Below are 54192 nucleotides of genomic sequence, written 5' to 3' on the forward strand. Positions count from 1 at the left end.
ATGCTCGAACTCGAACAGGACCACATCGGCGTCTGGCCCGACGACGCCCCACGCTGAACCACCCGTGCACACCTGCGGCAGGGCGCACACAAGGCGGGCGGGCCCCTCCGGCGGCCCGGCGCCGGGCCCGCCCCGGCTGCGGGAAGAGGCGCAGGCGGCGCCTAAGCCAGCCGGGCCGTCACCCACTCGTGGAACGCGCCGATGTGGTGCTCGCTCGGCACCAGCACCCCGCCCCCGCGGTAAGCGCGCGAGCCCATCGCCGGCTGCGTGAGCTCGCACGCCTCGAAGTCCTGGACGTTGACCCGGTGGAACAGCTCCACCGAACGCGACACGTCCGCCCCCGACGCGACGACCTCCGGCGCGTACAGCCAGTCGCACTCGACGAGCGTCCGCACGTGGCTCAGCGGAAACATCCGGTGGACGATGACGTGGTCGGGCACGAGGTTGATGAAGACCTGGGGCTTCACGGTGACGGCGTAGTAGCGGCGGTCCTGCGCCTCGGTGAGCCCCGGCAGCCGGCCGAAGCCTTCGCTGCCGTCGACGGTGAAGCCCTGCGCGGTGGAGGCGAACTCGGCGCCGTGTCCGACGTAGTACTGCGCGGCGTAGCCACGTGCGAACTCCGGGAGGACGTCCGTCAGTTCGGGGTGGATCGTGGCGCAGTGGTAGCACTCCATGAAGTTCTCGACGATCAGCTTCCAGTTGGCCGCGACGTCGTAGCCGATGCGGTGGCCGACGACGAGTTCCTCGGTGCGGTAGCGGTCGATCGCCGCGGCGTCCCCGAGCCGTTCGACGGCCGCACCCATGACGGTGTCCTCGAAGGAGGGGGGCTCCTCGGCCAGGCAGACCCAGGCATAGCCGAGCCATTCGCGCAGCGCCACCCGTCGCAGCCCGTACGCGTCGCGGTCGATGTCCTTCATCCTCGCCAGATTGGGTGCGGCGACGAGCCGCCCGTCGAGGTCGTACGTCCAGGCGTGGTAGGCGCAGCGCAGGGTGCGCCGGACCTCGCCCGCGGACTCGGCGCACAGCCGCGCGCCGCGGTGCCGGCAGACGTTGAGAAAGGCCCGCAGCGCACCGTCCGCGTTCCGTGTGATCAGGACGTTCTCGGTGCCGACCTGAACCGTGCGGTAGGCGCCGGGGGCGGCGAGTTCGGTGGAGCGTATCGCGCAGAACCACAGCGCCTCGAAGATCCGCTCCTGTTCGCGGCGGAAGGTTCCGGGATCGGTGTACGCCCTCCCGGGGAGGGTCGCCATCAGGCTGGATGTCACAGCGGCCTCCCTGGAGCGAACAGGTCGACGGGGTGCGCGGTCGCGCCGGTCAGCGCCAGGTCGGCGAGGATCTCGCCGACCACGGTGACGAACTTGAAGCCGTGCCCGGAGAAGCCGCAGGCGACGGTCACGGACTGCGGGTGCGCGGGGTGCCGGGCGATCACGAAGTGCTCGTCGGGCGTGTTGGAGTACATGCAGGTGGCGGCCTTGAGGAAGGCGCCCGGGAGGGTGGGGATGCGGGAGGCGGCCTGCTCGGCCATGGCCCGTACCTCGTCGTCGTGGACCGTGCGGTCGATCGTCTCCGGGGTGCACACCGCGCCCTTGCGGAAGAACGCGATCTTCACCCCGCCGTCGGGACCGTCGATGGCCGGGAACCCGTAGATCTGCACCCCGTCGGCGTCCTCCCACACATAGATCGGGTGCCGGTCGGGGGTGTAGGGACCGGTGCCTCCCGTGGGCTGGAACCAGTACATGATCTGCCGCTCGACGGTGATCGGCACCCCGAGGTCGGCCAGCAGTCCGGGCGCCCAGGCACCGGGGCAGACGACGAGCTGCCCCGCCGTGTAGACGTTCTCGGCGGTGTGGACGCGCACCCCGTCGCGGTACGGCTCCCAGTGGGTGGCCGGCTCCTCGAAGTGCAGCTCGGCACCGTCGCGGGTGGCGAGCTGGAGGTGGGCGGCGACGGTGTTCTCGGGCCGCAGCAGTCCGGCCCTGGCCTCGTACAGCGCCACCTCGTCGTCGTGCGGCGCGAACGTCGGGAAGCGCCGGCGCAGCTCCTTCGCGTCGAGCATCTCGTGCGGCAGATCCCACTGCTGGGCCGAGCGCAGCGCCCCGGCGACGGGCCGGGACTCGGGGCGGCCGACCATCACCCCGCCGCAGAGGGTGGCGATGTCCCGGCCGCTGTCCCGCTCCAGCCGCTCGTACAGCTCGTACGCGCGCAGCAGCAGCGGTACGTAGGCGGGGTCCTCGAAGTACGACTGGCGGGTGATGCGCGAACCGCCGTGACTGGAGCCCCTGTTGTGCACCGGGCCGTACTTCTCCAGGCCGAGGACGCGGGCGCCGCGTGCTGCGAGATGGTGCGCGGCGGCGCTGCCCATGCCGCCGAGGCCGAGGACGATCACGTCGTACGTCGGTGCCACGAAACTCCTCCTACCTGCGGATACGGTCCATCTGGGGGTCGACCAGGGGCTCCTCGGCCACGGTCGCGGCGATCTTCTCACCGAAGTACTCGATGTGGACGCCGGTGCCGGGCGGGAGGGCGGACGGCAGCCAGGCGTAGGCGATGCAGCGGCCGATCGTGTAGCCGTAGCCGGCGCTGGTGACATAGCCGCCGGCCTCGCCGTCGACGTACACCGGTTCCTTGCCGAGGACGACGGCGGCCGGGTCGTCGAGGGTGAGACAGGTCAGGCGGCGGCGGACGCGCTCCGGGTCCAGGGCCGCGCGCCCGAGGAAGTCCCCCTTGCCGAGGCGGACGGCGAAGCCGATTCCGGCCTCGTACGGGCTGTCATCGGCGGTCATGTCCTGGCCCCAGGCTCGGTAGCCCTTCTCCAGGCGCAGGGAGTTGAAGGCGCTGCGGCCGGCGGCGACCACACCGAGGTCCCGGCCCGCGTCCCAGAGCGTGTCCCAGAGGCGAAGCCCCAGGTCGGCGCTGGTGTACAGCTCCCAGCCGAGCTCGCCGACGTAGCTGACGCGCAGGGCTGTCACCGGCACATGGCCGACGGTCGTCTCCTTGGCGCGGAAGTAGCCGAAGCCGGTGTGGGAGAAGTCGTCGGGGGTGAGGGGCTGGACGAGCTCGCGGGCGAGCGGGCCCCAGACGCCGATGCAGCAGGTGCCGGCGGTGATGTCGCGGACATGGACGCCTTCGGGTGCGTGGCGTGCCAGCCAGTCCAGGTCGGCCGGGGAATTGGCGCCGAGCTGGAAGCGGTCGGGGCCGAGACGGGCGACGGTGAGATCGGAGCGTATGCCGCCGCCCTCGTCGAGGAGCAGGGTGTACGTCACCGCGCCGGGTGTGCGTGCCTGCTGGTTCGTCGTCATCCGCTGGAGGAGGTCGAGCGAGCCCGGCCCGGTGACTTCGAGGCGCCGCAGCGGTGTCATGTCGTACAACGCGACCCGCTCGCGCGTGGCCAGCGCCTCGGCGGCGGCGATGGGCGACCAGTGGCGGGCGGACCACGGGTCGCGGTCGGGCAGCGTGAGTCCGGCGGCGAGCGGGGCGTTGGCCTCGTACCAGTGCGGCCTTTCCCAGCCGCCGCCCTCCAGGAAGTGCGCGCCGAGTTCGCGCTGGCGCGGGTGGAAGGGGCTGGTGCGCAGCGGACGCGGCTGCTCCAGGGGCTGGAGGGGGTGGACGATGTCGTACACCTCGATGAAGCTCTGTGCGCTGCGCCCGGCGATGTACAGCGCGGTGAGCTGGGCGGTCTCGAAACGACCGAGCTCGCACTCGTGCAGGTCGAGTGGCGGGCGGCCGTAGGTGAGCCAGTCGGCGACGGCTTCGGCGACGCCGGCGGAGTGCGTGACCCACACCGCTTCGGCGAGCCAGAAGCCGCGCAGCTCGCGGGACTCGCCGAGCAGCGGCATGCCGTCGGGGGTGAAGGAGAAGATCCCGTTGAAGGCGTGGTCGACGGCGCCTTGCCGCAGCGCGGGCAGCAGCGCGCCGGCATCGTCCCAGCTGGGAGCGAAGTCCTCGTCGGTGAAGGCGAGTTCGGACCCTTCGGTGGTGAACGGGTCCACCGGCATGGGCCGGTGTGCGTACGAGCCGATGCCGATGCGGTCCTGGTGCGTACGGAAGTACAGGTCGCGGTCCTGGTGCCGCAGTATGGGCAGCTCTCCGGCAGCGCCGGCCAGTTGGGGCACGGGCGCAGTGGTGGCGTACTGATGCGCGAGCGGCAGCAGCGGTACGGTCACCCCGGCCATCGCCCCGATCACCGGCCCCCAGAACCCTGCCGCCGAGATCACGACGTCGGCGGCGAACGTGCCCCGGTCGGTGACGACGCCGGTGACCCGGTTGCCGTCCCGGGTGATGCCGGTGACGGTGTGCCGGTCGAGGATGCGGGCGCCGCGGGCCGCCGCCCTGCGCGCCATGGCGTCGGCCGCGTCGACGGCCCGGGCCAGCCCGTCGTCGGGGGTGTGGAAGCCGCCGAGGATCCGGTCCGTGTCCAGCAGCGGCCACAGCTCGCCGCAGCGCTGCGGGCCGATGATCTCGCCCCGGACGCCCCAGGACGCGGCGAGGCCCGCCTTGCGGTGCAGGTCGGCCAACCGGGCGGGGGTGGTGGCGACTTCGAGGCCGCCGACCGGGTCGAAGGCCCCGAGTTCGGTGAACTTCTCGATGGTGCGGCCCGCGAACGTGCTCATCGTCCGGGACGGATTCGTGCGGAAGACCAGCCCGGGGGCGTGGGACGTGGAGCCGCCCGGAGTGGGAAGCGCGCCTTTCTCCAGGACCGTGACGTCGAACCCGCCACGTGCGGTGAGCTCGTCCGCGAGCCCACAGCCGACGATCCCGGCACCGATGACGACCACACGCGTGCTGGGCACGATCACACCCCTCCGTTGTTGCGTAGTGCACGACGGATTGCGCGATGGGAGACGATGGGAGCCATAGTGGGAACGCGGCGCGGTGACCGTCAAGAGCCGTGGGTTAACCCTTTGTAAATGGCCGGCAGAGACCGCTCGGGGCAGCCTGGTGGGGCGGCCGGAGCGGTCCGGGGTCGCGCAGGGCTCGGACCGGCCGGAGCGGTCCGGGGGCGGGTTCAGCCGCTGTGGCCGAGGCGGCGCGACAGCTCCCGCGCCGCCGCGGCGGTACGGTCGGCCAGTCCCGGCAGCCGATCCTCGCCGAGCCGGTAAGCGGGTCCCGAGGTGCTGAGCGCTCCGAGCACGGCTCCGTCGTGGCCGCGCACGGGTGCGGCGACGGCGTTCAGCCCGATCTCCAGCTCCTCCACCGCGGTGGCGAATCCGCGCTCGGTGGTGGCGGCCAGCTGCTTCCTCAGGGCCTGCGGCGAGGTGACCGTACGCTCGGTGAAGCGCTCCAGGCCGCCTGTGAGGACCTCGTCCCTTACCGTGGCGGGGCCGTGCGCGAGCAGCACCTTTCCGCTGGAGGTGGCGTGCAGCGGGGTGCGGCGGCCCAGCCAGTTGTAGGTGGTGACCGACGCGTGGCCGCGGGCCTGGGCGATGTTGACGGCCGCGGAGCCGTCGAGCACGGCGATGTTCACGGTCTCGCCGAGCTCATCGGCGAGTTCACGGCAGAGCGGAACGCCCTGCTGGGAGATGTCGAGCCGCACGGCGGCGGCCCCGGCAAGTCGCAGCACGCCCGCGCCGAGGTAGTACTTGCCGCGGTCCTTGGCCTGGGCGACGAGGCCACGGTTCTCCAGCACGCCGAGCAGGCGGAACGCGGTCGAGCGGTGGACGCCCAGCTCGTCGGCGATCTCGGTGACCCCGGCCTCGCCGTGCCGGGCCAGGCTCTCCAGCACGCTCACGGCACGGTCCACCGACTGCACGGCGCTGGCCCTGTCCGTCATCGCCACGACCCCTCTGACGCAGGTGTTGCGTATGGCGCACTCCCGTTGCACGGAACGCGCTGACGGCTCGTCTGCCCGGTCCGGACGACCTTATGCGGACCGATTCCCGTCGGTCACGCCAGGTTTCAAGCGGGGGTGGGTTCAGGCCGGGGGGTTCGGCGGGGGTGGGTTCAGGCCGGGGGGTTCGGCGGGGGTGGGTTCAGGCAGAGGGTTCGGCGGGGGTGGGTTCAGGCGGGGGTGACCGTAAGCCCGCCGACTCCGGCGGTCCGTACGGCGATCGAACCGAACGGCGTGCGCAGCCGGAGCCAGCTGCCCGCCGCGAGCAGCGCGGCGCCGGTGACGCCCTCCGGCGTCGGGCGCAGGAAGCCCAGCGACTGGGCGGCGTGCACAGCCCGCAGCGGCAGGCCGGTGCCGCCCACGGTGCGGGACCAGATCTCGCGACCGATCCGGTCGCGCTCGGCCCGGGTGCGCCGCTCGGGCGGCAGCGCCTCGTCGCGGGCGCGGAACTCGGCCACCGCGGCCGCGACGGCACCCTGCATCCCGGCGACGCCGGGCAGTCCCGGCAGCTCCCGCCAGCCGCCGCGCGGGGGCAGCACCCCGGCCCAGGGCGGGCCGGTGACCGCGGCCGGTACGGCGAGCTCGGCGCCCGCCACGGACTCCAGCAGCTCGCCGGCCGAGACGGTCACATCCAGCCGGACGGTCTCCTCGGGCCCGGCGACCCGTGCCGTGCGGATCGCAAGGACCTCGAACGACGGCGGCCTGCCGAACACGGCGATCGCACCGCCACCGGCCTGGATCCGGACGGCGGCGGCCCGGTCGTAGTGGATCAGCCGGCCGAGGAAGGCGGCGAGATCCGCCGCCTCTCTCGCGTCGGCGAGCCGAAGGGTCTGCACGGGCGCTGTCATGCGGCGAGCGCGCCCTCCACGCCCTCGTCCAGATACTCCTGGAGGAAGGACTTCTCCTCGGCGCTGATGCGGCGCGGGCGACCCGCTTCCAGGTTGTACGGGACGACGACCGTCGAGGCCCGCACGTACACCTGGTCAGGGTCCTTGATCTCGTACGCGATCGTCAGCGACGCCGCGCCGATCTTCGTCACCCACGACTCGACGGTGACCGGCTCGTGCCGGTGGACCAACGGCCGCACGTAGTCGATCTCGTGCCGGGCCACGACGGACCCGCCGGAGAACGACGGTGAACCGTCCCCCGGCGCCAGCCGGAACATGAAGTCGATGCGGGCCTCCTCCAGATAGCGGAGGAAGACCACGTTGTTGACGTGCCCGAAGGCATCCATGTCCGACCAGCGCAGGGGGCACTGGTAGATATGCCGACCCACTGACTGCCTCAGCCCCGGGTGAGCTTCTTGTAGGTGGCACGGTGCGGACGGGCCGCGTCCGGGCCGAGCCGCTCCACCTTGTTCTTCTCGTACGACTCGAAGTTGCCCTCGAACCAGAACCACTTGGAGTTGCCCTCGTACGCCAGGATGTGCGTGGCGACCCGGTCCAGGAACCAGCGGTCGTGGGAGACGACCACGGCGCAGCCGGGGAACTCCAGCAACGCGTTCTCCAGCGAGGAGAGGGTCTCGACGTCGAGGTCGTTGGTCGGCTCGTCGAGGAGCAGCAGGTTGCCGCCCTGCTTCAGGGTGAGCGCCAGGTTGAGGCGGTTGCGCTCACCGCCGGAGAGGACCCCGGCCGGCTTCTGCTGGTCCGGACCCTTGAAGCCGAAGGCGGAGACGTAGGCCCGCGAGGGCATCTCCACCTGACCCACGTTGATGTAGTCCAGCTCGTCGGAGACGACGGCCCACAGCGTCTTCTTCGGGTCGATGTTCTCGCGGCTCTGGTCGACGTAAGAGATCTTGACGGTGTCGCCGACCTTGATCTTGCCGGAGTCGGGCTCCTCAAGACCCTGGAGCATCTTGAACAGCGTGGTCTTGCCGGCGCCGTTCGGACCGATGATGCCGACGATGCCGTTGCGCGGCAGCGTGAAGGAGAGGTCGTCGATGAGGACCTTCTCGCCGAAGGCCTTGTTCAGGTTCTCGACCTCGACGACGACACTGCCCAGACGCGGGCCCGGCGGGATCTGGATCTCCTCGAAGTCCAGCTTCCGCATCTTGTCGGCCTCGGCCGCCATCTCCTCGTAGCGGGCCAGACGGGCCTTGGACTTGGCCTGGCGCCCCTTGGCGTTGGAGCGGACCCACTCCAGCTCTTCCTTGAGCCGCTTCTGGCGCTTGGCGTCCTTCTGACCCTCGACCTTGAGGCGCGACGCCTTGTTCTCCAGGTACGTGGAGTAGTTGCCCTCGTACGGGTGGGCGCGGCCGCGGTCGAGCTCCAGGATCCACTGGGCGACGTTGTCCAGGAAGTACCGGTCGTGGGTGACGGCGACGACGGTGCCGGGGTACTTGGCGAGGTGCTGCTCGAGCCACTGCACCGACTCTGCGTCGAGGTGGTTGGTGGGCTCGTCGAGGAGCAGCAGGTCGGGGGCCTCCAGCAGCAGCTTGCAAAGAGCGACGCGGCGGCGCTCGCCACCGGACAGGTTGGTGACCGGCCAGTCGCCGGGCGGGCAGCCCAGCGCGTCCATGGCCTGCTCGAGCTGCGTGTCCAGGTCCCACGCGTTGGCGTGGTCGAGGTCTTCCTGGAGCTTGCCCATCTCCTCCATCAGCGCGTCGGAGTAGTCGGTCGCCATGAGCTCGGCGACCTCGTTGAAGCGATGGAGCTTGCCCATGATCTCGGCCGCGCCGTCCTGGACGTTCTGGAGGACGGTCTTGGACTCGTCGAGCGGCGGCTCCTGGAGGAGCATGCCGACCGTGTAGCCGGGCGAGAGGAAGGCATCGCCGTTGGACGGCTGCTCCAGACCGGCCATGATCTTCAGCACGGTGGACTTACCGGCGCCGTTCGGGCCGACCACACCGATCTTCGCACCGGGCAGGAAGCTCAGCGTGACGTCGTCAAGGATCACCTTGTCGCCGTGCGCCTTGCGCGTCTTGCGCATGGTGTAGATGTACTCAGCCAAGAGAAACCGTCCGGCAATCAGTGAGTGGGCAGATACACCCCATCTTGCCTGACCGCCACCCCTGGAACGAAACCCGTCCGGCCGGGAGCGCCCGACCTGCCCCTCCCGGGATCACCTTCGCAGTTGATCCGTCACCGATTGTCGCCATTGCCCGGCCTGGCGCCATGTCGCATTCGGCCCACAGACGGCCCAGCCTCGCCTCCTGACACGCGGGGCCGCTCTCCGCGCTCGCGCACAAGGGCTCGCAATGACCACGAGGGATTCACTCGGTCTTGATCTTCTTCATCGTCAGGTGCGATTCGGTGCGCAGGACTCCGGGCAGCCCGGTGAGTCTGCCGGTCAGGAAGGCTTCGTAGGCGGCGTGGTCGGCGACGGCGACGCGGAGGAAGTAGTCGGGGCGGCCGAAAAAGCGCCGGAGCTCGACGACTTCCTCGTAGGAGGCCACGGTGTCCTCGAACTCCTGGACCGTCTTGCGGTCGGTGGCGGACACCTCGACGTCGACCAGGACCTCCAGGCCCCGGCCCACGGCCGCGGGGTCGATGACGGCCCGGTAGCCGGAGATGACGCCGGACTCCTCCAGTCGCTTGACCCGGCGCAGACACGGCGGCGGGGTGAGGCCGACGCGCTTGGCCAACTCGACGTTGGTCAGCCGCCCGTCCTGCCTAAGGTGAAACAGAATTTCACGATCAATCGCATCCAGGCTCACTTCATTGCTCACGAGGCCATCGTAGAGTCACAATCGGCAACCATAAAAGGTCTATTTTGACCTAAAATTTCCTCATGGGAATACCTCCTGCCGCTGTCCGCGGCCCTGCTCGGCCCGCGCCTTCTGCCCCCTCCTCGCGGTCCGCCTCCGAGGCCCGGGCCGCATTCAAGGACTCCGCCTCCGTGGGTCTGGGTCTCGTCCCGCTCGGCCTCGCCTTCGGCACACTCATCACCCAGTCCGGCCTCGACTGGTGGTGGGCAAGCCTGTTCACCGCGCTCATCTACGCCGGATCATTCGAGTTCTTGCTCATCGGCCTGGTCACTGCCGTCGCCCCGCTCGCGACGGTCGCTCTGACCGCCCTTCTGGTGAACATCCGGCACGTCTTCTACGCGCTGTCTTTCCCGCTGCACGCCGTGCGCGGCCGCCCGGCCAAGGCGTACAGCACCTTCGCGCTCACCGACGAGGCGTACGCGCTGACCAGCGGTGAGGAAGCCCGGTCCTGGTCCAGTCGCCGGATCATGTGGCTCCAGGCGCTGATGCACCTGTACTGGGCGGGCGGCGCCACTGCCGGCGCCCTGCTCGGCTCGCTCGTCCCTGACAGCGTCACCGGTCTGGACTTCGCCCTGACCGCGCTCTTCGCGGTTCTCGCAGTCGACGCCGTCCGGGACCGGCGCAACGACCTGCCCACCCCGGCCCTCGCCCTCCTGAGCGCCCTGGCCGCCCGGCTCCTCTTCCCCGGCCAGATGCTCCTCGCCGCCTTCGCCCTGTTCACCGCCGCGCTCCTGGCCCGCCACCTCACCGCCCCCAAGAGGCCCACCCATGCCTGACACCCCCTACCTCATCGCCGCGGTCGCTGTCTCCGCCGCCGTCACCTGGGCCCTGCGCGCCCTGCCCTTCGCCGCCCTCACACCACTGCGCGCGAGCCGGACCGTCCGGTACCTCAGCACGCGCATGCCCGCAGGCGTCATGGTGATCCTGCTCGCGTACTGCCTGCGCGACCTGCCCGTGACCGAGGCTCGGGCCCTCGCACCCCTGGCAGCCCTTGCCGTCACCATCGGCCTGCACCTGTGGCGCCGTAACGCCCTACTCAGCATCCTCTGCGGCACCACCACTCACGTCATACTCGCCGGCACGCTCCTTGCTCACTGACGCCCACCGGCCGGCGCATCGCACCGGCCGACTGCCCCCGGCCACCGACCCATCGCCAGGAGATCTCCGTTGTCGGCGGCAGTCACCCGGCAATCGCGTTCCTGGTATGGCTCTGGAACAGGTTGCCCCCTCGGTACGAACTACGGGCGGGACGGTCGCTGAGGTCTGCCGGGCTGACCGCTCGGCTCCCGGGTGCAATTGAAGGTCGGGGGGACCTTCAGGTACCCAGGGCCGGGCTCAGTCATGCCCGACAGCATGCATGCGGCAGGGCGGCCGCGCCCCCGCCGCACGGCGCGTGGCCGACTACGCGGGAGGGGCGAAGGTGTTGTCGCCGGATACCACAGGTCCTGGTGGGCCACCCAGCCCTGCCCCGGGCGGCAGGACGGGAGCCCAATGCGGTCCGCGGTGGTCCAGCCACCAACTGCCGATGGTGTGGAACTTCTCCTCGAAGGTGCGATCCCAGGAGAGGAACCCGGTGTTCGGCGCCGGCAGGCTCGTGCGGCGGCCGGTCGCTTCGTAGATCACAATGCTGCGGATTCCGAAGCTGGACTCGATCCGGACAGCCTGGACGTCGGCCCAGGGGATGGTCCGGCGGGACACGCGGTGCACGATGGCCGCTGACTGCGTGAGCGTGATCCCCACGCCACGCGAGGTGATCAGCAGCACGAACGGCGACACGACTGCACCGACGACAAAGCCGTCCGGCGTCTCCTCCGACCAGTACACGATCTGGAGGGTTATGACGATCAAGAGAGCAGGCAGCACGGGCAGCACGCGTTGCAGGCGTGTCAACCGATAACGGATGCGCTCCGGGGACGAGACGCCGGCCTGCAGTCGCCCCATCGAGCCACCCCCACCGTCCTGTGCAGCACCTGCAGTTCATGATCGTCCACGTAGTGTGGCGACCCCGTGTCCCGTTGTCCACCGACCGACGCCGACGGCCCCGGCGCTCGCAGGCGATCCGGGGCCGTCACTGGGCGGCGCGCAGTCATGGGGCGCTTGCCGTGTGTCGCTCAGTCCTGCGGGGAGGGCGATTCCGGGGAGGACGGCGCCTCGGGGGCGGCGGTCTTCTTCTTCCGGACGAGGAGCACGGCGGCGCCGCCGATCACGACGAGGGCGATCGCGATGCCCGCGATGACGGGGGTGGCGTTGGACGCGCCGGTCGCCGCGAGATTCTCGTCGCCGCCGGAGGTGCCGCCGGCGGAAGCCGGGCTGGGCTGGGAGGACGGCTGGTCGGGGCTGGACCCGGCACTGCCGGTGGTCTTGCAGTCGAGCACGCCCTTGAAGTTCTTCGAGAAACCGCCGGGACCGGTGATCGTGAAGTCGTACGCCTGGTCCTCGGGGACCGGGACCGTCACGGTGCGGGACTCACCTGCGGCGATGGAGTGCTTGAACCCCATCAGCTCGAAGGTGAACGCCTCGTCGCCCTTGTTGGTTGCCGTGACGTCGATGCCGCCCGCGGCGCAGTTCTTCTCCGCCGACAGCGCCGGGATCGGGCCGGTCTTGGCCCAGGTGGCGGTGGCGGTCGCGGAGACCGTCGACTGGCTGGACCCGGCGAGGATCTGGGTCTGGCTCTTGGTCACCCCGGCGAACGCGCGGCCGACCGGCACGGAGGTGGTCGCCTGCACGGTCAGCGAGGCCGAGCCGTCGGCGGTCCCGGAGGGTATGTCGAAGTACAGCTCGCTGCCGTCGACCGCGGAGGTCGCCGGCTTGCCGTCCTTGCCGGTCACCTGGATGCCGCTCGCGGCGGCATCGGCGGGCGGGGTCACCGTGACCCGGTCGGCGTCGGTGCGGACCGTGACCGGGCCGAGCCGTCCGCCGGCCTTCCCGGAGACGGCGTTCGGCTCCAGGCTGAGCGAGGCGCGGGGCTCCTCGACGTTCCGCGCTTCCTTCTCCAGCCAGTCGGCGAGCTTCTCGGCGGCCGGGTCGAGTGCCTCGACCTCGGCGCCGTCCGAATACCGCCAGATGGCGACCTGGGTTCCCGCCGCGGCCGTCCGCTCGGTCAGCGGACCGGTGTCGGCCTTGTCGGCGAGCCCCATGAGGTCGTCGACCTGGGGGTAGGAGTGCTGCAGGATCCAGCGGATCTTGCCGGCGTTCTTGTTGGCGCCGAGCGAGGTCTGGTCCCAGGGGGTCTCCAGGTACTTGGCCTGCTCCTGGGTGGGGTTGTGGATGTCGATGCAGTACGTCTTGAGCTTGCCGCCGCCGTCCACGGTCATCTCGAAGAGGCCGGCGGGCAGTTCGTGCTCGAGGCCGTCGTCGTGCAGCACGGCGCGGTCGAAGGTGGTCAGACCGTCAAGCGTGGCGGAGGCGCCGCCCGTGTGCTGGGGGGCCTCGTCGGCGACGGCCGGTACCGCGGCGGCTATCGAACCCGCCGCGAACAGCCCGGACACCAGAGCCGCCGCGACCGTACGGGCGGCTCCCCGCCCTCGTGCAGAGAACGCAGAAAACACAGAATTCCCCTCCGTGCGAGGCGCTTTCGCGTGGGATGCGTGGGGGGAGTGCCTCGCCAGCAGACTCAAGTGCCCCGTGAGTACTGGGGAATCCTAGGGACGCGGTGCGACCCGATGCCCCGTCATGCCATGAGATAACCATTCCGAATCGGAATCGTTATCACGGCCCCACACCCCCTCGGCAACTATCGACAAATCGCCACAACCGCAGGTCAGAAGGGGCATGGAGCGGCCGCTCCCGCGGTCGGCACGAGGACGCGGTCGTCAGGACCGCTCTGCCCGGCGGAGGCGCGGGACGGGACTGGTGAATTCGGTGAGCCCGCAGCATCCGGAGCGCTTGCTGTGCCTGTCGGGCCCGTCCGGCTACCCCCGCCGCCGCCCGCGCCGCTGTCCGTGTCGTCACCCGGACGATCCGTCGGATACGGCTCGCCCTTCGCCGCTCGTCGGAACGCGGACGTACCGCGTGCCATGTCGTGCCCGATCGACACCGCGTCGATGTCGATGGACGTCCGCCTCCCCCCGTCCCGTTCCTCCTCCCGCACCCTCAACCGGCCGTGGACCACGAGTGGTTCACCGACCGACACGGAGGCCGCCAGATTCAGCCCGAGCGTCCGCCATGCCCACACCGTGTAGAAGCTGGTGGGCCCGTCCGCCCAGAACTCCCGCTGCCGGTCCCAGCGGCGCGAGGTCACCGCGAACCGGAACCGCGCATACCCTCCGCTCACCGATTCCCGGTACTCCACGCCGGTCGCCACATTGCCGACCAACGTCACCATCGTCTCGTTCATGACCGATCCCCTCCCGTTCGACTGACTGATCCCATGCTGGTCCCGCACGCAGAATCCCGCCGACGCCTGTGGATGCCGCCGCACATGGGGAAAACCCCGCCACCCGTACGAATGACGAGTGGCGGCGTCGGCGGGATTCGGCGGGCTCAATGCGTCCGCCGCGTCAGTGAGATCGACAAGGCCGACACAGTCGGCGCGGCCGGCGAGGTCTGCGAGACCGGCAGGGTCCACAAGGTCAGCGGATCCGCCGTGTCGGCGAGCCGGGCCGTGTCAGCGGACCCGAGCGTGCGGCCACCGCGCCGAACTGCTCGCGCACCTCCCGGTACCGCATCAGTTCCGCCGCGATCGGATCGAGGACTCTCGCCCGGCCACAGCCCGCCGCGGCCTCCTTGAGCTGCCGTTCCGCGTCCTGCCCGTACCGCCGCGCCGGCCCCTTCGCGGCGGCCGCGCACGCCCACTCCACCAGCGGCCCACCGATGATCCCGCCGAGCATCAGCAGCACCGGAGGCACGAGCATCGGATCCAGGACCCCGATGATCTGCCCCGTCAGCCACAGCCCGCCGTAGACCTGCAGCAGTGTCATGGCGGCCTGCGCGAGCACGGCGGCAGGCCACCACGCGGGCCGCGGTGGCCGGGCCTTCGGCGTGCCCAGCTTCACCGCGAGCTCGTCCAACGCCTCGGGCAGCCCTTCCGCACCGCGCACCGCCGCCTCGCGCACGGCCTGCGCCCACGGCGTGGGGAGCCCGCGCGTCGCATCGTCCGCGACGATGCGCACAGCCTGCTCGACCCGCTGCCGCGCCGTGAGCTCCTCCTCCACCGGCTCCGGGGGCTGTGGCAGCCCCCCGCCCGGCGTACGGACGCGCTCGTACCAGCGCCACAGCCGCAGCCAGGGCGTGCCGCAGGCCCGCCCGGCGTTCCTGAGCCACTGGCGCTCGGCCTCCTCGCCGACCGCGGTGGCGCCGACCGCGCCCGCCAGCCGTGCGTTGAAGTCCTCACGGGCCCGTTCGCCGAGTCCGGGCCGCCCGTCGGCGACGTACGCCGGGCGCAGCCGTGCCGCGGCCGCGTCGACGTCGGCGGAGATGCGCCGGGCGGCGGCGGTGCGTTCCTGTACGAAACGGCTGAGCAGCTCGCGCAGATCGGCGACGCCCTCGCCGGTGAGAGCCGACAGGGCGAGCACCGTGGCGCCGGGCTCGCCGTGTTCGCCGAGGGCGATGCCGTCCTCGTCGAGGAGCCGGCGCAGATCGTCGAGCACCTGGTCGGCGGCCTCGCCGGGCAGCCGGTCGATCTGGTTGAGGACCACGAAGGTGACCTCGGCGTGCCCGGCGAGCGGTCGCAGATAACGCTCGTGCAGGGCGGCGTCGGCGTACTTCTCCGGGTCGACGACCCAGACGATCGCGTCGACCAGCGCCAGTACCCGGTCCACCTGTTCCCGGTGCACGGTCAGCGCCGAGTCGTGGTCGGGCAGGTCCACGAGGACGAGTCCCTGCATTGCCTCGTCCCCCGATCCGCCCGCAAGCGGCCTGCGGCGCAGCCGCCCTGGAATCGCGAGCCGGTCGAGCAGGCCTGCCGCGCCCTCGGACCAGCTGAGGGCGATCGGCGCGGAGGTGGTGGGCCGGCGCAGGCCGGTCTCCGAAATGGGCACTCCGGCCAGGGCGTTGAACAGTGTCGACTTTCCGCTGCCGGTGGCGCCCGCGATGGCGACGACGGTGTGCTGCGACGACAGCCGCTGCCGCGCCGCCGCCTCGTCGAGCACCCGTCCCGCCTCGGCGAGGGTCCGGCCGTCGAGCCGGGTGCAGGAGAGACCGATCAGTTCGCGGAGGGCTTCGAGGCGGTTGCGGAGCGGGGCGGCGTACGGCCCTCCGACGAGGCCATGCGGCTCCTCGGCGGACATGTCGCCGTCGCGATCGGTGCCGTCGGTGGCGCGGCGGGCGATGAGGCCGTCGTCCCAGCGGACGTCGTCCGGACGCGCGAACGCACCGACGGTGCCGCCCACGGTCCCGCCGTCCCCCTCCCTCCCCGCGACGGACCGGTCCCCCGAGGCGGCCTCGGCAGCTTCCGGGGTGGCGTGACCGGTGGACTGTTCCGCGGATGCCGCGGCGGACTCCGCGGCCCTCGCCTCGGCGGCCCTCGCCTCGGCGGCCTTGTCGTCGGCCCCCTGCGCATGAGCGGCCCCGGAACCGGCCCCCGAGCCACCTTCCGAGCGACCCTCGGTCTCCCCAGTGACAGCGGTCACCGCGGTCACCTCTCCTTCTGCAGTACGGACAGCGCGGCGATCAGCTCGGCCTGTGGCTCCGGGGACACGTCGAGGGCGTCGAGCGGGGCGAGCCGCCGGTCGCGCTCGTCGTGCAGTACGCGTTCGATGTACGCCGTCACGAGCTCGCCGCCCTTGTCGCGCAGCCGCAGGGCGCCCTGGGCGCCGATGCGTTCGGCGAGCAGTTCCCCCGCGGCGCGGGCGCGGCGGCCGCCGAGCAGGGAGGTGGCGAGCAGCGCGGCGATGGTCTCGGGGTCGGGTGCGACGGAGCGTTCCATGCCCCGTACCACCTCCTCGGCGAGTTCCTCCAGGACGCGCCGCCAGCGGCGTACCGCCATCCCGATGCGCTCGGCGGACTCCCGGTCGGCCACCGCCTGCCCGCCCTCGACCGCGCCGGAGGCCGGCTCGCGCCGCCACGCCTCCCGGAGCCGCTCGTCGGCGGCGGCCACGGCGCACTGGAGCAGCGCGGCAAGGCTTTCGGCGAGGGCGTCGAGGACTTCGGTGGCGGAGCTGTCGCGCGGGTAGCCGCGCCAGCGGGTGCGGGCGTCCCCGGCGAGCACGGCGCCGCGGCCGAGCTGTTTGCGCACCCGCGCGGCCTCCAGCGCGTACGCCTCCTCGACCGCGCCGGAGAGGCGTACGGCGGCGGCGTACTGCGCGGCGACCGCGCCCGCGAGCTCCGGCATTCGGGCGTTGAGCGAGTCGATGACACCGGCAGCGGTCCGTACGAGGGTCTGCTGACGCGCCGCGGGGTCCAGGGCCCGGTGCGCCAGCCAGCCCCGCAGCGCGTCGACCGCCGAGTCGGGGAGCAGCCCCCGGCCGCCGCCTGCCGACTCGGGCAGCTCCGGGATCGTGAACCGCGGTACGTCCCCGAGACCGGCCTTCGTGAGGAGTGCCGCGTACTGCCTGGACACCTCCGTGATCACCTGGTGCGGCACCCGGTCGAGGACGGTGACGAGCATGGCGTCGTACTCCTTCGCCGTACGGAGCAGGTGCCAGGGGACGGCGTCGGCGTACCGGGATGCGGTGGTGACCATGACCCAGATGTCGGCGGCACAGATCAACTCGGCGGCCAGCATGCGGTTCGAGACGACGAGCGAGTCGATGTCGGGCGCGTCGAGCAGGGCGAGCCCGCGGGGCAGTGAGGCGGCGGTCTCGATCCGTAGCGCGTTGTCGTCCACCGGCGCGCGCTCTCCGCCCGCGGCCTCGATCTCCTCCTGCTGCGGCAGCCATACGCGCGTGAGGTGGGGCAGCACGCGCATGCCCGCGAACCAGTGGTGATCGTCCGGGTGGCACACGAGCACGGGCGTCCGCGTCGTGGGCCGCAGCACCCCGGCCTCGCTCACCCGCCGCCCCACAAGGGAGTTGACCAGCGTCGACTTCCCGGCCCCCGTGGACCCGCCGATCACTGCGAGAAGCGGCGCTTCGGGGTCCTTCAGCCGGGGCACCAGATAGTCGTCGAGCTGGGCCAGCAGCTCGTCCCTGGTCTGCCGCGCCCGCGGAGCACCTGCAAGGGGGAATGGAAGACGCACGGCAGCGACACGGTCGCGCAGGGCGGAGAGTGCGTCGATCAGCTGAGGCCGTACTTCCATGGTCACCACATGCGAAGAATGCCCAACTTTGGAGCCTTTTTGAAGCGTATTGCCATCCCTGCGCGCCGATCAGGCAGAAGGGACAGACGGGACGAGCGGGGCGCAGGCATAACGAGTGCACAACACCCGAGGCGTGAGACGGAAAAAGCGCTGCGAGAATCGCACCTGCCTGCGATTATCGGTTCGCTTCACTGAACCTCCACAACGTGCCACGCAGGTGAAGCATCCGGGTCAAGGCGATCGGAGCCCTATCCTTGTCCCGGCAAGGTCACGGACGACCCACCAGGGGCTCCAGGCCACCGAGGCCACACCCGGCCCCCGTAGCTCAGTGGATAGAGCAGGCGCCTTCTAAGCGCTTGGCCGCAGGTTCGAGTCCTGCCGGGGGCGCACATGCTGCGCAGCCTGTCGGCCCTCCCCATGGGAGGGCCTTTTTGCTGGTCAGGGGCAATCTAGCGGGACGGGCGTAGAGGGCGCGTAAGCGCAGGACTGCCCCCGAGGCGGGCTGGGAGCGGTCCGGCCCTGTCCGGCTGTCACCGTGTTTCTGCGGGTGGCTGCGGAGAATACGCGGTGAAGTTTCCGGCCGGGTCGGTCCTCCCCCGCCAAGGGCAGCAGGACGCCGCTGGCCTCGATGCGCGGCGGATGGTCCCCTGAGCTGGGAGATGCACCGGGCGCTTCTCAGCCGGCAGCGCTGGCACGCTGCCGCTCAACGACTCCGCGACCTGAGCGGGTGGGATCTCGACGGTGCCTCAACGGGGCGCGCCGGGTGCGAGTGGGCGAGGCCTCCTCCATCCCTGCAGCGACACTGTCGCCCCGCTGTCCCCATGGCGGCAGTGAGAACTGCAGGCCAAAAGGACTGCGACGCGGCAGAACTCTCCCTACTTCATCAAGCCCCGGCTGCGCTCCGGGCGCCGCTCCTGCCTTCGGCCCGCTCCGCCCGCGCTGCGCCGACGCGCCCTGGTGAGGCTGGCCGATGGCGTGAGGAAGCTCCCGCGCAGACGTCGGCGGGCGGTCGGCTCCGAGACCCCAGGCAGCCACCATGGGGCGAGCCTCGAAGATCACGGCCCCAACGTCGTGCTCTACCGGGCTACGCGCCGGAAGCTCACGAGGCCATGATCACTCGCCCCATGGCAGCTCCAGCCCAAAGTCTTGGAGCCGACCTCTCGCCGTTGTAAGCGCTGGTGGAAGGGGCTGAGGAGGGGTTGAAGAGGGAGCAGGACGGCAGGAAGCCGGGCCGTCTCCGGGCCGTCCTACAGCAGCCAGCGACGACCAACGCCGAAAGTTGACGGCAGATCTCCCCCAGGTCAGAGGGGGCCCACCGGGCATCACCGCAGGTAACACCCTCAGACGTAAGTTGAGGAACCACAGGTCAACGCGATGAGCCTGTATCAACCATGTAACTAAAAGACATCGGCAAGAGCATGGCTGTCACACCCCGCCAGTGTCGCCGGTCAGTCGGAAAAACAGCGATTGCCGCAGCACATGCCGGCGATGACCTATGCATCATGCTCACAAGGACAAAACATGACTGATGAGTCCGCAGAGACGAGCGGAACCAACCGCCGCACGTTCCTAAGGCGCGCGTCGATCGCCGCCGCAGTTCCCACCGCCGCGGCAGTGCTCGGCGCTACGCTGCCTGGCACCGCCTTTGCGGCCGAGCCGGCCGTCGGCCTGCCCGACTACGCACCAGTCCCCTCGGGCTCCTTCGGTCCCGCGCTCAACGAGGACGGCTATTTCGTCGGCCAGATCAAGGGCAACCTCTACTGGGTCACGGACGGCAGCTACCAGGCCATGTTCCTGACCACGCGGGACGGCGTCGTGCTCGTCGACGCGCCGCCCACCATCGGGCACAACCTGAAGCGCGCGATCGACAAGGTCACCAAGGCCAACGGCCGCCCCAGCACGGTGACCCACCTGGTCTACTCCCACTCCCACGCCGACCACATCGGTGCCGCCTCCATCTTCGGCAAGGACGTGACGATCGTCGGCCACAGGGAGACCCGCCGCCTGCTGCGCCGCGACGGCGACGTCAACCGCCCGGCCCCGTCTGTGACGTTCACCGACCGCTACACCCTGCGCGTCGGCGGAGAGACCCTCGAGCTGGCGCACCACGGCGCGAACCACTCGCCCGACAACATCTTCATCTACGCCCCGGCCTACGCCACCCTGATGGTGGTGGACGTGATCTACCCGGGCTGGGTGCCGTTCAGGAACCTCGCCGTCTCAGTGGACATCCCCGCCTGGATCAAGGCCCACGACATCGCCATGAAGTACCCCTGGACGACCCTCGTCGGCGGCCACCTCGGCCGCCTCGGCGTCCGGGCCGACGGCGACCTGCAGAAGCAGTACGTCAACGACCTCATGGCCAGCACCCGCGCCGCCTCGGCGTCGGTCGACCCGACGCCGTACTTCGAGAAGTACGGTCCGACCGGCAACGGCTGGGCCATCACCAAGACCTACTTCGACGCCGTCACCGAGGAAGCGGCCCGCCCCATCATCGAGAAATACATCGGCTTGCTCGGCGGTGCGGACGTCTTCACGTACGACAACGCCTTCACCATGTACGAGTCGCTGCGCATCGACGCCGGCGAGCTCGGCCCCTTCGGCATCAAGCCGTAGAGCCCGGTTCGTTGGTGGTTGACGGTTCTCCAGAACCGTATCGAGCCCGGCTGCGCAGACCCAAGGTTCGCGCAGCCGAGGCCCGGGACCGGAGCCGGAACGCGGCGCCGGGCCTGCGTCCCGGCCCCGGAACCGATGAGGGAAAAGCCCCGAGCTTCGACGAGAGCGAGATCGCTGACTGATCCCCGGCCCGCTCCTGCGGCCTTCGGTCCACACCGTCCGGCACTGCCTGGCTGCCACCCGCCCCAACCCCCGCCACCCCGTGGAGACCGTCCTGGCCTGCGAGTTATGGCGTCGGCTCCACCCGACCCGTGCCCTGGTCAGTCACTACCGACGCCGCGGAGACCCGCTTCCGGGCCGCCTACGACCCTGGGCCCACCACCAGCCGATCCCACCCATCACCGATCCTCAAGATCTCCGGCTGTAGTACGTGGCATTGGTTCTCGACCGACGGGAAACTCGCCGAATAGGCCATCGCGGGAGGGGCAGCAGAAAGTTGTCCTCGATTTTCCGCATCGCGTGTCACAAGCAGAACGACTGCCCGGTCTCTTCTGGTACTGGATCAGGAAAACCCCGAGAGGAATTCCGTCATGAAGGTCGTAGTGATCGGTGGAACCGGGCTCATCGGCTCGAAGGTGGTCGCCAGGCTGGGCGAGCACGGGCACGAGGCGGTCGCGGCCGCACCCAACACTGGCGTCAACACGCTGACGGGCGAGGGGCTGGCCGACGTCCTGCAGGGCGCGCAGGTCGTGGTCGACGTGTCCAATTCCCCCTCGTTCGAGGACGACGCGGTCATGGAGTTCTTCCGTACCTCCACGACCAACCTCCTCAAGGCGGAGGCCGACGCCGGCGTGACGCACCACGTGGCGCTGTCCGTCGTCGGCACGGATCGCCTCCAGGGGAGCGGCTACTTCCGGGCCAAGCAGGCCCAGGAGGAACTGATCAAGACGTCCGGCAACCCCTACTCCATCGTCCACGCGACCCAGTTCTTCGAGTTCGCGAAGGGGCTCGCCGACGGGATGACCGACGGCGACACCGTGCGCCTGCCCGCGGCCAAGATCCAGCCCATGGTGTCCGACGACGTGGCCGCGGCCGTCGGCCGCACCTCGGTCGGCGCCCCGGTGGGCGGCGTGGTGGAGGTCGCGGGCCCCGAGACGTTCGAGCTCGAGGAGTTCATCCGCATGGGACTCGCCGCTAACAACGACCCCCGCAAGATCGTCACCGACCCGCAGGCGACGTACTGGGGCGCCCCTCTCCAGGAGGACACGCTCCTCCCGGGGCCGGACGCGCACATCGCCGAGACCAAGTTCGCCGACTGGCTCGCACAGCAGAAGTAGTTCCCCGGGGTGGCCCTCGCCGAAGGGAGAGGGCCACCCATACCCTTTGACCGACAGGTCTCTTTCATCTACTGCTCGCGGTACTCGACCGGCGAACGCGAGGAGCTGTGCGACTACATCGATGAGGCCCTGACCGAGCACGGTGTCGACGTCGTGGCACTGACTGCCCGGCACGGACTCGGCCGCTACCCACCAACACACTTGGAAAGCGTGCGCCGTCGCAGTGCGACCGATCGGCCCTCCCGTTGGGAGGGCCTTTTTGCTGGTCGGGGGACCCTGGCGGGACGGGCATAGAGGGCACGTGAGGGCCTCAGTCCTGCGGCGCCTGGTCAGGAGCCTGGGGGCTCGTCCGGGGTCTGCGGCTCGTCCGGCACCTGCTGGTTCGGAGTCTGCGGCTCGTCCGGCACCTGCTGATCCGGGGTCTGCGGCTGGTCCGGCACCTGCTGATCCGGGGTCTGCGTGTCCGGGGCCTGAGGCTCTGGGATCTCGGGCAGTGGCACCTCCGGCTCCACGGGCTTCGGCTCCACTGGCTTCGGCTCCTCGGGCTTCGGGGTCTGCTCATCCGGGGTCACCGGCTTGTCCGGGACCTGCTCGTCCTTCTTCTCGTCCTTCTTCTCGTCCTTCTCCTTGTCCTTCTCCTTGTCCTCCTTGCCCTTCTCCTTGTCCGTCTCCTCGTCGGGAGACTTCTCCTCGCCCGGAGACTCCTTTTCGTCCTTCTCCTTCTCCTTCTCCTTGTCCTCGCCCTCCTTGTCCTCCTTGCCCTTCTCCTTGTCCGTCTCCTCGTCGGGAGACTTCTCCTCGCCCGGAGACTCCTTTTCGTCCTTCTCCTTCTCCTTGTCCTCGCCCTCCTTGTCCTCCTTGCCCTTCTCCTTGTCCTTCTCCTCGTCGGGGGACGTCTCCTCGCCCGGAGACTCCTCCTTCGGTGCCTCGGTGTCGGCCGGAGGAAGCGTCGGCGGCGTTCCGGGGATTTGGCCCTTCGGGGGCGGGACTTCGCGGTCGTTCCTGCCCTGCGGGTCTTCGGTCGAGCGCTCGAACCACGCCTTGCGCTCAGGGTCGAACATCGCAATGGTCTTCATCGGCTTCTCGGCCGGCTTGACCTCGACGATGGCGGAGGGCTTGAACGACGACCACTTCTCGCCCGTGAACTTCTGTTCGCCCTCCATCTCGGCGGGCGGGGTCAGGGGATTGCCGCAGGCGCAGCGGACGCGCGGCGCGCCGCGGTCGTCGATGAGGACTGCGGTGCCGGCCTGGAGGATCGCCTGGTAGCTGGTGGCTTCCTGGTTCTTGTACCCGTGGTTGGTGACCCGCGTGTCCCAGGTCAGCCGGGCAGGCAGCAGCGACCGCAGATAGGCGGGGATGTCGGACCGCTGAATTCCCAGGACCGCTGCGAAAGCCGTCCCTTTGTCGCTGTTCTGCACGAGGAACGTGATCTGCTTCTCGACGTCGCAACTCGCGACGTGCTGTGTGCCGCCGTACAGCCCGGGGTGCGAACCGTCGACTTCCAGGGTGCCCGTGCTGTTCCCGCCACCCCTCGACGTATCAGGCGCTGTGGCATGGGCCGCCTCCGCCTCCGTGGCCGTCGACGGCGTGAACGGGTCGGAGCCGGCCGCCAAGGTGCTCTGGAGGACGACCTCTCCGACACCCTTGCTCCCACCCACGAGCGTGTAGGTGAGGATCACGGCCAGCGCCACGACCACCGCGGTGCCGGCGCTCACCAGGGTGCCGCGCGCCCGCCACCAGGACGGCGGCCATCCGAGGCCCCGGCCCCGCCCACCCGGTTCGCCCGACTCACCCGGTCCGCCGGTGTCGCCCGGCGGACCGGGAGGCGGTGGTGGGAGTGGAGGCTCCGACGACGGCGGAGGCCCCGACGACGGCGGAGGCGGAGGCTCCGGAAGGTGCGGATCCGTCGGTCGGCCGGACAGCGGGCCGGACGGGGGGCCCGTGGGGCGCTCGGACGATGGAGGAGGTAGGGAACTCACGACGCTCTCCCCAGGCGTGGGGGATCAGGAAAATGATGTTTGTTCGCGTCCGCCCTCCCTACATCCATTATGGGCACCACAGGAATCATGCTCGGTCTCCTACCGCGAGAAGGGGGCCGCATGCTTCTGCGTGAGCCCGCATCTCCAGTAGGCCCCGGCCCTCGGATCCCGTCATGCCGCTGCTTTTCGGGGCTTGACAGATGAAACAGATGAAAGCGGAACCAGAAAAACCGGAAGAAAAACGCGGACCCGGCCGGCTTTGAAGCCGGCCGAGGGCCGCGTCGTCGTCCGGGCCTGCTGATCAGCCCCGCGTCGTTCCGAGCCTGACGGTCAGCCCCGCTTGCCCCTGACCAGAGTCCGGCGGAGGCGTGCCGCGGGACCCGGGGCCGCGCCGCCGGGGAGGTCGAGCTCGGTCAGCCGGGCGCGCGGGAAGTAGACCGCGGCTGCGCTGTCGTCGCCGCGGCGGTCGAGAAGACTGACGGCCTCGGCCCGCAGGCCGCGGTGGAGATTCGGCTGCATGCAGTAGCCCACGGCCCGGACCAGCGGGTCCAGGGTGTCCGGTGCGTCGCCGGGCACGGCGGGGGCCGCGCCCAGCTCCAGGTCCGGCACCAGGTGGTCCACGATGACCAGGGGGATCCGGTTGCTGTTCTCGTACGGTGCGAGCCGCTCCAGGACCATCTCGGTGCCGACCCTCGCGACCGGGATGCCGTAGTACACGGAAGCCGTGAGCATCGCGGTGGAGAAGCAGCCGACGACCAGCTGCGGGCGGCAGCGCTCGTAGAAGGTCTCCGCGAGCAGCGGACCGTCCAGGACGGTCAGCTTCACGCCGGCTTCCGCGGCCGCCCCGTTCAGGGCGAGCGAGTAGCGGGCGGGCGCGGTCGGGTGCGGCTTGAAGATCACCGACTGATGCCCGGCGGCCGCGGCGCCGCGCAGCATACGGACGTGAAGGTCCTCTTCCTCCTCGGCCGTGATGATGCCCAGTGCGGCCATGTACTGGCCCAGCAGCAGGGCCGTGGGGGCGGCCTCGACCGCCCTCATCACCTGGCTGTCCTCCGCGGCCGAGCCCGCGATCTCCGCCAGCACCTTGCGGAAGGCGTCGTCCGGTACGAGCTCCGGCTCGACGCCGAACTCGGACAGCAGCAGCGGACGCAGGCCCGGGACCAGATCGAGGTGGAGGAGCCGCTGGATGCGGCACGCGATCTGCTGCGGCAGCTCGTCGCGTGTCGGGCCGTAGCTCATGAGACCGTCCGCGTACACCTGGACAGGGCTCTCGGCGAAGATCGCGGCGAGCGCCCGGCCCGGGTTGACCTGGATCGACTCGACGATCAGCTCGACCGGCCCGCTGCCCAGTCCCCAGGCCGTCCGGAACGCCCGCTGCCACAGCGGGACCTCGTCCGTACGCGGCCCCCAGGAACCGGGGTGGTTGGGCCGGATGGCGTCGTTCCAGTCGATCACTTCGTCGAATCGGGCTGCGATCCGGCCGTAGCCGGTCATCGATTCGAGCCGCAGGGCCGTTTCCGGGACTTCGGCGTTGTTCGAGACCAGCAGGATCCGACGGATCCCCTCGCGCGGGCCGAACTGACCCGCATCGAGTGCCGCCGCCAGGGTGGCGGCTCCGTAGAGCGTCGAGACCTCGAAGATCTGCGTGCGCAGGTGCGTGTCCATGGTCAGGCGGCCCTTCCCGCGTCGCGCAGACTCTGGAGCATGGTGCTGCGTCTGGTGTCCATCGTGGCGAGTGTCCGCTCCAGCACCTGCTGCGGCATGCGTTCGAGCGCGTCGGTCACGTTGTGCCTGAGCCGCTTGGCCACGGCCGGCTCGTACTGGTCCGCCTTGGCCATGTGGAAGGCGATCATGGCGCAGTAGGTCCGTACGGCCTTCGGCAGAAAGCGGTCGGCCTCGGCATCCTGGGCCACGTCCTCGAGCAAGGTGTCGTACGAGGCGATGAAGTCCAGCTGTCGGTTGTCCGAGATCTGCGTGAGGGACGTGGTGACGCCGCGCCGGTAGAAGGCGCCGTGCAGCGAGAGTGCCGCGTACGACCTGGCCTTCAGATGCAGGCGCCAGATCCACAGCCGGTCCTCGGCCGTGCGCAGTTTCGTCTCGAACCGCGACGCGCCGTCGGCGAAGAGTTGGCCCCTGTAGATGCCGAACGGGACGAAGGGATAGTCCACCATCGTCACCATGCTGGCGGGGGCGATCCCGTCCCGGGGGTCCATCACCGTGTCGCGCTGCTTGGCCGGCGCGTAGCGGATGCTGCGCGTCCTGCCGGTCGCCAGCACATGGTCGGTACGGGCGAAGTCGCAGCCCAGCCTCTCGATGCCCTGCACCATGGCACGCAGATGGCCGGGGGCGTACCAGTCGTCGCCGTCCAGGAACGTGATGTAGTCACCGGTCGCCGCGTCGATCCCGGTGTTGCGCGCCTGGGCCACACCCCGGTTCGTCTCGTGGCGGATCACCCTGGCGTTGGGAATCCGGCTCTGCCAGCGGTCGAGCACTTCCGGTGTGGCGTCCGTCGAGCAGTCGTCGACCAGCAGGAACTCGAAGTCCGGGTCCGCGTTGCGCGCGAGGCTGCGCATGGTGTCGGGGGCATAGATCCCGACATTGTGGAGCGGGACCACGACGGACAATTTCGGCACACGGATTCCAAACACTCGAACGCCAGTCTTCTCAGCAGGATATGCAGCCCGTTATCCGGCAGGACGAGCCGAATTCGCATTCCAGATGAACTCTTTTAGTCCTGCGAGCAAACCGGGGTCGGCTTCCTCACTCGGCGGCCGCTCCCGAGGGTCTGCGCGAGCGCCGGTGCAGGATTGCGACGGCCACGAGGGAGAGCAGCGCGGCAGCGCCGACCGCGCCTCCCAGACGCAGCCCCGGAGGCCGGAACGTGCATCTGATCGATGTCGTCCTGCCGTCGGCACCCCGGGCCTCGGCGGCCTTGCCGTCGAGCGGGACGGCCAGCATGCCCAGATACCTCTCGGCAGGCGCGGGGGCCGCATCGCCTGCCGCGCACATCCATCCGGAGATCCGCGGAGCGGCAATGACGGCGGTCCCGGTGCTCCGTGCGGGCAGCTCCGCGGAGATGGTGTGGCCGGAGACGTGCACGCTGGTGGCGCCGGTCCCCGTCAGCTGTCGTACGGCCGAGTCCAGCCGTTCCCGGACCAGACACCCGACCGGCTGTCGCGGCAGGACCGGCTTGGCCGAGGGACGCAGATCGATCCGTACCGAACCGGACGCGGGGACGGCGCCGAGGGACTGCATCGCCCCCTGCACGGCGGGCAGCTTGCCGGAGAACGCGACGGGCTGCCGGCCGCTCAGTGCGGCGCTGCCCCGGTACTCGGGCGCCCAGAAGTAGACCTGCGAGCCGACAGGGCACGTGGCCGTCAGCGTGACCGCGCCCTTGGCCTCGCCCGTGCGCTCGAGGTCGCCCGGCACGTCGTACACGGTGGCGCCGAGCAGCAACTCCTGGTTGGCGAAGGCGGAGTCGCCGAAGCGGACGTCCCGGTCCGCGAGCCGCACGCCCGGACGAACGGTGACCAGCGGCGGCACGGCCGTGTCGGTGGAGGTGATCTCGGCCTCGGGGAGCGTGTCCGTCCGTACGGGCGCCGTGGGCGACGAGTGCATCCGGGTGCCGATGGAGAAGATCGCGTCGGTCACCGGGTTGTCCAGGCTGACCGGATGCCGGCCCTTGGCGTAGTAGCCGAAGCCGAGGGAGGCAAGCGTGCTGGTGTAGACCTCAGCGGTCAGGCTGCTGTAGTAGTCGGCGCCCTGTCCGCCGACCAGCAGGACGTCGTTGCCGCCCGGCACCTCGCCGGGGTCGGTGCGGTGCCGCGGCCACGCGTCCTTCTGTTCGGTCGCCCGCGCCATGTCCTCGTGCCAGGGGCCCAGTCGCGGGGCCCAGGAGACGCGCGCCAGCTGCCGCTGCTCGATACGTGCCCCCGAGATCGCGGCCTCACCGGCCTGGGCGACGACGAGGAGGGCGACGGCCACGACCGGCAGGGCCCGGGCGCCGATGCCGTACCGCCTGGCGAGCAGGACGGCCGCGGCGGCCGACAGGCCGAGCGCCGCGGCGAAGGCGAAGGCGGGGTAGGTCCACCGGTCGATGTCCGGGGTGCCGCGGGTCGCGAGGACCAGCACGGCCAGCAGCGCGGCGGCGCCCAGCAGCGCGGGCATCCGGGGCAGTCCCCGGGCCGTGGAGAGCCAGGCCGCGATCAGGAGCAGGCCGCAGAGTACGAAGGTCTGGCGGTAGGGGATGCCGTTGGGCGACGCGCCGGCGTGCCAGAGCAGATGGGTGGGCTCCCACTGCAGGGACAGCGTCACCAGGCAGATCGCGGCCGTCCAGGCGATCCGGACCCGCGGGGCCACAGCCCGGTTGAAGGGCAGGGTGAGAGCCAGCGCGAGGGCCGGGGTGCCGATGTAGAGCGCGGGTGTCGCCACGCTCGACGTTCCAGGCAGGAGCCTGGCCACCACATCCACCCAGCCCGCGGCCGAGAAGGTCACCACGGGAGTCGGGTCCGCCACGCGGGTGCCCATGTAGACGACCACCACGAGCGGTGCGGCGAGGCCGATGCCCACGGCCACGCCGCGCACGGCACGCAGCAGGCCGGCGAGCCGTCGGCGGCCGTCGGCGTCTGCGGTCAGCAGCCGGACCACGAGCACGACGGCCGCGCCGATGGTCGCCATGTACGCGGTGTAGAAGTTCGCGGTCCAGGCCAGTGCCACGACCAGCGGACCCAGCACGGGGCGGCGCCCGGCACGTGCCCACTCGCCGACCAGGCACAGCAGCGGGAAGGCCAGCAGGCCGTCCAGCCACATCGGGACCGTGGCGCCGTAGTTGAAGGTCCAACCGGACAGGGCGTACGCGGCCCCCAGCACGGCGGCCACCGGCCACGGGCCGCGGCGGAGCCTGAGCAGCAGGACGGCCATCGCGGCACCGGCCGCGGTGATCTTGGCGACGGTGATGGCGTACAGGGCGAGTTCGATCCGGTCCGCAGGGAAGAGCACGACCGCAAGGTCGAACGGGCTGCTCAGATACGTGCCGAAGTCACCGAGGAAGTTGGAGCCGAAACCCGAGGTCCAGTTCAGGAACATGTCGCCGTCGGCGCCGCCGAGCAGCAACGTCCGCCAGTACGCGTGGTACGGCAGGTACTGCTGGCCGAGGTCGACGATGTTGCGGGTCGTGGGTCCGAACGGATAGCTGCCGGCCAGCAGTCCGCCGAGGCAGAAGACGACGCAGGTCAGTACGGCGGCGCTGACCGCGGCCCGCAGCCGCACGCCGCGCCGGGACCTGAGCAGGAGACCCCGCAAGCCGCCGACGACGTCCGGGCCGCCCGAGCTGCCGGAGCCGCCGTGCTGCTCGCCCGTGGCCTCGTCCGCCGTCTCGGGTCGCTCGCCTGTGGTCGTCCCGTGCTCGCCTTGGGCGGGCACGGCCTCGGCAGCAGGTGGCACACGTCCTCCGGGGGTGTGGTGCGCGGCGCGCGAAATGCGCGCAGGCCCGTGACCGTGTCGTCGTACGGGCCGTAGGTCATTACCGCCGAACCGGGCGACCCGAATCCGATCGTCAGTCGAATCCTGGGCGCACCGGAGGTGAATGCCCGGTGCTGGCCGGTGAGAGGTGACGGGTGGCCCGGTGGCCCGGTGGCCCTGCGCACCACGAGCCCGCCGCTCACCTGCCGGCAGTGGGCCGGGGCGGGCTCGCGGCGTTTCACGCACGGTAGATGAGCGTCGTCCTGAACGCGGGCCTGTCGTTCTGCACGCCCTTGATCTCGACGCGTGTCACGCCCTCGGCGGCCTCCTGTACGACCTCCGCGTCGATCCAGCATGCGGAGTCGAACTCGACGTAGCGCTCGAAGGTGCTGGCCGTGCAGATCGGCACGATGCCCTCGAATCCGGTGGCGGCGTGGGCGGCCTGGTGTGCGGCCTCGATCAGGGCCAGGCCCGGGACGTGGTCGACCGGGTGGTCGTACAGATCGGTGTTTCCGACGTCCATCCGCAGCTCCCAGCGGCCGGGCCGGTCCGCCGGCGCGAGGACCACGGCGGAGGTGTCGGTGCGTCCCACGGTGGCTGCCGGTACCGGCGCGGGGACGGGTGCCTCGCCCCAGGCGACGGTCAGGTGCTCGCCTCGCAGGCGGCGGTACACGGCGGGTGAGACCCAGCTGAAGTCGACCACCGACTCGAGGACCGTGTGGTCCTCGTGGACCGCGGTGAGTTCGATCCGCATCGACCGCTGGCCGGTGGACTTGCAGGCCAGTTTTACAAACAGGTCGGCCGGTGTTTTTCGGGGAACCCGATAGCCCTCGGCCACGGAGAAGTCCATCCGCTCCATGAGCGTCTGGGACGTCACCGGGACGGCCCGTTCGGCATGCGCGACGACGAGACAACTCTGCCTGATCGTCTGGGTGATGAGCATCGGGTCGTAGTGCGCGTCGTCCGGCGTCTGGGGCCAACGGGCCGTGACCGCATAGGTGTCGCTGCCGAGCGAGGCCCATCCGGTCAGGAGAACGGCCTCCTCCCGGTGCAGGTGCACGTACTCCTTGGGTACGGCGGCCGTGCGCTCCCCCGCGGCCGGCTCCGAGACTTCGGACAGTCCCGATAACGCCGATAACACGCCCGGTATATGCGAGTTGTCACTGCCCCCGGAAGCAATGGCGTCCGACATGATCCCCCCTGGCTTGGTCTGTGGTTGGCTTCGCTAGGACCAACGTGTCTAAGATACCGGGCCGCCGGTCTTTTTCAAGGGACATGTCTTTAACACAGGGAGAACAGCGTGGCGCGTCAGGAGAGAGCCATCCGGACCCGCAGGGCGATCCTCGAAGCCGCGGCGGCCGTCTTCGCCGAGCGGGGCTACGAGGTGGCGACCATCTCCGACGTCCTGGAGCGGGCCGAAGTCACCAAGGGCGCCCTCTACTTCCACTTCCCTTCCAAGGAGGATCTGGCGCGGGGCGTCCTCGACGAGGCGGTGACCACCGAAGGCGTACGCCCCCAGAGCATCAAGCTCCAGGAACTGGTCGACGCGCTGCTGCTCATCGCCTACCGCCTCCCCCGGGAACCCATGCTCAGCGCGGCGCTGCGCATGGCGGTGGATCTGGAGTCCCGCCGGCTCTTCGGCACCCGGTGGCCGGACTGGACCGAACTCCTCGCGGGCCTGCTGAGGGAGGCCCGGGAGCGCGGCGAGACCCACCCGCACCTCGACGAGACGGAGGTCGCCCGCATCATCGTCTGTGCCTGGACCGGCGTTCGCGTGGTGACCGAAGGACTGCCGGAGGAGTACGACCTGCCGCACGAGATCGCCACCATGTTCCAGATGATGCTGCCCAGCATCGCCGTGCCCACGGTCCTCGCCCGGCTGGAGGTCACGTCCGAGCGTGCCACCCGCCTCGTCGCCAACCTGGCCGAGGACCGGCTCAAGCAGGAGTGGGACGTACAGCAGGACACGGGCACGGTCGGGTCATAGGCGGTCGCAACGGTCGCGGGCCGACCGCTGCGACGACCGCTGCGACGACCGCTGCGACGACCGCTGCGACGACATCCAACCGGGATCCGGCCGGAATCACCAGCGGTCCGCGCGGTTTGTTTCAGCGGCCGACGCAGCGTGTTGACCTGTCATGGTGCTGTGGACGGGCCAGGGCACCGACGTGTCAGTGGTTGACGTATCCGCCGTCCACCGGCATGACGACACCGGTCACGTACGAGGCGCGGTCGCTGAGCAGCCAGGCGACCGCCTCGGCGATCTCCTCGGGATCCGCCGTGCGGCCCTGCGGCGTCACCTCGTGGATCGCCTCCTCCAGCCCCGGGTTGCGCCCGAACCAGTCGGCGGTGATCTCGCTGCGCGTCGCGCCCGGGGCCACGGCGTTGACCCGGATCCCCCGGCGTGCGTACTCCTCGGCAGCGGCCTTGGTGAAACCGACGACCGCATGTTTGGACGCCACATAGGGGGCGGCGGCAGGAATGGCGACCAGACCGCCGACGCTGCTGTTGTTCACGATCGAACCGCCGCCGCTCTTCAGCAGCGCGGCGATCTCGGCCCGCAGGCAGTTCCACAGCCCGCGGACGTTGGTGTCGATGATGGTGTCGTAGGTCTCGTCGGCCATCTCGTGCAGCGGCAGCTGGTCGCCGCCGATCCCCGCGTTGTTGAAGGCCCCGTCGATCCTTCCGTGGCGTTCCACCGTGGCTCCGACCGCCCTGCGCACATCCTCCGCGCGGGTCAGGTCGGCCACCACGTACGACGCCTCCGCCCCCTTGTCCTTCAGCTCGGCGACGACCGCCGAGAGCTTCTCCTCACGGCGCGCCACGAGTACGACCGCAGCCCCCTCACGAGCGAAGACATGCGCCGCAGCTGCGCCGATGCCGCTGCTCGCCCCCGTGATCAGAATGACTTTGCCGCGCAGTAATTCGCGTGTCTCGATCATGTGTTCAGTCTGTCATCGGCCCAACACGCCTCGTGCTACAAGCATGTGAAACGTGGCCTGAAAATTCGTGATACGCGCCACTTCAGGTCCGGCCCTCCGTCCGGCCGAGCCCGGCCGTCGGGCCCGGCGCGTGACGGCCTGCACGCCAGGCCCCTAGCCGGCGAGCAGGGACTCCAGAAGCTGGTTCACTCCCGAGTCCGGGGAGCCGGGGTTCAGGGTGATGGTGGCGGCGTGGCGCTTGCCGCCGGCCCAGGCGGGACGCCGCTGGAGTAACCCCGGCCGGGCGCCCGCAATGACGAGCAGGGGCAGTGAGCCCGTGGATTCGGCCAGCGGCTCCAGCAGGTCCAGCAGCGTGTCGTCGGCGTGGTGCACGTCGTTGACGACCACCACCAGTGGCGAGTCCGCGCAGGTCTTCCTCAGGAACTGCCGCCACGCCTCCAGGGTCTCCCGCTCGTCGATGCGGTGGTGGGCGAGGTTGTCGTCCGGGTCGACCAGGGGGCTCAGCCTGGTCCGCAGCCACCGGGCCGACTCGACGTCCACGGCGGCCCGTTCGATGGCCTCACGGAGCTTGTCCCTGACGGCCTCGGAGGAGTCGCCCTCCAGCATTCCGCAGTACGAGGAGAGGATCTCGGCGTGCAGGGCGACAGGGCTCCGCCGCAGCCGGGGCGGCGCGCTCCAGAAGAGGAACTGCCCGGCCTCGGGACTCCGGCTCATGGCCTGGCGCTGAAACTCCGTGAGCACACGGGTCCTGCACCCGTCCGAGTCCGCCAGCACCGTGACCAGGTGCGGCATCGCCCGCCGGCGGGTGCGCTCGAGAATCCCGCGCATCAGGTCCAGTTCGCTCTCGTGCTCCCTGACCAGCGAGGGATGTACGGCGCCTTCGGCCTCCCCGGTCGCGGCCGACTCCACCGTCCGCCACCGGGACGGCGAACCGCTCACCCGCTCGTAGGCGATCGCCGATCCGGTCGCCCGGTACGTCTCGTCGCAGACCTGGATCTCACCCGGGGCCGCCAGGGTCAGCAGTGACTGGCACACGTCCAGCAGCGCCCCGTTGACCGACGGCGGAGCCGACCTGTCCTCGGGCCGGCGTACGAGCGCCTCGCCCGTCGCCACCGCGGTGCGGACGAGCAGGCCGCCCTCCAGAGGGTGCGAGGAGAAGTCGGCAGGCTCCGGGTCCACCTGGAGCCGAAGCGAACGGTGTATGGCTGCCGCTGCCCGCACCGCCCGCTCGGCGCCGTCCTGGTGGTCGTGGCAGACCTCGAACAGCCCGAGCGCCACGGAGCCCATCGAGGCGGCGACGACGCCACCCGACCGCTCGATCTTCTCCTGGATCAGGGTGGCCACGTGTTCGAGGACCTTGTCGACCCGCTCGGCCGGGGCCGCCTGGTACCCGGGTCCCAGCTGGGCGCGTACGAGGACCACGCTGACGTTCTGACGCTCGGCCACCAGGACCGGGCCCGGAGCGGACACAGCCGACTGCGCCAACGCCTCCGCTCCGTTCGACGTGCTCGCCTTGTGCGCCGGGGCCGGCCGATCGGTCCCGTCCAACCCGGTGAGGCTGTCGGCCCGGTCGGCACCGGGGGCACCGGCGGGCTCTTCCGACCGCTCGACGCGCGGCGTCCACGTGCCGCCGGAAATGCGGTCGCGGTGGGTCGCGCGCTCCGGCGCCATGGGCTCCGGCAGCTGCAGCGACGGGTCGTGCGTGAGGATGGCCTGCTGCAACTGCCGCAGTTCGCGGCTCGGTTCCAGACCGAGGCCGTCGACGAGGGCGGCGCGGACCCTGCCGTAGACACCCAGGGCGTCGGCCTGGCGCCCGCAGCGGTACAGCGCACGCATGAGCTGGCCGCACGAGCGCTCGCGCAGCGGCTCGCTCTCGACCATCGATTCGAGCGCTCCGAGGACGGCGAGATGGCGACCGCACGCCAGCTCCGCCTCGAAGTAGTCCTCCTGGACGTCCAGCCGGGCATTCTGAAGAGCCGTCAGTTCCGGCCAGTGGATGCCCGTTTCCGCCAGGTCCGCGAGGACGGGGCCGCGCCACAGGGCCAGGGCGTCCCGCAGGAGCGAGGCCGCCGCCTCCGACTCCCCGGCGGAGAGGGCGGCCCGCCCGTCCTTCACCCACTGCTGGTAGAGATGCAGGTCGACCCGCTCGGGGTCGACGCGCACCAGATAGCCGGGGGCCTGCGTCAGCAGCACCGCCGCCGGGTCGGACCGGCCGTCCGAGGACAGCGCCCGGCGCAGGCCCCAGACGGCGTTCTGCAGGATCTTCCGCGAGGTCGCGGGAGCGTCTCCGACGCTCCACAACGCCCTGAGCAGCCGGCTGGTCGGGACGACCTGATTGGCGTGCAGCAACAGGAATCCCAGTGCCGCGCGCTGTTTGGCGCCGCCCAGCTCGATCGGCCGGTCCCCGGCCACAGCCTCCAACGGGCCCAACACCCTGAAACGCATAGCTCCCCCCAGCTCCCGCGAGTCATCAGTCCCTTCGCACAGTACAAACCGACCAGATGTTTTGTCAAAGCTCCACCCGATGGTCCTGAAGTGCGTACATCGAGGACAATATGCCCCTGAACTGGGGAGACTGTCCAGCGAAAACAGAACCGTACGGTTTGTTTCGCCGTCATTAATGTTCCGTCAGGCCTGCCGACGGATCCGCGTGCACACCTCTCGCAGGGCGCCCTCCACATGGTCGATGTCGGCGTCGGTCAGCTGGACCGAGGGCTCGAACCGCAGCGTGTTCACCGCGCTGGCCGTGGGGAAGGTGCGGATCCGGTGGTCCTGGAGCAGCCAGCCGGCCAGGACATAGCCGAACAGGCCGGCCCGTGCCGGCTCCCGGAGAGCCTCGCTCGCCGCGTCCCCCTGGTCCCGGAACTCCAGGCCGGCGATCAGGCCCCTGCCCCGTACGTCATTGACGACGTCGGGGAAGTCGGCCCGCACCGACTCCAGCGCCGCCAGCAGCCTGCCGCCGACCTCCGCCGCCCGGCGGTAGAGCCGTCCGCCGTCCGCCTCCAACAGCTCCAGCACCTTGAGCGCGATCAGGGTCGAGAAGCCGTCCTTGGCGAAGGTCGAGCTGTGGACCATCTCGAACTCCCGGCGGTAGCGCGCCTCCCGGACGAGCATCACCGACGTCTTGGCGAGACCCCCGCCCATGCTCTTGGCCAGGACGTAGTAATCACCGCGCAGGCCGATCTGCGACCCGGCGAGGAAGGAGCCGGTGCGGCCCATGCCGCTCTGGATCTCGTCGACGATCACCGGGCAGTCGATCTCCGCGCAGATCCGCTGGATCTCCTCGGCGTACGCGCGGGAGACCTCGCGGATGCCGCCCTCGCCCTGAATGGGCTCCAGGACGAAGGCGCAGAAGACGGGGGCGGGCCGCTCGACGGTCCGTACGACCCCGTTCTCGACCACGAGGTCGAGCAAGATGCCGCGCTCCTCGTCGACAGTCTTCCGCAGGGTCTCGGGCTGGTCGAGCGGGACGAAGCGGGCCTGCGCGGCGAGCGCCCTGAACGGCGCCCGGTACCCCTCGTTGTGGGTCAGCTGCACACTGCCCACGAGCTTTCCGTGGAAGGAGCCCTCCGGCGCCAGGAGGACCGGCGGCCGGGAGAACTGCTCGGCGTTCGCGCGGGTGAGTGCGGCAACCAGCTCGTCGAAGTCCGCGACGTCCGCGATGTCCGTCCGTCCCGCACTGCCCGTGCCGACACTGCCGTCAACGCCTGCCGCAACGACCGCACTTCCGCCACTCACGGCGGCGCGCGCCTGCTCGATGTGTGCCGCGATCTCCTCCCCGATCGCCCCGAGCCGCATGACGCGATCCATCTCGGCGTGCTTGACCGCGGCCTCGACGGCCTCCGCCCCGGTGTTGGCGAAGATGGCGTAATACGCTTCGTCCGTGCCGAGTTCGCGGTGGATGATCCGGTTCAGCTCGGCGGCGAGTTCGTTCGCCGGCGAATGCCGGGAGAACTGTGTGAGGACCGGTGTCCGGGCCTCCAGAAGCGACGTGGCGTAGGCGGTGATCTCCGGGTTGTTGTGGCCGAGCAGCAGCGAACCGTAGCCACCGGCCAGGTCCAGGACCGAGAACTCACGGCCGTCCTCGTCCACCGAATACAGGGTGTTGCCCTCGGCCCGGCTGTACTCGATATCAAGGCCGGCCGACGACAGCACCGAGAGCAAATACGGCTCGGCCAACTCCGGTTGTATGGGTCCCGAATTCATGGTGTCCCCTCGTGGACTCTGTGTTCCTGGCGCTCGGGAACCGTAACGGAGCGCTGTCCCGTTTTTCTCTGCGACCGGTCACGCCTGAACCACTGTCCGGCCCGCAGGCGCCCGGTGAGCCCATGGTTACCACTGAGTGCCCCTTCGGAAAGATGTGTCGTGAAGACTGGCGGCAATTGAGATGGTTCCGAATTCAGAAGAGGTGACATGAATTCTGTATCCGCCGGCCCCGATACCGGAACAGTTTCGGTCGCACAGTCCGTGGAGCCCCGGGTGCTGCGGGATGTGATGTCCCAATTCGCCACCGGGGTCGTCGTGATCACCGTCGGCGGCGACCACATTCACGGAATGACCGCCAATGCCTTCAGCTCCGTCTCGCTCGACCCGCCCGCAGTGCTGTGCTGTGTGGCGCACAGCGCGGTGATGCACAGCGCCATCACCGCCGCGGGACGCTTCGCCGTGTCGATCCTCGGAGCCGACCAGCAGGATCTGTCCCGGCACTTCGCCGACAAGAAGCGCAAGCTCGGCCCGGCCCAGTTCGACGGTGTCGGCTGGCGCCCCGGGGCCCGCACCGGGGCCCCCGTGCTGTCGGGCTCGCTCGGCTGGCTCGAGTGCGAGCTGACGGACTCGCACGAAGTGGGCGACCACTCCATCTTCATCGGCCGGGTGCTGGACGCCGGCCGCTCCTCCGACCGCCACGGACTGCTGTTCTTCGGCGGCGCCTACCGGCAGGTCGCGCCCTCCACCGAGTAGGGCGCCCCTCTCTCCTCTCCCCTCGCCCCTCTCGTCGTACCGATGCAGGCGCCCGGCCAGGTTTCCCGGCCGGGCGCTCTGCGTGTGCGGACGGGCCTGGCAGCCTCAGACGGAACGTGCTCCTGCCCGGGTGGAGAGCAGGAGCACGCGGCCGGTCCGGTCCGTCCGTCCGTCCGTGGGTCCGGACGTCGATCAGAGGAACGGGGTCTCCGGGTCGAGGCCGAGGAGCACGCGCCCCTGGACCTCCAGGTTGGTGCTGAGCAGGAGCATGCCGTGGAGGGCGAGGCCCTGGGCGTCACGGTGGAACCGCTGCAGCGGGACACTGCGCTGGATCACCGAGGCGCCACCGGCGTTGTAGAGGATCTCCACCGCCTCCTTCGCCAGTTGGATGGCGAACGCCGCCTTGCCCCGGACGTCGGCCTTCTCGGCGTCCGTCGGTTCCGCGTCGGCCTCGGCGCGCTCCTGGAGGAGCGTCAGGATCTGGCCCTGCAGGCCCTCGGCGGCGGCCAGCTTGTTGGCCGCGGTGGCCACCTGGATCTGCGTGAGGGGGTGCTGGGCCTGGTCGTTCCAGTTGGTGTACGTGATGCCACGGCCCGGGACGCGCTCCAGGAAGAGCTCGTAGGCCCCGCGGGCGACGCCCAGGTACGCCGCCGCGCACACCGCCATGATGTAGGAGAACAGCCGGTACCTGCGGCCCGGCGTCACCTCGGCGTCACGGCCGGGAGTGGTGTTGAAGATGGCGTCGCCGTAGCCGATGACCCGGTACTCGGGGACGAAGACGCCCTTGGCCGTCGTCGTCGACGACCCGGTGGCCGACGCCGACGAGGTGTTCCAGTCGTCTGCGACAGTGAACTCCGACATCGGCAGGATCGCGATCAGCTCCTCGTGGGAGCCGTCCGGCCGCTCGCAGATCGCGGCGGCGATGTTCCAGTCCGCCGCGCGGCAGCCGGAGTTGAACCGCCAGGTGCCGTCGAGGACGTAACCGCCCCCGGCCGGCGTGAGCGTACCGCTCGGGGTGAAGCCGCCGGAGATACGGACGGGCCCGGACCCGAAGATCTCCTCCTGCGCCTTGTCGGGATAGAGCGTGGCCAGCCCGACGGAGGAGACCCAGACCATCGCGAGCCACGCGGTGGACCCGCAGCCGCGACCGATCTCGCTCAGGACCCTGCACTGGTCCTCCACCGAGAAGTCGAGCCCGCCGAACCGACGGGGCATGGCCGTCCGGAAGACACCGGCCTTGTCCATCAGGTCGATGTTCTCGTCCGGGATCCAGCGGTTCTCCTCGGCCCGCTGCCCGTTCTCACGGAGGGTCGGCACGATGTCCCGCACTGCTTCCAGCACGGACCCGACCTCGATGTCAGTCATGAATTCCTTTTCCTCCAGATCGGATGTGGCCCGGTCCGTTTCACACGGGCAGTTCGTCGGCCACGGGACGGTCGATCGCCATCATCCACCTGCCGTTCGGCTCCCGGGTCAGGACGTCGGTGCACGTACCGTGGATCTTCTGCCGCTCTCCCTCGTCATTGGTGATTTCGAGGTTGAAGTCCACGACGACGAGGATGGTGTCGCCCGCGGTGTAGGAGTATTTGATGGTGGAATCCAGGGACGGTCCTGTGGCCAGGAGTTCCTTGATGGCCTTGGTGCGCTCGGGGCCGCTCAACGGCTTTCCGGAGAGATTGGATATCGCGTCGTCGCGGTAGAGCCGGTCGAATGCCGCCCCGTCGCCCGAGTTGAAGGCACGCAGGAAGGCCGCATTCTGAATCTCGCTGTCACCGGTGAGTTCGAGGCTGTAAAGATCAGTGTCCACGGACATGGTGAGCCTGCTCCCAACTTCTTGGAAGATCTTCTTGGCGGATGGGACCGGAACGTGAATGGGACGCTATCGAGATCGGTCCATCATTCGGTCATCACGGCCTCACTGGGCCAGTGCCGCGGCCTGGTCGGCGGCACGGAATCCGGATTCGAGGGCACCCTCGATGAACGATCCGTTCCAGCCCGTCGCGATGTCCGCTCCCGCGAAGACCATCCGGCCGTGCGGCTGCTGGATCGCGGGGAGCTGCTTCAGCAGCTGGCCCGGGCGGCGCAGACCCCAGCCTCCGCGCGACCACTGGTCCTTGTGCCACTCCTGGTACCGGTACGCCACCACGGTGGCGCCGGGTATGTACTGGCGCACGGCGTTCTGGACGGCCGTCTTGCTGGCCACGTCGAGCGAGGGGCCGGCGAAACCGATCATCATCCGTCCGCCGCCGGGCAGCGGGCGCTCCGGAATCAGCATCGGCAGCGGCGAGGTCTCGGTGCCCTGGCCGTAGACGGCGTCGACCTGGCCGCCCAGCTGGATCCAGAGCTTCGTGCCGAGCGGGACTCCGACGCCCTCCTGGGCCGCCGCGGCGTGCACGGACGGCAGGCCCGGGTTGAAGGTGATGGTCTTCCACACGTTGACCGGCACCGCGACGACGACCGCGGCGGCGTTGAACACCTGCCCGCTCGCGGCCTTCACCCGCACCCGGTTGTACTGCTCGGTGATCGCCGTGACGGGCATGCTGAGGCGCACCTTGGCCGTCGATCCCGCGAGCATCTTCTGCAACAGCGCGGTCATGCCGGTGGTGGGCTTGAAGCCCATCTGGTTGTGCCAGCCCTCGATGCTCCAGTTGCCGAGCGCCCACCACTGGGCCAGCGCGGTCAGCGCTCCGCGGGAGTTGTCACCGCCGACGTACGCCGCGGTGTAGCCGGCGAGCCACTTCGTGTCGACGTCGTCGAGGCCGAGCTGCGCGATGCGGTCGCGGAAGGACAGCGGGTCCACGTTCTTCAGCAGATCCTTGCGGTACAGCGGGTCATGGGGGCGTGGGAAGTACTGCTCCGAGCCGGCGAAGAACTTCGTCAGCAGCCCGTCCATGCGGGCCCCCGCCTCGGCGGGCGTGAGGGTCTGGAAGCCGTTCGCGGCCGGCATGACCGAGCTGGTGTTCGCGAGCTCCGGGACGGTCGTGATGCCGTAGCGCTGGAACTCCTTGGTGACGAGCGTGTGGTCGGGGCTGACCCAGCTGCCGCCGAGGTCGATCTGCCGGCCGGCGAACGTGTCGGTCCAGATGCGGCCGCCTATGCGGTTGCGCGCCTCCAGGACCACGACGTTCAGGCCCTTGGCGCTCAGTTCGCGCGCCGCAGTGCCGCCCGCGTACCCGGCGCCGACGACAACGACGTCGGTCATCACGTCATCGGCCGCCCGGCTGGGGCCGGCGGTGGCGACGCCGATCGCCGAGGCGGCGGTGGTCGCGGCGGTCGCCTTGAGGAGCGAGCGGCGCCCGATGGTGCGGGGAGCCGTACTCCGCTCCGAGGAGGTGCGAGAACTCATGACGTCACCTGTTTCCGTAGGTTGCGGGCAGCCGCCTCAGCAAAAGCGGCTGAGTGGTTTGTTTTTGGCCTACGGAAACCTACAGTCGGGCCGGGAACTCGCGGTCGCCCAAAGGTAATTGGAGGGTTTGTCTCCGTCCTTGTGCGGGAAGAACAGGCGTCCGCAACCCGGCATCCGGCCCGCCGCCCGCCCCAGAAACACTCGATCCCGGTGCCGGACCGGGCCTTTGCGGCCGGTCCGGCACCGGGATCGGATCGGCGTCGGGTGTTGCGTGCGCGGCTGGAACGCGCGCGGCGGCTCCCTACCGCTCGGCGGCGGCGGGCTGCGCCGGCCTCACCGTCTCGTCCGCGGCGGCGAGGGGCTCGTCGGCGGGCGCCTCGGGTGCGGTCGAGCCGGTCGGCGGGACATGGCGCAGCATGGTGACCGCGAGGACCGCAAGCGCGGTGACCAGCACCGCGTTGATGACGGCGATGGTGTTGAGCCCGGACGCGAAGGCCTCGCGGGCCGGGGTGATGATCCGGTCGGCCAGCGAGCCGGGCAGGCCCTGGATGGCCTCGAGCGCCTTGGCGAGGGTGTCGCGGGTGGCGTCGGCGACGGAGGCCGGGGTGTCGGCCGGGAGTTCGCCGGTGACCCCGTTGCGGTAGACGGTGGTGCCCAGGCTGCCGAGGGCGGCGATGCCCACCGCCAGACCGAAGTCGCTGCTGGTCTGCTGCAGGGCGGAGGCGGCGCCCGCCTTCTCCTCGGGTGCGGAGCCGACGATGAGGGACACGCTCATCGCCATGATGGGCGCGATCCCGGTGTAGACGAAGCTGAAACCGACGAGGACGTAGGCCAGTCCGCTGTCGGCCGGGTCGGCCTGGGTGAGGATCACGTAGCCGATGGCCGAGAGGATCAGGCCGATTCCGGTGACCGTGCCCGGCCGCAGGCGGCGGGCCAGGACGGGGGCGAGCATCGACGAGCCGATGAGCAGACCGGCGGCGGGGAGCAGCCACAGACCGGCGTGCAGCGGGGAGAGCCCGGCGACCATCTGCAGGTACTGGGTCACGAAGAGGTAGATGCCTCCCATCGCGACGGCGGCGAAGAGCATGACACCCAGGGCGACGCTGAAGGCGCGGCTGCGGAAGAGGCTGAGGTCCAGCATCGGGTCGTCGAGCCGCAGCTGGCGGCGGGCGAAGACGACGCCGAAGACCAGGCCGACGACGACGGCGATCACCGACCCGGACTCCATCCCGTACTTGGCGATCTCCTTGACGCCGTAGACGATCGGCAGGATCGCGGCCAGGGACAGCAGGACACTGACGATGTCGATGCGGCCGGCGTTCTCGTCCTTGTGCTCGGGAAGCAGGACCGGTCCGGTGATCAGCAACAGGACCATGACGGGTACGGCGACGAGGAAGACCGAACCCCACCAGAAGACCTGCAGCATGGCGCCGCCGACCACCGGGCCGAGCGCGATGCCGACCGAGAAGCTGGCGGCCCAGATGCCGATGGCGGTGCCGCGCTCCTTGGCGTCCTGGAACATGTTGGTGATCAGGGCGAGGGTGGAGGGCATCAGGGTCGCGCCGGCGATGCCGAGCAGGGCGCGGGCGGCGATGAGCATCTCCGCGCTGTTCGCGTAGGCGGCCAGCACCGAGGCGATCCCGAAGGCCGTGGCGCCGCCCAGCAGCAGCTTGCGGCGGCCGATGCGGTCGCCGAGGCTGCCCGCGGTGACCAGGAATCCGGCGATCATGAACGCATAGATGTCGATGATCCACAACATCTGGGTGCTGCTCGGCTCGAGTGCGGCTCCCAGATGGGGTACGGCGAGGTGCAGCAGGGTCACGTCGAGGGACAGCAGGATGCTGGGCAGCGCCAGCATCGCCAGCCCTGCCCATTCACGCCGTCCGGCGCGCGGAGTGGGTGAGACAGCATTCGTAGACATGGCAATGGCCTTCCGTCCTCGTGTCCAAGGTGTTCGGGTGTTCCGGCGTTCGCGCGTTCGGGTCTTCGGGTGTTCAAGAGGGTTGCCGGACCCCGCTCGCACGGGGTCCGGCGTGCGATCGGTCAGGTCCTGATCAGGCGCGGAGGGATCGGGCGCGGCAGTCAGTGGGCGGCGCTGAGCAGGCCCTGCGCGAAGCCGCCGTCGACGGGGAACTCGACGTTGGTGGTGAAAGTCGCGTCGGCGGCGAGGAACAGCGCGGCCGCCGCGACCTCCTCGACCGTGCCGTTGCGCCGCAGCGGAGTCGTCTCGTCACCCTGCTTCTCGAACTCGCGGCGCTCCTCGTCCGTCAGTCCGGCGACGCCCATGGTCGGGGTCTTGATGAAGCCGGGGGCCAGCGAGTTCACCCGGATCCTGCGGGGCAGGAACTCCGCCGCGAGTACGTGGGCGAACGCGCGCACTGCGTCCTTCGACGCGGAGTAGGCGCTGATGCCGGGGTAGATGAGGTCGTTGGCGACCGTGGTGAAGACGATCGAGCCGCCCTCGTTGATGAGGGGTGACAGGCTCTGCACCGTGAAGAAGGCACCCTTGGTGTTGACGTTGAAGTGCCGGTCCCAGGACTCCTCCGTCACCTCCTCGAGGCTCTGCACCTCGGCGATGCCGTGGTTCACGAAGAGCCAGTCGACGCGCCCCAGCTTCTCCTGCACGAAGTCGGCGAGGGCCTTGATGTCGGCCATGCTGGCGGCGTCGGAGCGCACGACGTGCGCCTCGCCGGACTTCACCTCGGTCCGCGCCTCCTCGATCTTCTTCTCGTTGCGGCCGGTGAGGACGACCTCGGCTCCTCCCTCGAGCAGTGCCTTGACGATCGCCAGGCCCATTCCGTGCGTCCCCCCGGTGACGACGGCCTTCTTGCCCGCGAACCTGCTCATGGTTGTCTCCCTGTTCACGTGTGGTGCTTGCGATCTGTGACGCCGGGGTCTTCCGGCGGGAGCAACCCTGCGCGCGGGCCCTTGAGGTCGGCTGTCGGTCCGCTGTCGGAACGCCGTCGATGTGCCGTAGGTGCACCGCCGGAGGTGCTGCCGGTGCACCGCCGGTGCGCTGACACACCAGGCGATGACCGGCCCGCACTACGGTGACTGCCATGCGTTTCGGGGTACTGGGTCCGTTGGCCGTCTGGACGGCGGACGGCGAACTTGTCGTCGTACCGGAGTCCAAGGTCCGCGCTCTGCTCGCGGCTCTGCTGGTGGACCCGGGCCGGGTCGTCTCCGCGGACCGGCTCGTCGAGGACCTCTGGGGCGAGGAGCAGCCGGCCAACCCCGCCGGAGCGCTGCAGACCCGGGTGTCGCGGCTGCGGCGCGCCCTGACCCGGGCCGGGGGCCGGGGCCTCGTGGTCCACCGCCCGCCGGGGTATCTGCTGGGCGTCGCGGACGGCTCGGTGGACTCGGACCGGTTCGTCGCGCTGACCCGCCGGGCCCGTACGGCGGACGGTGCGCACGAGCGGGCCTCCCTGCTGACCGAGGCGCTGTCGCTGTGGCGCGGGCCCGCGTTCGCCGACTTCGCGGACGAGCCGTTCGTCCGTGCGGCGGTGGCCCGGCTCGAGGAGCAGCGCCTGCTGGCGCTGGAGGAGCAGGCCGAAGCCCGCCTGGAACTGGGCGAACACAGCCTGCTGGCCGGGGAGCTGGGCGATCTCGCGGGCCGGCATCCGCTGCGGGAGCGCCTGCGCGCCGCCCACATGCGTGCGCTGTACGGGGCGGGGCGCCCGAGCGAGGCCCTGGACAGCTACCACGAGCTCCGGCGCCGCCTGGACGAGGAGCTGGGCCTCGAACCGGGCACCGAGCTGGTGGCGCTGCACCGGGAGATCCTGCGGCAGGACCCGGGCCTGCCGGCGACGCCCGTGGACGCCGCGGCGCCGCCCCGTCCCCGGACGAACCTGCCCACCCCGGTGACCGATCTGATCGGGCGGTCGGAGTCGGTGTCCGAGGTCCGCGGCATGCTGGAGTCCGGCAGGCTGGTGACCCTGACCGGCCCCGGCGGGGTCGGCAAGACACGTCTCGCCGTGGAGATCGCGACCCGGCTGGCCGGGTCCTTCGCGGACGGTGCCTGGCTGGTGGAGCTGGCCACACAGGCGCATCCCGCCGAGCCGGGTCCTGCCGACTCGGTGGACGCACTGGCCGAGGTGGTCGCCGCCACCCTGGGGATACGGGACGACACGAGCCCCGGGCCCATGCCCGCCGGGCGGCCCCACACGCTGATCGACCGCCTGGCCGGGGCGCTGCGCGGAAAGCGGCTGCTGCTGGTCCTGGACAACTGCGAGCACGTCGTCGAACCGGCCGCGCGGCTGGCGGAGGCGCTGCTGCGGGGCGCGCCGGACGTACGGATCCTGGCCACCAGCCAGGAGCCGCTGGACATCGCCGGTGAGCGACTGTGGTCGGTGCCGCCGCTGGACCTCCCGGCGCCCGCCGCCGCGCCGTCGGTGCTGCGGCAGTCGAGCGCGGTCCAGCTGTTCGAGGCGAGGGCGGCGGCCGTGTCGCCCGGTTTCGCGATCACCGAGGAGAACGCGGGTGCGGTGGCGGCGATCTGCCGGCGTCTGGACGGGATTCCGCTCGCCCTGGAGCTGGCCTCCACACGGGTGCGGGTGCTGGGTGTGCAGGAGCTCGCGGAGCGTCTCGACGACCGGTTCCGGCTGCTGACGGGCGGACACCGGGGCGCTCCGGCGCGGCAGCAGACACTGCGGGCGATGATCGACTGGAGCTGGGAACTGCTCACGGCCGCCGAGCAGATCGTGCTGCGGCGGCTGGCGGTGCACTCCGACGGCTGCACGCTGGAGGCCGCCGAAACGGTCTGTGCCGGGAACGGTGTGAAGCCGTCCGAGGTGGTGGACCTGCTGGCCCGGCTCGTGGACCGCTCACTGGTCCTGGTCGCGCACGACGCCGACGGTCCCCGGTACCGGCTGCTGGAGTCGGTGGCGGCGTACTGCCTGGAGCGACTGCGGGCGAGCGACCACGAGCAGGTGCGGCGCGCTCATGCCCACTACTACGTCTCGTTCGCGGAGGGCGCCGACGCGTTCCTGCGCGGCGCGGACCAGCAGCGGTGGCTGCGGCGGCTGGACGTCGAGACGGCGAACGTCCGCAGCGCGCTCGACGGCGCCGCAGCCGACGGTGACGCGGCCGTGGCGCTGCGGCTGGTGCGGGCGATGAGCTGGTACTGGTTCCTGCGCGGACGTCTGACCGAGGCGAAGCGTTCGCTGGCCATGGCGCTGGCCGTGCCCGGTGGTGCGGCTGGTGGTACGCCTGCCGGCGCGCCCGAGTCGCCGGGCGCACCTCGTGCGCCCGGCACCTCCGTGGAGCCGGCAGTGGCGTGGCGGGCCGGGATGAGCATGCTGTCGGGCGACGAGGCCGACCCCGCCTGGGAGGGCGGTGCCGTACGGACGCTGTACGAGGACATCGGCGACCCGCACGAGCGCGCCAGGGCGGGCTGGTTCCTCGGCTTCGCCATGACCAAGTTCGGTGACATGGCGGTGGGCGAGTACCTGACGGACCGGGTGCTGGCCGAGTTCCGTGCGCTGGACGACCGCTGGGGCATCGCGGCCGTCCTCAGCACGCGCGGCATGCAGCGGTACGTGTGCGGTGACCTGAAGCTGTCCCGGCGGGACGGCGAGGAGAGCCTGGCCCTGTTCCGCGAAGTCGGCGACCGGTGGGGGCAGTTGCAGGCGATGGCGGTGCTCGGCAGGCTGGCCGAGATCGCCGGGGACTACGCGTCGGCGGGCCGGTGGCACCGGGACGGTCTGCGTGTGGCGGAGGACCTCGGGCTGTGGACGGAGGCGTCCGTCCGGTGGTCGGAACTCGGCCGGATCGCTCTGCTGACGGGGGACCATGCCCGCGCGGAGGAGTTCCATGAGCGGGGTCGCCGACTGGCGGTCGAGCAGGGGGACAGGCCGGCCGAGGAGTTCGCGGAGGTGGGGCTCGCTCTGGGCGCGCGGCGCCAGGGACGGCTGGACGAGGCGGAGGCCCATCTGCGGAACTGGCTGGAGTGGAACAGACAGTTCGACGCGGAGTACGGTGCGGCGCTGATCCTTGCCGAGCTCGGCTTCATCGCGGAGCTGCACGGGGACGCTCAGGGGGCGCTGGCCCTCCACGAGGACGGGCTGGCCGCGGCGCGGGACACCGGCGATCCTCGGGCGATCGCCCTGGCACTGGAGGGACTCGCCGGTGCGCATGCGCTGGCGGGGCGTCATGCACGGGCCGCCCGGCTGCTGGGGGCCGCCGCGGCGGCACGCGCGTCGGTGGGCGCTCCACTGCCGGCGGCGGAGCGGGGCGATGTGGACCGGGTGACGGCGGTGGTGCGGGCGGCTCTCGGGGACGAGGACTTCGAGGCCGCGTTCGGCGCGGGCGCGGAGCCGGGATGGGGCGTGGAGCTGTCGTCGCTCTGCGGGTGACGGCTGCGCGGCCCGGGCCGTCCGCGGAGGACGGCTCACCGCCTCCGTGACCGGCAGAGCCGTCGTGGAGGCGGTGAGCCGTGGGTCGAGCAGGCGGACGTCACGCGGCGGCGGGGATGATGCCCTGGGCGAGGCCGCCGTCGACGACCAGCTCGACGCCGGTGGTGAAGGTGGCCTCGAAGGCGAGGAACAGCGTGGCCGCGGCGATCTCCGAGATCGTGCCGTGCCGCTTCATCGGGCTGATCTCGTTCATCTCCTTCTCGTGGGCGTCCTTCTCCTCGTCGGGCATCGCCGGGTAGCCCATGGACGGGGTCTTGATCGGCCCCGGGCTCAGCGAGTTGACGCGGATTCCGCGCGGCATCAGCTCGGCGGCGAAGCCCTTGGCGAAGGTGCGCAGGGCCGCCTTGGCGCCGCCGTAGACCGTGATGCCCGGGTACCCCATGTTGTCGGCGATCGAGGTGGTGAAGAGCACCGCGCCGCCGTCGTCGATCAGCGGTGCGAGCTGCTGCACCGTGAAGAAGGCGCCCTTGGTGTTGATGTCGAAGATGCGGTCGTAGCCCTCCTCGGTGACCTGGTCGTAGGGCACGAGCTCGGCGATGCCGACGTTGACGTGGACGAAGTCGATACGGCCGAGCTTCTCCTCGACGGTGCCGCGCAGCGCCCTGACCTCGTCGATGCGGGCGGCGTCGGAGCGCACGACGTGCGCGGCCCGGCCCTTCAGCTCGGCACGCGCCGCTTCGATGTTCTTCTCGTTGAGGCCGGTGACGAGGACTTCCGCGCCCTCGTCCAGGAGGGCCTTGGCGACGCCGAGGCCCATGCCGTGGGTGCCCCCGGTGATGACGGCCTTCTTGCCCGCGTACTTGCTCATTACTCTCCTCGTCGGATGCGCGTGGTCGGATGCGCCTGCTCGGATGCGCCGGGACAGATGCGGCTGGTCGGATGCGGTTGGTCAGATGCGCTCGAGGACGACGACCGGAATGACACGGCGGGTCCTGGCTTCGTACGTGTGGTAAATGGGGGCCTGGTCGGTCATCAGCTTCCACAGACGTGCCCGCTCCTCGCCCTCCGCGGTGGACGCACGGACGGCGAACCTCTCCGCGAGGACCTGCACCTGTACCTCCGGGTTCGCGACCACGTTCAGGTACCACTGGGGATGCGTGTGCGTGATGGCCGAGCCGGATGCCACGAGGATGCAGCGGCCGTCGTCCTCGCCGAAGAACAGGCCGGTGCGGTAGAGCTTGCCGCTCCTGCGGCCCTTGTAGGTGAGGATGAGATTGGTGCAGCCACCCTCCATGTAGCCGCTCTGGCCGTTGGTGGCGATGTAGCGGCGCACATGCTCCTCGACCGACCGGTCGGGGCTGTCCGCGACCGGTGCGTCGGCATCCCAGGCTGACATTGCTGTTCTCCTTGTCCGGATCTCTACAACTCGATCCCGGCACTCTCGGCGGCCCCGGACGCCCGCAGGACGCGATGCATCAGGCCGGGCTCCAGGAGCGCGTCGGGGGCGTCGACGAGGCCGAACACCCGCAGGAAGGCGCGAGTGACGTCCTCGTCGTGCACGGCGGCCTTCTGCACCAACGACATGTAGGCGAGGAAGAGCCGGGTCTTCGGGGTCCGCTCCCCCTCGACGCCGGGGAAGGCCAGGTCGCCGCCGACCATCAGTTCCCACGGTCCGTCGACGGACTCTCGGGCCAGGTCGCGGAGGTACTGCAGCGGGTCGAGCGGCGCGTCGGCCGAGACGTGCCGGCGGATGGTGAGCGCGGCGAGGGCGGCGACCGCCATGCCCTGCGCGTACGCCGGGTTGAAGCTGCACACGCCGTCGCCGGTGACCAGCAGGCCGTCGGGGAAGCGGGTCATGGTCTCGTAGCGGCGGCGCTGATTGGCGGGGAAGCGGTACGCGACGGGGTCGCCGACGGGTTCGAGTCCCTGGACCGTCTCGTGGATGTCCTGGAGTCGCAGGGACCGGACGAAGGCGTCGAAGCCCTCGGGATCTGCCGGGGGATGGTCGCCGAGGATTCCGTACGCGGTGACGATCACCTGGCCGCCCTCCTGCTTCGCGGCTATCGCGCCGCGCGGGGCAGTGGGTGAGGAGACGACCGCGATGGATATCTCGTCCTTCTCGTAGGGGTCTTCGCGGATCCGGTAGAGGCGGGAGGCATAGCCCAGTCCGATCTTCCTGCGCTCCTCCTCGACCCGCTCGTAGCCCAGCTCCTGCAGCCAGACGGGCGTGCGCGAACCGCGCCCAGTGGCGTCGACGACCAGGTCGGAGTCGAGGACCCGCGTCCCGCCTCCCTCCGCGCCGTGCCGCGACACCCGGACTCCGGTGATCCGGCCGCGGTCGGCCGTGGCCTCCAGGCCTACGACGTCGTGCTCCTCGAGGAAGGAGATCCGCGGTGTGTCCAGGACCCGGTTCCGGACGTGGCTCTCGAAGAAGGGGCGGGTGACGGTCAGCGCCGTGAGACCGGTCTGCGCCTTCGCCAGGCGCTTCCCGTTCAGATACCAGCGGATGTTCTCGCCCATGTCGCCGACCGCTCCGCCGTCGGCGACGATCTGCTTCGTCATTCCGGGAAACAGCTCTTCGATGATCTGCTGTCCCCTGGCCTGCAGTCCGTGCACCTGACGGCCCTGCGGCACACCGCGCCGAGGTTCGGTCACTCCGGCGAGTATGTCGCGGTCGACCACGACGACTTCGGCGAACGAGTCCGCCAGGACACGAGCCGCTAACAGTCCCGCCATGCTTCCGCCGAGCACGACGGCGCGGTTTGTCTTCAGATTCGGCATTGCGGCAACTCCCTTGAATCCTTGGGGGAGAATCGTCGACTGGCTCTCCCGGCCAAGGTATGCGGGGCCCGGCCATCACCGACTCACCGCGCTCATCAAGCATTGCAGACGCCGCCCACTGCACGGTAATCAACGGATCGTATGTCTTTTTCTCCCGAATAGATTACCGGTCCATGACCGCAGGCAATAGCGGGCACGGTTAGGTTGGCGCCAAACAGCCCCTACGCTTCCGCTCCTTCTGCCGAAGAGAGGCACCATGACAAATGATCGTGAATTCGACGCGATAGTCATCGGCGCCGGCTTTGCCGGGGTCACCGCCGCACGTGAGCTCAACGCCCGGGGGCTGCGGCCGCTCGTGCTGGAGGCGCGCCACCGCATCGGCGGGCGCACATGGACGGACACGTTCGACGGTGTGATGATCGAGTACGGCGGCGGCTGGTTCTCGCCCCGCCAGGAGCTCGCGATGAAGGAGCTCGGGCGGTACGGCATTCCGCTGGTCAAGGACGTCCTGCCGGTGCCGGAGTGGGCCGTCTTCCCCACCGGGGACGGGAAGCTCGAATCGTTCGACGGCGGTGAAGCCCTGGGCCGCCTCGGCGAGCTGCTGACCATCATCTTCGAGCGCTCCGACGAGCTCCTCCCCGATCCGCACGACCCGCTCGCCGCCGGGGAGAGGATCCGGGCCGTCGCCGGGCAGTCGCTGCGCGAGCGCCTCGACGGGCTGGAGCTCGCCCCGCGCGACGACAAATGGATCAACACGCTGGTGGCCGGCTTCTCCGGCGGCTACAGCAAGAACGGCGCGTACGAGGCCCTCGCCCAGTGGTGGCAGCTGGCGGGCGGCGAACTGGCCGGCTGGATCACCATCGAGGGCCAGGCCCCGGCGTCCGGCATGTCGGCCCTGGCCCAGGAGATCCTCAACGACGCGCAGGCGCGGCTGCATCTCCACACGCCCGTCACCCGCATCGCCGACGACGGCCGGCTCGTACACGTGACCACCGCGTCGGGGAAGCGGTTCTCCGCCCCGGTCGCCGTGGTCGCCACGCCCACGAACGTATGGCGGACCATCGACTTCGAGCCGGGCCTGCCCGCCGCGCACGCCGAGGTGGCCGCGCAGGGCATCAGCGTGCCGCACAGCAGCCGCGTCTGGTTGCGGGTGCGCGGCGGCTTCGGTCCTGTGCATGTGCGCGACGACGAGGGCGGCCTGCTCACACCGATGTTCACGCACGCCGTGCTCGACGACGGCGAGCAGCTGCTGACCGGCTACAGCCAGCACCCGGACTTCGACCCGTCCCGGCCGGACCACATACGGGACCTGCTGGCCCGGCTGCTTCCGCAGGCCGAGCTCGTGGCCTACAAGGCGCACGACTGGGGCCGCGACCCGTACGCGCTCGGCGGCTGGGCGCTGCGCAGGCCCGGCCAGCTGTTCCGGCTTCCGGAGCTCCAGCAGCCGCACGGCCGTGTCACCTTCGCCAACGACGGCATCGCGAACGGCTGGCACGGCTTTGTGGACGGCGCGATCGAGACCGGTTTCCGGGCGGCCGAGCAGGCGACCGTGATCGCGTCCAGGTGACCCCTGCAGGAACTACCGACAGAACTCCGAGATCCGAGAAGGACGAGGACACAGGACCGTGGCGACGCGAGTAGAGGAATTCGCCGAACTGCAGGACGAGTTCCACCAGTACGTCAAGGACATCGTCTACTGTTCGCTGATCACCGTCGACAGGAAGGGGCGGCCGCGCGCACGGGTGCTGCTGCCGATCTGGGAGGTCGTCGACGGCCGCCCGGTCGGCTGGATCGCCGCGTACAAGACGCCCGTGAAGACCGCCCACATCCGCAACAACCCGCATGTCACGTGCTCGTACTGGAGTCCGCGGCAGAACGCCGCCTACGTCGACAGCGTGGCGCGATGGGTGGAGGACGAGAACGTCAAGCGGGACGTGTGGGAGCTGTACCGGAAGGGCTCCCCGCCCGGTGTCGGCTACGACCCGATCCACTACTGGAAGGGCGGGCCGACGGATCCGGAGTACGGGCTGCTGCGCATGGATCCGTTCCGTGTGCAGGTCCTACGCGGCCGGGACATGAGGAGCAGGATCTGGCAGCCGGAGGATGCGGGCTGACGCCCTTGCGCAACAAACGGAACAAATCAACAAACACGCAAACGGGCAGCCGCAGAGGCGCACAGGGGCACAGGGGCACAGGGGCACAGGGGCACAGGGGCACACGAGGACGGCGTCCGGGGGATTCCCGGACGCCGTCCTCGTTCGGCCTTGCTCGGCCGCCTTGCGCGGCCTCGTCGGAGCGCTCCGCTCAGACCTCGCTGAACGGCTCGTCGATCGCGTAACGCCATGTGCCGTCGCTGCCACGACGCAGGACGTCGAGACCGACACCCTCGAAACGCTCCGGCGCCCCGTCCTTGTCCTTGCTCTCGATGTTCCAGTCCACGACGAGCAGGGCGGTGTCGGGCGTCACGTACGAGTGGCGGATCTTCGCTTCCATCTTCGGACCCGCCGCCAGGAATTCCCGGACCGAATCCTTCCGCTCCTGGCCGGAGATCGGCTTGCCCGGCTCCCAGACCGCAACGGCCTCCTCCGTGTACATCTCGTTCACCGCGTCGACGTCGCCGGCGTTGAACACCCGCACATAGTGCGCCACATGCTCCTCGACGTCGCGCGTGCGCTGTGCACGAGCATCTGCAGTGTCCTGATTCGCTGCCATGGCGAATTACTCCCGCTCGATTGAGGGACAAGGCATTCCACGAACTCGGCGAAAACTTATCCCGCAGCGACACACCGGCTATACATCGCCAGGTAATGCATTGAGTTACCGGCACATTACCGCGCACTGGCGGGGGCCAATGAATCCCCTAGTAGGGTCGGTGAAAGCCGAATACGAATCGCTTAATGCTTTGTGGGGGTCAGCTGTGGAGCACAATGATTCGATCGCTGTCGTCGGGCTTTCCTGCCGGCTGCCGGGAGCGGCGGATCACACGGCCTTCTGGGAGCTCCTGCACACCGGATCGAGTGCCGTCTCCGAAGCCCCCGAGGGCCGTTGGGCCCCGGAGGCCGGGGTACCCACGGGTCTGCGCGGCGGATTCCTCGACGGCGTAGAGGACTTCGACGCCGGCTTCTTCGGGATCTCGCCCCGCGAAGCCGCCGCGATGGATCCACAGCAGCGACTGGTGCTCGAACTCACCTGGGAGGCGCTGGAGGACGCCGGGATCGTCCCCTCCACGCTTCGGGACACCCCGACCTCCGTCTTCGTCGGCACCTTGCGCGACGACTACGCCGGCCTGCTCTACCAGTACGGGACCAAGGCCGTCACCCAGCACACGATGACGGGCGTGAACCGGGGCGTCATCGCCAACCGCGTCTCGTACCACCTGGGTCTGCGGGGCCCGAGCCTCACCGTGGACGCCGCCCAGTCCTCGTCGCTCGTCGCCGTCCATCTCGCCTGCGAGAGCCTGCGCAGCGGCGAGTCGGCGACGGCCGTCGCCGTCGGCGTCAATCTGAACCTCCTCGCCGAGAACGTCGTAACGGAGGAACGTTTCGGCGCGCTCTCGCCCGACGGCACGACCTACGCCTTCGACGCCCGCGCCAACGGTTTCGTGCCCGGCGAGGGCTGCGCCGTGGTGATCCTCAAGCCGCTGGCCCGTGCCCTCGCCGACGGCGACCGGATCCACGGCGTGATCCGCGCCGGCGCGGTCAACAACGACGGGGCCACCGAGGTCCTGACCCGGCCCAGCGCCGCCGCCCAGGAGCAGGTCCTGCGGCTGGCGTACGAGCGGGCCGGCGTCGACCCGCGGGCCGTCCAGTACGTGGAGCTCCACGGCACGGGCACCCCGGTCGGCGACCCGGTCGAGGCGGCGGCGCTCGGCGCGGCCCTCGGCGCAGGGCGGGACGCGGACTCGGCACTGCGTGTCGGCTCGGTCAAGACCAACATCGGCCACCTGGAAGGCGCCGCGGGCATCGCGGGCCTGGTCAAGGTGCTGCTCGCCCTCTCGCACCGCGAGCTCCCGCCGAGCCTCAACTTCGAGACGCCGAACCCGCGGATTCCGCTGCCCGAGCTCGGCCTTGCCGTGCAGCGCGAACTGAGCGCGTGGCCGCACCCGGACCGTGAACTGATCGCGGGCGTCAGCTCGTTCGGCATGGGCGGCACCAACTGCCATCTGGTCGTCTCCGAGGCACCTGACACCGAACGGTCCCGGGCGGGCGAGTCGGCTCCGGCTGCGACGGCGGCCCCCGCTGTCCGGGCAGTCCCAGCTGCGCCGGCCTTCCCCGCTGTCACCGCTGTCCCCGCTGTGCTGCCCTGGGTGATCTCCGGGCAGAGCGACGCTGCCCTGCGGGCCCAGGCCGAGCGCCTGACGGCCCACGTCGAGCGGCATCCCGGGCACAGCGCCGCCGACCTGGGCCTGTCGCTGGCCTCGTCCCGTACGGCCTTCGACCGCCGCGCCGTCGTGGTCGGTTCGGATGCGGCGCGGCTGATCGGCGGTGTACGCGCCTTGGCGGACGGCATACCCGCCGCCGACGTGGTGACCGGCACGGCGGAGCCGGGGAAGCTGGCGTTCCTGTTCACCGGGCAGGGCAGCCAGCGAACAGGCATGGGACGGGAGTTGTACAAAGCGTTCCCGGCCTTCGCCGCCGCCTACGACGAGGCCGTCGCCGCCCTCGACCCACTCCTCGCCCGTCCACTGACCGACGTCATCACCAACAGCGA

At 70.4% G+C, this 54192-nt stretch carries 40 protein-coding genes and 1 tRNA gene; 11 read left to right on the forward strand and 30 right to left on the reverse strand.

Going from position 1 to position 54192, the window contains the following annotated elements; genetic code table 11:
* Positions 1-161: 161 nt before the first annotated feature.
* The 8 genes from ABT078_RS32935 to ABT078_RS32970 all read right to left on the reverse strand — a co-directional run bounded on the left by ABT078_RS32935 (position 162) and on the right by ABT078_RS32970 (position 9494).
* On the reverse strand, positions 162-1250 hold the full coding sequence (locus ABT078_RS32935; protein WP_351234376.1) for an aromatic ring-hydroxylating oxygenase subunit alpha: 1089 nt from the start codon (positions 1248-1250) through the stop codon (positions 162-164).
* A gap of 11 nt (positions 1251-1261) precedes the next feature.
* Positions 1262-2404: an N-methyl-L-tryptophan oxidase gene (solA, locus tag ABT078_RS32940; protein ID WP_351234297.1), complete on the reverse strand. Its 1143-nt coding sequence runs from the start codon at positions 2402-2404 to the stop codon at positions 1262-1264.
* Positions 2405-2414: 10 nt separating this feature from the next.
* A complete protein-coding gene (locus ABT078_RS32945; protein ID WP_351234299.1) occupies positions 2415-4790 on the reverse strand; it encodes a GcvT family protein in 2376 nt (791 codons plus the stop codon).
* A 215-nt stretch (positions 4791-5005) separates the two neighbouring features.
* The gene (locus tag ABT078_RS32950; protein WP_351234301.1) at positions 5006-5770 is read right to left on the reverse strand and encodes an IclR family transcriptional regulator; all 765 of its coding nucleotides are present in this window, start codon (positions 5768-5770) and stop codon (positions 5006-5008) included.
* Positions 5771-5997: 227 nt separating this feature from the next.
* Complete coding sequence (locus ABT078_RS32955) at positions 5998-6675, reverse strand: DUF8010 domain-containing protein (protein ID WP_351234303.1); 678 nt, start codon at positions 6673-6675, stop codon at positions 5998-6000.
* Entirely contained in the window at positions 6672-7103 is a 432-nt protein-coding gene (locus ABT078_RS32960; protein WP_351234307.1) for an acyl-CoA thioesterase, read from the reverse strand. The genes ABT078_RS32955 and ABT078_RS32960 overlap by 4 nt, the downstream gene beginning before the upstream one ends.
* Positions 7104-7111: 8 nt before the next feature.
* Positions 7112-8776 (reverse strand): energy-dependent translational throttle protein EttA, encoded by a 1665-nt coding sequence (ettA, locus tag ABT078_RS32965; RefSeq protein ID WP_351234309.1) that lies wholly within the window; start codon positions 8774-8776, stop codon positions 7112-7114.
* Positions 8777-9038: 262 nt separating this feature from the next.
* A complete protein-coding gene (locus tag ABT078_RS32970; protein ID WP_351234311.1) occupies positions 9039-9494 on the reverse strand; it encodes an Lrp/AsnC family transcriptional regulator in 456 nt (151 codons plus the stop codon).
* Between the two features lie 170 nt (positions 9495-9664).
* On the opposite strand from ABT078_RS32970, the gene ABT078_RS32975 reads away from it, so the two are divergent.
* Positions 9665-10309, forward strand: a complete 645-nt coding sequence (locus ABT078_RS32975) for an AzlC family ABC transporter permease (protein ID WP_351234313.1) — start codon at positions 9665-9667, stop codon at positions 10307-10309.
* The gene (locus tag ABT078_RS32980) at positions 10302-10631 is read left to right on the forward strand and encodes a branched-chain amino acid transporter permease (RefSeq protein WP_351234315.1); all 330 of its coding nucleotides are present in this window, start codon (positions 10302-10304) and stop codon (positions 10629-10631) included. The genes ABT078_RS32975 and ABT078_RS32980 overlap by 8 nt, the downstream gene beginning before the upstream one ends.
* 303 nt (positions 10632-10934) lie before the next feature.
* Here the strand turns inward: ABT078_RS32980 and ABT078_RS32985 are convergent, their stop codons facing one another.
* The 5 genes from ABT078_RS32985 to ABT078_RS33005 form a co-directional block, all read right to left on the reverse strand.
* Entirely contained in the window at positions 10935-11474 is a 540-nt protein-coding gene (locus tag ABT078_RS32985) for a hypothetical protein (RefSeq protein ID WP_351234317.1), read from the reverse strand.
* A 170-nt stretch (positions 11475-11644) separates the two neighbouring features.
* Positions 11645-13081: a Cys-Gln thioester bond-forming surface protein gene (locus tag ABT078_RS32990; RefSeq protein ID WP_351234319.1), complete on the reverse strand. Its 1437-nt coding sequence runs from the start codon at positions 13079-13081 to the stop codon at positions 11645-11647.
* Between the two features lie 212 nt (positions 13082-13293).
* Positions 13294-13869 (reverse strand): single-stranded DNA-binding protein, encoded by a 576-nt coding sequence (locus ABT078_RS32995; protein WP_351234321.1) that lies wholly within the window; start codon positions 13867-13869, stop codon positions 13294-13296.
* A 235-nt stretch (positions 13870-14104) separates the two neighbouring features.
* Positions 14105-16111, reverse strand: a complete 2007-nt coding sequence (locus ABT078_RS33000; RefSeq protein ID WP_502981425.1) for a GTPase — start codon at positions 16109-16111, stop codon at positions 14105-14107.
* Positions 16108-17709 carry a dynamin family protein gene (locus ABT078_RS33005; RefSeq protein WP_351234325.1) on the reverse strand — a complete coding sequence of 534 codons (1602 nt, stop codon included), beginning with the start codon at positions 17707-17709 and terminating at the stop codon, positions 16108-16110. The genes ABT078_RS33000 and ABT078_RS33005 overlap by 4 nt, the downstream gene beginning before the upstream one ends.
* A 314-nt stretch (positions 17710-18023) precedes the next feature.
* On the opposite strand from ABT078_RS33005, the gene ABT078_RS33010 reads away from it, so the two are divergent.
* The 3 genes from ABT078_RS33010 to ABT078_RS33020 all read left to right on the forward strand — a co-directional run bounded on the left by ABT078_RS33010 (position 18024) and on the right by ABT078_RS33020 (position 21662).
* Positions 18024-18096, forward strand: a tRNA-Arg gene (locus ABT078_RS33010).
* A gap of 1134 nt (positions 18097-19230) precedes the next feature.
* Positions 19231-20325, forward strand: a complete 1095-nt coding sequence (locus ABT078_RS33015) for an MBL fold metallo-hydrolase (RefSeq protein ID WP_351234327.1) — start codon at positions 19231-19233, stop codon at positions 20323-20325.
* A gap of 590 nt (positions 20326-20915) precedes the next feature.
* On the forward strand, positions 20916-21662 hold the full coding sequence (locus tag ABT078_RS33020) for an SDR family oxidoreductase (protein WP_351234329.1): 747 nt from the start codon (positions 20916-20918) through the stop codon (positions 21660-21662).
* A gap of 329 nt (positions 21663-21991) precedes the next feature.
* On the opposite strand, the gene ABT078_RS33025 is transcribed toward ABT078_RS33020, so the two are convergent.
* From ABT078_RS33025 to ABT078_RS33045, 5 genes are all read right to left on the reverse strand, one after another.
* Positions 21992-23377, reverse strand: a complete 1386-nt coding sequence (locus ABT078_RS33025) for a DUF6777 domain-containing protein (RefSeq protein WP_351234331.1) — start codon at positions 23375-23377, stop codon at positions 21992-21994.
* 594 nt (positions 23378-23971) lie between these two features.
* The gene (locus ABT078_RS33030; protein WP_351234333.1) at positions 23972-25306 is read right to left on the reverse strand and encodes a polysialyltransferase family glycosyltransferase; all 1335 of its coding nucleotides are present in this window, start codon (positions 25304-25306) and stop codon (positions 23972-23974) included.
* Between the two features lie 2 nt (positions 25307-25308).
* The gene (locus tag ABT078_RS33035) at positions 25309-26274 is read right to left on the reverse strand and encodes a glycosyltransferase family 2 protein (RefSeq protein WP_351234335.1); all 966 of its coding nucleotides are present in this window, start codon (positions 26272-26274) and stop codon (positions 25309-25311) included.
* A gap of 127 nt (positions 26275-26401) precedes the next feature.
* On the reverse strand, positions 26402-29083 hold the full coding sequence (locus ABT078_RS33040; protein ID WP_351234337.1) for a YfhO family protein: 2682 nt from the start codon (positions 29081-29083) through the stop codon (positions 26402-26404).
* 256 nt (positions 29084-29339) lie between these two features.
* Positions 29340-30242, reverse strand: coding sequence for a ScbA/BarX family gamma-butyrolactone biosynthesis protein (locus tag ABT078_RS33045; protein WP_351234339.1), 903 nt, complete (start codon positions 30240-30242; stop codon positions 29340-29342).
* Between the two features lie 159 nt (positions 30243-30401).
* Between ABT078_RS33045 and ABT078_RS33050 the strand changes: the two genes are divergently transcribed.
* Positions 30402-31088: a ScbR family autoregulator-binding transcription factor gene (locus ABT078_RS33050; protein ID WP_351234341.1), complete on the forward strand. Its 687-nt coding sequence runs from the start codon at positions 30402-30404 to the stop codon at positions 31086-31088.
* 184 nt (positions 31089-31272) lie between these two features.
* Here ABT078_RS33050 and ABT078_RS33055 read toward each other — a convergent pair whose 3' ends face one another.
* The 3 genes from ABT078_RS33055 to ABT078_RS33065 all read right to left on the reverse strand — a co-directional run bounded on the left by ABT078_RS33055 (position 31273) and on the right by ABT078_RS33065 (position 36249).
* Positions 31273-32043 carry an SDR family NAD(P)-dependent oxidoreductase gene (locus ABT078_RS33055; protein ID WP_351234343.1) on the reverse strand — a complete coding sequence of 257 codons (771 nt, stop codon included), beginning with the start codon at positions 32041-32043 and terminating at the stop codon, positions 31273-31275.
* Between the two features lie 153 nt (positions 32044-32196).
* Positions 32197-34455 carry an ATP-binding protein gene (locus ABT078_RS33060; protein WP_351234378.1) on the reverse strand — a complete coding sequence of 753 codons (2259 nt, stop codon included), beginning with the start codon at positions 34453-34455 and terminating at the stop codon, positions 32197-32199.
* A gap of 216 nt (positions 34456-34671) precedes the next feature.
* Positions 34672-36249 (reverse strand): aspartate aminotransferase family protein, encoded by a 1578-nt coding sequence (locus ABT078_RS33065; protein ID WP_351234345.1) that lies wholly within the window; start codon positions 36247-36249, stop codon positions 34672-34674.
* A 207-nt stretch (positions 36250-36456) separates the two neighbouring features.
* Between ABT078_RS33065 and ABT078_RS33070 the strand changes: the two genes are divergently transcribed.
* A complete protein-coding gene (locus ABT078_RS33070) occupies positions 36457-37002 on the forward strand; it encodes a flavin reductase family protein (protein WP_351234347.1) in 546 nt (181 codons plus the stop codon).
* 192 nt (positions 37003-37194) lie between these two features.
* On the opposite strand, the gene ABT078_RS33075 is transcribed toward ABT078_RS33070, so the two are convergent.
* The 5 genes from ABT078_RS33075 to ABT078_RS33095 form a co-directional block, all read right to left on the reverse strand.
* Positions 37195-38367: an acyl-CoA dehydrogenase family protein gene (locus ABT078_RS33075; RefSeq protein ID WP_351234350.1), complete on the reverse strand. Its 1173-nt coding sequence runs from the start codon at positions 38365-38367 to the stop codon at positions 37195-37197.
* Positions 38368-38407: 40 nt separating this feature from the next.
* Entirely contained in the window at positions 38408-38815 is a 408-nt protein-coding gene (locus tag ABT078_RS33080) for a YybH family protein (protein ID WP_351234352.1), read from the reverse strand.
* Positions 38816-38917: 102 nt separating this feature from the next.
* Positions 38918-40348, reverse strand: coding sequence for a flavin monoamine oxidase family protein (locus ABT078_RS33085; protein WP_351234354.1), 1431 nt, complete (start codon positions 40346-40348; stop codon positions 38918-38920).
* 301 nt (positions 40349-40649) lie between these two features.
* Positions 40650-42269, reverse strand: a complete 1620-nt coding sequence (locus tag ABT078_RS33090) for an MFS transporter (RefSeq protein WP_351234356.1) — start codon at positions 42267-42269, stop codon at positions 40650-40652.
* A gap of 161 nt (positions 42270-42430) precedes the next feature.
* Positions 42431-43195: an SDR family oxidoreductase gene (locus ABT078_RS33095; protein WP_351234358.1), complete on the reverse strand. Its 765-nt coding sequence runs from the start codon at positions 43193-43195 to the stop codon at positions 42431-42433.
* 212 nt (positions 43196-43407) lie between these two features.
* Between ABT078_RS33095 and ABT078_RS33100 the strand changes: the two genes are divergently transcribed.
* Positions 43408-46701 carry an AfsR/SARP family transcriptional regulator gene (locus tag ABT078_RS33100; protein WP_351234360.1) on the forward strand — a complete coding sequence of 1098 codons (3294 nt, stop codon included), beginning with the start codon at positions 43408-43410 and terminating at the stop codon, positions 46699-46701.
* A 100-nt stretch (positions 46702-46801) separates the two neighbouring features.
* Here ABT078_RS33100 and ABT078_RS33105 read toward each other — a convergent pair whose 3' ends face one another.
* From ABT078_RS33105 to ABT078_RS33115, 3 genes are all read right to left on the reverse strand, one after another.
* On the reverse strand, positions 46802-47569 hold the full coding sequence (locus ABT078_RS33105) for an SDR family oxidoreductase (RefSeq protein ID WP_351234362.1): 768 nt from the start codon (positions 47567-47569) through the stop codon (positions 46802-46804).
* 81 nt (positions 47570-47650) lie between these two features.
* Complete coding sequence (locus ABT078_RS33110; protein ID WP_351234364.1) at positions 47651-48097, reverse strand: nitroreductase family deazaflavin-dependent oxidoreductase; 447 nt, start codon at positions 48095-48097, stop codon at positions 47651-47653.
* A 23-nt stretch (positions 48098-48120) separates the two neighbouring features.
* Positions 48121-49482, reverse strand: a complete 1362-nt coding sequence (locus ABT078_RS33115; RefSeq protein WP_351234366.1) for an FAD-dependent oxidoreductase — start codon at positions 49480-49482, stop codon at positions 48121-48123.
* A gap of 256 nt (positions 49483-49738) precedes the next feature.
* Between ABT078_RS33115 and ABT078_RS33120 the strand changes: the two genes are divergently transcribed.
* Entirely contained in the window at positions 49739-51049 is a 1311-nt protein-coding gene (locus ABT078_RS33120) for a flavin monoamine oxidase family protein (protein ID WP_351234368.1), read from the forward strand.
* 58 nt (positions 51050-51107) lie between these two features.
* Entirely contained in the window at positions 51108-51596 is a 489-nt protein-coding gene (locus tag ABT078_RS33125) for a pyridoxamine 5'-phosphate oxidase family protein (protein WP_351234370.1), read from the forward strand.
* A 190-nt stretch (positions 51597-51786) separates the two neighbouring features.
* Here ABT078_RS33125 and ABT078_RS33130 read toward each other — a convergent pair whose 3' ends face one another.
* Positions 51787-52194 (reverse strand): YybH family protein, encoded by a 408-nt coding sequence (locus ABT078_RS33130; protein WP_351234372.1) that lies wholly within the window; start codon positions 52192-52194, stop codon positions 51787-51789.
* A gap of 205 nt (positions 52195-52399) precedes the next feature.
* Here ABT078_RS33130 and ABT078_RS33135 point away from each other — a divergent pair.
* On the forward strand, positions 52400-54192 hold a 1793-nt coding region (locus tag ABT078_RS33135; protein WP_502981426.1), incomplete at its 3' end, for a type I polyketide synthase.

It is taken from the genome of Streptomyces sp. NPDC002133 (assembly GCF_040296405.1).
GTDB lineage: Bacteria > Actinomycetota > Actinomycetes > Streptomycetales > Streptomycetaceae > Streptomyces.

Bases quoted from the DNA above. Each gene is read 5' to 3' on its own strand.
- ABT078_RS32935 (WP_351234376.1), bottom strand. From the start codon at position 1,250: ATGGCGACCCTCCCCGGGAGGGCGTACACCGATCCCGGAACCTTCCGC.
- ABT078_RS32950 (WP_351234301.1), bottom strand. From the start codon at position 5,770: ATGACGGACAGGGCCAGCGCCGTGCAGTCGGTGGACCGTGCCGTGAGC.
- ABT078_RS32955 (WP_351234303.1), bottom strand. From the start codon at position 6,675: ATGACAGCGCCCGTGCAGACCCTTCGGCTCGCCGACGCGAGAGAGGCG.
- ABT078_RS32980 (WP_351234315.1), top strand. From the start codon at position 10,302: ATGCCTGACACCCCCTACCTCATCGCCGCGGTCGCTGTCTCCGCCGCC.
- ABT078_RS32985 (WP_351234317.1), bottom strand. From the start codon at position 11,474: ATGGGGCGACTGCAGGCCGGCGTCTCGTCCCCGGAGCGCATCCGTTAT.
- ABT078_RS32995 (WP_351234321.1), bottom strand. From the start codon at position 13,869: ATGAACGAGACGATGGTGACGTTGGTCGGCAATGTGGCGACCGGCGTG.
- ABT078_RS33005 (WP_351234325.1), bottom strand. From the start codon at position 17,709: ATGGAAGTACGGCCTCAGCTGATCGACGCACTCTCCGCCCTGCGCGAC.
- ABT078_RS33015 (WP_351234327.1), top strand. From the start codon at position 19,231: ATGACTGATGAGTCCGCAGAGACGAGCGGAACCAACCGCCGCACGTTC.
- ABT078_RS33020 (WP_351234329.1), top strand. From the start codon at position 20,916: ATGAAGGTCGTAGTGATCGGTGGAACCGGGCTCATCGGCTCGAAGGTG.
- ABT078_RS33030 (WP_351234333.1), bottom strand. From the start codon at position 25,306: ATGGACACGCACCTGCGCACGCAGATCTTCGAGGTCTCGACGCTCTAC.
- ABT078_RS33055 (WP_351234343.1), bottom strand. From the start codon at position 32,043: ATGATCGAGACACGCGAATTACTGCGCGGCAAAGTCATTCTGATCACG.
- ABT078_RS33065 (WP_351234345.1), bottom strand. From the start codon at position 36,249: ATGAATTCGGGACCCATACAACCGGAGTTGGCCGAGCCGTATTTGCTC.
- ABT078_RS33070 (WP_351234347.1), top strand. From the start codon at position 36,457: ATGAATTCTGTATCCGCCGGCCCCGATACCGGAACAGTTTCGGTCGCA.
- ABT078_RS33075 (WP_351234350.1), bottom strand. From the start codon at position 38,367: ATGACTGACATCGAGGTCGGGTCCGTGCTGGAAGCAGTGCGGGACATC.
- ABT078_RS33080 (WP_351234352.1), bottom strand. From the start codon at position 38,815: ATGTCCGTGGACACTGATCTTTACAGCCTCGAACTCACCGGTGACAGC.
- ABT078_RS33085 (WP_351234354.1), bottom strand. From the start codon at position 40,348: ATGAGTTCTCGCACCTCCTCGGAGCGGAGTACGGCTCCCCGCACCATC.
- ABT078_RS33090 (WP_351234356.1), bottom strand. From the start codon at position 42,269: ATGTCTACGAATGCTGTCTCACCCACTCCGCGCGCCGGACGGCGTGAA.
- ABT078_RS33095 (WP_351234358.1), bottom strand. From the start codon at position 43,195: ATGAGCAGGTTCGCGGGCAAGAAGGCCGTCGTCACCGGGGGGACGCAC.
- ABT078_RS33100 (WP_351234360.1), top strand. From the start codon at position 43,408: ATGCGTTTCGGGGTACTGGGTCCGTTGGCCGTCTGGACGGCGGACGGC.
- ABT078_RS33105 (WP_351234362.1), bottom strand. From the start codon at position 47,569: ATGAGCAAGTACGCGGGCAAGAAGGCCGTCATCACCGGGGGCACCCAC.
- ABT078_RS33110 (WP_351234364.1), bottom strand. From the start codon at position 48,097: ATGTCAGCCTGGGATGCCGACGCACCGGTCGCGGACAGCCCCGACCGG.
- ABT078_RS33115 (WP_351234366.1), bottom strand. From the start codon at position 49,482: ATGCCGAATCTGAAGACAAACCGCGCCGTCGTGCTCGGCGGAAGCATG.
- ABT078_RS33120 (WP_351234368.1), top strand. From the start codon at position 49,739: ATGACAAATGATCGTGAATTCGACGCGATAGTCATCGGCGCCGGCTTT.
- ABT078_RS33130 (WP_351234372.1), bottom strand. From the start codon at position 52,194: ATGGCAGCGAATCAGGACACTGCAGATGCTCGTGCACAGCGCACGCGC.